The organism is Hyphomonas adhaerens MHS-3, assembly GCF_000685235.1.
Classification (GTDB): Bacteria; Pseudomonadota; Alphaproteobacteria; order Caulobacterales; family Hyphomonadaceae; genus Hyphomonas; species Hyphomonas adhaerens.
Map to the genome: position 1 here is coordinate 1,175,290 of NZ_ARYH01000001.1, position 55,365 is coordinate 1,230,654.

At 61.2% G+C, this 55,365-nt stretch carries 55 protein-coding genes, 4 tRNA genes and 1 pseudogene (1 of these 60 only partly in view); 33 read left to right on the forward strand and 27 right to left on the reverse strand.

All coding sequences use genetic code 11. From position 1 onward, the window contains the following. The 3 genes in view from HAD_RS05830 to HAD_RS05840 are tightly spaced (at most 4 nt apart) and all read right to left on the reverse strand, a layout consistent with a single transcriptional unit that may run on beyond the window. Positions 1-295 carry the 5' portion of an RNA methyltransferase gene (locus HAD_RS05830; protein WP_035569940.1) on the reverse strand. Its footprint begins 206 nt before the window's first position, so only the first 295 of its 501 coding nucleotides appear in the window; the start codon lies at positions 293-295; the stop codon falls past the left edge of the window. A gap of 4 nt (positions 296-299) precedes the next feature. After that, positions 300-620 carry a hypothetical protein gene (locus tag HAD_RS05835; protein WP_035569941.1) on the reverse strand — a complete coding sequence of 107 codons (321 nt, stop codon included), beginning with the start codon at positions 618-620 and terminating at the stop codon, positions 300-302. Further along, on the reverse strand, positions 617-1,486 hold the full coding sequence (locus HAD_RS05840; RefSeq protein ID WP_035569942.1) for an isoaspartyl peptidase/L-asparaginase family protein: 870 nt from the start codon (positions 1,484-1,486) through the stop codon (positions 617-619). Before HAD_RS05840 ends, HAD_RS05835 begins: the two co-directional genes overlap by 4 nt. Positions 1,487-1,582: 96 nt before the next feature. Between HAD_RS05840 and HAD_RS05845 the strand changes: the two genes are divergently transcribed. Together HAD_RS05845 and HAD_RS17820 are read left to right on the forward strand one after the other, a co-directional pair. Beyond that, positions 1,583-2,575: an NADPH:quinone oxidoreductase family protein gene (locus tag HAD_RS05845; protein WP_035569943.1), complete on the forward strand. Its 993-nt coding sequence runs from the start codon at positions 1,583-1,585 to the stop codon at positions 2,573-2,575. 76 nt (positions 2,576-2,651) lie between these two features. Next, a complete protein-coding gene (locus HAD_RS17820; protein ID WP_156942174.1) occupies positions 2,652-2,972 on the forward strand; it encodes a hypothetical protein in 321 nt (106 codons plus the stop codon). Positions 2,973-3,150: 178 nt separating this feature from the next. Here HAD_RS17820 and dnaK read toward each other — a convergent pair. Continuing rightward, positions 3,151-5,067: pseudogene (dnaK, locus tag HAD_RS05855) on the reverse strand (molecular chaperone DnaK); the annotation flags it as partial. 370 nt (positions 5,068-5,437) lie between these two features. Between dnaK and HAD_RS05860 the strand changes: the two are divergent. The 3 genes from HAD_RS05860 to HAD_RS05870 all read left to right on the forward strand — a co-directional run bounded on the left by HAD_RS05860 (position 5,438) and on the right by HAD_RS05870 (position 7,554). Continuing rightward, positions 5,438-5,641 carry a DUF2061 domain-containing protein gene (locus HAD_RS05860; RefSeq protein WP_035569945.1) on the forward strand — a complete coding sequence of 68 codons (204 nt, stop codon included), beginning with the start codon at positions 5,438-5,440 and terminating at the stop codon, positions 5,639-5,641. 75 nt (positions 5,642-5,716) lie between these two features. Beyond that, complete coding sequence (locus tag HAD_RS05865) at positions 5,717-6,703, forward strand: OmpA family protein (RefSeq protein WP_051595955.1); 987 nt, start codon at positions 5,717-5,719, stop codon at positions 6,701-6,703. Between the two features lie 2 nt (positions 6,704-6,705). Next, positions 6,706-7,554: a protein phosphatase 2C domain-containing protein gene (locus HAD_RS05870; protein ID WP_156942175.1), complete on the forward strand. Its 849-nt coding sequence runs from the start codon at positions 6,706-6,708 to the stop codon at positions 7,552-7,554. Here the strand turns inward: HAD_RS05870 and HAD_RS05875 are convergent. The 5 genes from HAD_RS05875 to HAD_RS05895 all read right to left on the reverse strand — a co-directional run bounded on the left by HAD_RS05875 (position 7,551) and on the right by HAD_RS05895 (position 11,990). Beyond that, entirely contained in the window at positions 7,551-8,108 is a 558-nt protein-coding gene (locus tag HAD_RS05875) for a nucleotide exchange factor GrpE (protein ID WP_035569948.1), read from the reverse strand. The genes HAD_RS05870 and HAD_RS05875 overlap by 4 nt on opposite strands. Next, complete coding sequence (hrcA, locus tag HAD_RS05880) at positions 8,108-9,166, reverse strand: heat-inducible transcriptional repressor HrcA (RefSeq protein WP_241765305.1); 1,059 nt, start codon at positions 9,164-9,166, stop codon at positions 8,108-8,110. The genes HAD_RS05875 and hrcA overlap by 1 nt, the downstream gene beginning before the upstream one ends. A gap of 72 nt (positions 9,167-9,238) precedes the next feature. Further along, the gene (locus HAD_RS05885) at positions 9,239-9,952 is read right to left on the reverse strand and encodes an SdpI family protein (RefSeq protein WP_035569950.1); all 714 of its coding nucleotides are present in this window, start codon (positions 9,950-9,952) and stop codon (positions 9,239-9,241) included. After that, complete coding sequence (locus tag HAD_RS05890) at positions 9,949-10,245, reverse strand: autorepressor SdpR family transcription factor (protein WP_035569951.1); 297 nt, start codon at positions 10,243-10,245, stop codon at positions 9,949-9,951. The genes HAD_RS05885 and HAD_RS05890 overlap by 4 nt, the downstream gene beginning before the upstream one ends. Positions 10,246-10,319: 74 nt before the next feature. Next, positions 10,320-11,990 (reverse strand): formate--tetrahydrofolate ligase, encoded by a 1,671-nt coding sequence (locus HAD_RS05895; protein WP_035569953.1) that lies wholly within the window; start codon positions 11,988-11,990, stop codon positions 10,320-10,322. A gap of 89 nt (positions 11,991-12,079) precedes the next feature. On the opposite strand from HAD_RS05895, the gene rph reads away from it, so the two are divergent. Further along, positions 12,080-12,805: a ribonuclease PH gene (rph, locus tag HAD_RS05900; RefSeq protein WP_035569954.1), complete on the forward strand. Its 726-nt coding sequence runs from the start codon at positions 12,080-12,082 to the stop codon at positions 12,803-12,805. On the opposite strand, the gene HAD_RS05905 is transcribed toward rph, so the two are convergent. The 4 genes from HAD_RS05905 to HAD_RS05920 are packed head-to-tail and all read right to left on the reverse strand — an operon-like array spanning position 12,802 to position 14,440. After that, positions 12,802-13,179 (reverse strand): lecithin retinol acyltransferase family protein, encoded by a 378-nt coding sequence (locus HAD_RS05905; RefSeq protein ID WP_035569956.1) that lies wholly within the window; start codon positions 13,177-13,179, stop codon positions 12,802-12,804. The genes rph and HAD_RS05905 overlap by 4 nt on opposite strands. A 26-nt stretch (positions 13,180-13,205) precedes the next feature. Continuing rightward, positions 13,206-13,649 (reverse strand): GNAT family acetyltransferase, encoded by a 444-nt coding sequence (locus HAD_RS05910; RefSeq protein ID WP_035569958.1) that lies wholly within the window; start codon positions 13,647-13,649, stop codon positions 13,206-13,208. A 21-nt stretch (positions 13,650-13,670) separates the two neighbouring features. Next, positions 13,671-13,910, reverse strand: a complete 240-nt coding sequence (locus HAD_RS05915) for a helix-turn-helix domain-containing protein (protein ID WP_035569959.1) — start codon at positions 13,908-13,910, stop codon at positions 13,671-13,673. Positions 13,911-13,918: 8 nt separating this feature from the next. Further along, positions 13,919-14,440: a DUF2975 domain-containing protein gene (locus HAD_RS05920; protein WP_084331788.1), complete on the reverse strand. Its 522-nt coding sequence runs from the start codon at positions 14,438-14,440 to the stop codon at positions 13,919-13,921. A gap of 134 nt (positions 14,441-14,574) precedes the next feature. On the opposite strand from HAD_RS05920, the gene rdgB reads away from it, so the two are divergent. Both rdgB and hemW read left to right on the forward strand, forming a co-directional pair. Further along, positions 14,575-15,180 carry an RdgB/HAM1 family non-canonical purine NTP pyrophosphatase gene (rdgB, locus tag HAD_RS05925; RefSeq protein ID WP_035569960.1) on the forward strand — a complete coding sequence of 202 codons (606 nt, stop codon included), beginning with the start codon at positions 14,575-14,577 and terminating at the stop codon, positions 15,178-15,180. Next, complete coding sequence (hemW, locus tag HAD_RS05930) at positions 15,177-16,352, forward strand: radical SAM family heme chaperone HemW (protein ID WP_035569961.1); 1,176 nt, start codon at positions 15,177-15,179, stop codon at positions 16,350-16,352. Before rdgB ends, hemW begins: the two co-directional genes overlap by 4 nt. 15 nt (positions 16,353-16,367) lie before the next feature. On the opposite strand, the gene HAD_RS05935 is transcribed toward hemW, so the two are convergent. Together HAD_RS05935 and ggt are read right to left on the reverse strand one after the other, a co-directional pair. After that, complete coding sequence (locus HAD_RS05935) at positions 16,368-16,955, reverse strand: thymidine kinase (protein ID WP_035569963.1); 588 nt, start codon at positions 16,953-16,955, stop codon at positions 16,368-16,370. A 20-nt stretch (positions 16,956-16,975) separates the two neighbouring features. Beyond that, complete coding sequence (ggt, locus tag HAD_RS05940; protein ID WP_035569964.1) at positions 16,976-18,808, reverse strand: gamma-glutamyltransferase; 1,833 nt, start codon at positions 18,806-18,808, stop codon at positions 16,976-16,978. Positions 18,809-18,888: 80 nt separating this feature from the next. Here ggt and HAD_RS05945 point away from each other — a divergent pair, with 80 nt between their 5' ends. The 3 genes from HAD_RS05945 (at position 18,889) to HAD_RS05955 (ending at position 21,090) form a co-directional block, all read left to right on the forward strand. Continuing rightward, a complete protein-coding gene (locus HAD_RS05945) occupies positions 18,889-19,890 on the forward strand; it encodes a P1 family peptidase (protein ID WP_035569966.1) in 1,002 nt (333 codons plus the stop codon). A gap of 29 nt (positions 19,891-19,919) precedes the next feature. Continuing rightward, on the forward strand, positions 19,920-20,927 hold the full coding sequence (locus HAD_RS05950) for a serine protease (protein WP_035569967.1): 1,008 nt from the start codon (positions 19,920-19,922) through the stop codon (positions 20,925-20,927). Between the two features lie 86 nt (positions 20,928-21,013). Continuing rightward, a tRNA-Arg gene (locus HAD_RS05955) sits at positions 21,014-21,090 on the forward strand. A 58-nt stretch (positions 21,091-21,148) separates the two neighbouring features. Here HAD_RS05955 and HAD_RS05960 read toward each other — a convergent pair. Continuing rightward, complete coding sequence (locus HAD_RS05960) at positions 21,149-22,246, reverse strand: glycosyltransferase family 2 protein (RefSeq protein WP_051595957.1); 1,098 nt, start codon at positions 22,244-22,246, stop codon at positions 21,149-21,151. A 1-nt stretch (position 22,247) separates the two neighbouring features. Next, positions 22,248-23,531 (reverse strand): glycosyltransferase, encoded by a 1,284-nt coding sequence (locus HAD_RS05965; RefSeq protein ID WP_035569968.1) that lies wholly within the window; start codon positions 23,529-23,531, stop codon positions 22,248-22,250. 191 nt (positions 23,532-23,722) lie between these two features. Between HAD_RS05965 and HAD_RS05970 the strand changes: the two genes are divergently transcribed. Both HAD_RS05970 and HAD_RS05975 read left to right on the forward strand, forming a co-directional pair. After that, positions 23,723-24,901, forward strand: a complete 1,179-nt coding sequence (locus HAD_RS05970; protein ID WP_084331789.1) for a glycosyltransferase — start codon at positions 23,723-23,725, stop codon at positions 24,899-24,901. A gap of 24 nt (positions 24,902-24,925) precedes the next feature. Continuing rightward, positions 24,926-26,431 carry a lipopolysaccharide biosynthesis protein gene (locus HAD_RS05975; RefSeq protein WP_035569969.1) on the forward strand — a complete coding sequence of 502 codons (1,506 nt, stop codon included), beginning with the start codon at positions 24,926-24,928 and terminating at the stop codon, positions 26,429-26,431. 80 nt (positions 26,432-26,511) lie between these two features. Here HAD_RS05975 and HAD_RS05980 read toward each other — a convergent pair whose 3' ends face one another. Then, positions 26,512-27,333, reverse strand: a complete 822-nt coding sequence (locus tag HAD_RS05980; RefSeq protein ID WP_035569971.1) for an AraC family transcriptional regulator — start codon at positions 27,331-27,333, stop codon at positions 26,512-26,514. 125 nt (positions 27,334-27,458) lie between these two features. On the opposite strand from HAD_RS05980, the gene HAD_RS05985 reads away from it, so the two are divergent. After that, complete coding sequence (locus HAD_RS05985) at positions 27,459-27,863, forward strand: hypothetical protein (RefSeq protein ID WP_035569972.1); 405 nt, start codon at positions 27,459-27,461, stop codon at positions 27,861-27,863. A 201-nt stretch (positions 27,864-28,064) separates the two neighbouring features. Here HAD_RS05985 and HAD_RS05990 read toward each other — a convergent pair whose 3' ends face one another. Both HAD_RS05990 and HAD_RS05995 read right to left on the reverse strand, forming a co-directional pair. Then, positions 28,065-29,741, reverse strand: a complete 1,677-nt coding sequence (locus HAD_RS05990; RefSeq protein WP_035569973.1) for a hypothetical protein — start codon at positions 29,739-29,741, stop codon at positions 28,065-28,067. A gap of 178 nt (positions 29,742-29,919) precedes the next feature. After that, positions 29,920-29,996 (reverse strand) — tRNA-Arg (locus tag HAD_RS05995). 154 nt (positions 29,997-30,150) lie between these two features. On the opposite strand from HAD_RS05995, the gene HAD_RS06005 reads away from it, so the two are divergent. Further along, positions 30,151-31,149, forward strand: a complete 999-nt coding sequence (locus tag HAD_RS06005; RefSeq protein ID WP_051595959.1) for a TraB/GumN family protein — start codon at positions 30,151-30,153, stop codon at positions 31,147-31,149. Between the two features lie 74 nt (positions 31,150-31,223). On the opposite strand, the gene HAD_RS06010 is transcribed toward HAD_RS06005, so the two are convergent. Further along, positions 31,224-31,613, reverse strand: a complete 390-nt coding sequence (locus tag HAD_RS06010; protein ID WP_035569975.1) for a hypothetical protein — start codon at positions 31,611-31,613, stop codon at positions 31,224-31,226. 344 nt (positions 31,614-31,957) lie between these two features. Here HAD_RS06010 and HAD_RS06015 point away from each other — a divergent pair, with 344 nt between their 5' ends. Next, the gene (locus HAD_RS06015; protein WP_035569976.1) at positions 31,958-33,748 is read left to right on the forward strand and encodes a hypothetical protein; all 1,791 of its coding nucleotides are present in this window, start codon (positions 31,958-31,960) and stop codon (positions 33,746-33,748) included. Between the two features lie 33 nt (positions 33,749-33,781). On the opposite strand, the gene hisN is transcribed toward HAD_RS06015, so the two are convergent. The 3 genes from hisN to HAD_RS06030 all read right to left on the reverse strand — a co-directional run bounded on the left by hisN (position 33,782) and on the right by HAD_RS06030 (position 36,436). Continuing rightward, on the reverse strand, positions 33,782-34,591 hold the full coding sequence (gene hisN, locus HAD_RS06020; RefSeq protein ID WP_035569977.1) for a histidinol-phosphatase: 810 nt from the start codon (positions 34,589-34,591) through the stop codon (positions 33,782-33,784). 57 nt (positions 34,592-34,648) lie between these two features. Further along, positions 34,649-35,044, reverse strand: coding sequence for a helix-turn-helix domain-containing protein (locus HAD_RS06025; RefSeq protein WP_035569978.1), 396 nt, complete (start codon positions 35,042-35,044; stop codon positions 34,649-34,651). A gap of 486 nt (positions 35,045-35,530) precedes the next feature. Next, positions 35,531-36,436, reverse strand: coding sequence for an N-formylglutamate amidohydrolase (locus HAD_RS06030; RefSeq protein ID WP_241765306.1), 906 nt, complete (start codon positions 36,434-36,436; stop codon positions 35,531-35,533). Positions 36,437-36,596: 160 nt separating this feature from the next. Here HAD_RS06030 and cpdR point away from each other — a divergent pair, with 160 nt between their 5' ends. The 16 genes from cpdR to HAD_RS06110 all read left to right on the forward strand — a co-directional run bounded on the left by cpdR (position 36,597) and on the right by HAD_RS06110 (position 49,332). Beyond that, positions 36,597-36,956 (forward strand): cell cycle two-component system response regulator CpdR, encoded by a 360-nt coding sequence (gene cpdR / locus HAD_RS06035; RefSeq protein WP_035569979.1) that lies wholly within the window; start codon positions 36,597-36,599, stop codon positions 36,954-36,956. 97 nt (positions 36,957-37,053) lie between these two features. Next, complete coding sequence (locus HAD_RS06040; RefSeq protein WP_035569980.1) at positions 37,054-37,719, forward strand: TetR/AcrR family transcriptional regulator; 666 nt, start codon at positions 37,054-37,056, stop codon at positions 37,717-37,719. Between the two features lie 80 nt (positions 37,720-37,799). After that, positions 37,800-37,874: transfer RNA gene (locus tag HAD_RS06045), tRNA-Val, on the forward strand. 285 nt (positions 37,875-38,159) lie between these two features. Then, positions 38,160-38,399, forward strand: coding sequence for a hypothetical protein (locus tag HAD_RS06050; RefSeq protein WP_035569982.1), 240 nt, complete (start codon positions 38,160-38,162; stop codon positions 38,397-38,399). A gap of 293 nt (positions 38,400-38,692) precedes the next feature. Next, positions 38,693-38,950, forward strand: coding sequence for a hypothetical protein (locus tag HAD_RS06055; RefSeq protein ID WP_156942177.1), 258 nt, complete (start codon positions 38,693-38,695; stop codon positions 38,948-38,950). 92 nt (positions 38,951-39,042) lie between these two features. Beyond that, the gene (locus HAD_RS06060) at positions 39,043-40,461 is read left to right on the forward strand and encodes a hypothetical protein (RefSeq protein ID WP_156942178.1); all 1,419 of its coding nucleotides are present in this window, start codon (positions 39,043-39,045) and stop codon (positions 40,459-40,461) included. Further along, complete coding sequence (locus HAD_RS06065; protein ID WP_156942179.1) at positions 40,436-41,347, forward strand: hypothetical protein; 912 nt, start codon at positions 40,436-40,438, stop codon at positions 41,345-41,347. The genes HAD_RS06060 and HAD_RS06065 overlap by 26 nt, the downstream gene beginning before the upstream one ends. 52 nt (positions 41,348-41,399) lie before the next feature. Next, entirely contained in the window at positions 41,400-42,329 is a 930-nt protein-coding gene (locus HAD_RS06070) for a hypothetical protein (RefSeq protein WP_035569987.1), read from the forward strand. A gap of 104 nt (positions 42,330-42,433) precedes the next feature. Further along, positions 42,434-43,360 (forward strand): hypothetical protein, encoded by a 927-nt coding sequence (locus tag HAD_RS06075; protein ID WP_035569988.1) that lies wholly within the window; start codon positions 42,434-42,436, stop codon positions 43,358-43,360. 59 nt (positions 43,361-43,419) lie between these two features. Beyond that, positions 43,420-43,812, forward strand: coding sequence for a hypothetical protein (locus HAD_RS06080; RefSeq protein ID WP_035569990.1), 393 nt, complete (start codon positions 43,420-43,422; stop codon positions 43,810-43,812). A gap of 29 nt (positions 43,813-43,841) precedes the next feature. Further along, complete coding sequence (locus tag HAD_RS06085) at positions 43,842-44,387, forward strand: hypothetical protein (RefSeq protein WP_035569991.1); 546 nt, start codon at positions 43,842-43,844, stop codon at positions 44,385-44,387. Beyond that, on the forward strand, positions 44,381-45,178 hold the full coding sequence (locus HAD_RS06090) for a neutral zinc metallopeptidase (protein WP_051595960.1): 798 nt from the start codon (positions 44,381-44,383) through the stop codon (positions 45,176-45,178). Before HAD_RS06085 ends, HAD_RS06090 begins: the two co-directional genes overlap by 7 nt. Before the next feature lie 110 nt (positions 45,179-45,288). Beyond that, complete coding sequence (locus HAD_RS17825) at positions 45,289-46,095, forward strand: transglycosylase SLT domain-containing protein (protein ID WP_051595961.1); 807 nt, start codon at positions 45,289-45,291, stop codon at positions 46,093-46,095. A gap of 50 nt (positions 46,096-46,145) precedes the next feature. Beyond that, on the forward strand, positions 46,146-47,597 hold the full coding sequence (locus HAD_RS06100) for a hypothetical protein (protein WP_156942180.1): 1,452 nt from the start codon (positions 46,146-46,148) through the stop codon (positions 47,595-47,597). Positions 47,598-47,614: 17 nt separating this feature from the next. After that, positions 47,615-48,160 carry a hypothetical protein gene (locus tag HAD_RS06105; RefSeq protein ID WP_035569995.1) on the forward strand — a complete coding sequence of 182 codons (546 nt, stop codon included), beginning with the start codon at positions 47,615-47,617 and terminating at the stop codon, positions 48,158-48,160. Positions 48,161-48,231: 71 nt separating this feature from the next. Further along, positions 48,232-49,332, forward strand: coding sequence for a hypothetical protein (locus HAD_RS06110; RefSeq protein WP_156942181.1), 1,101 nt, complete (start codon positions 48,232-48,234; stop codon positions 49,330-49,332). Between the two features lie 208 nt (positions 49,333-49,540). Here the strand turns inward: HAD_RS06110 and HAD_RS06115 are convergent, their stop codons facing one another. The 3 genes from HAD_RS06115 to HAD_RS06125 form a co-directional block, all read right to left on the reverse strand. Next, positions 49,541-52,150, reverse strand: a complete 2,610-nt coding sequence (locus HAD_RS06115; protein ID WP_084331790.1) for a BACON domain-containing protein — start codon at positions 52,148-52,150, stop codon at positions 49,541-49,543. Between the two features lie 740 nt (positions 52,151-52,890). Beyond that, positions 52,891-52,975: transfer RNA gene (locus tag HAD_RS06120), tRNA-Leu, on the reverse strand. 152 nt (positions 52,976-53,127) lie between these two features. Then, a complete protein-coding gene (locus tag HAD_RS06125) occupies positions 53,128-53,868 on the reverse strand; it encodes a CheR family methyltransferase (RefSeq protein ID WP_051595962.1) in 741 nt (246 codons plus the stop codon). A 495-nt stretch (positions 53,869-54,363) separates the two neighbouring features. Here HAD_RS06125 and HAD_RS06130 point away from each other — a divergent pair, with 495 nt between their 5' ends. Continuing rightward, the gene (locus tag HAD_RS06130; protein ID WP_035570000.1) at positions 54,364-55,341 is read left to right on the forward strand and encodes an NAD-dependent epimerase/dehydratase family protein; all 978 of its coding nucleotides are present in this window, start codon (positions 54,364-54,366) and stop codon (positions 55,339-55,341) included. Positions 55,342-55,365 lie beyond the last annotated feature (24 nt).

Below are 55,365 nucleotides of genomic sequence, written 5' to 3' on the forward strand. Positions count from 1 at the left end.
AGGCCGCCTGCACCGGATGCCGGAAGGTCGGCAGCATGACCGCCTCGTCGGTCAGCTCCACGCCGACCAGCTGGCAGCCGCGCGGCAGCTGCATCTCGTCGATCGTGTCATACTGGTAGTAGGGGATGTGCCCGGCCGTCTTGGATGTGTCGGCGGCATAGGCGGCACGCAGGCGGTGCTCCGCGTCGATGGAGAAGAAAAAGCTGGCGCCGAAGGCGTTGGCGGTCCGCATCAGCGCACCGAGGTTCATGGCCTTGGAGATCCGCTCCGACCCGATGGCAAAATAACCGCGCATGGGCTCAGAACGCCGCCACGACGAAGCGCAGATAGGCAAGCGACAAGAGAATGGCCATGGGCGCTGTATACGTCACCCGCCGGGCCAGGCGCAATTGCGTGAGCTGGGCAGGGTAGGTCTCGATCAGCCAGGCGAGGTGCTCGCCCGGCGTGTCGGTCTTGCCGGAGGAGGCAACAGCCGCGCGGAAAGCGGGATCGCGATAGTCGCCGCCGAATTTGTCCGCCAGCGCCCGGCGCAGCGAGACCGAGATCAGCATCCGCATCTGCGCCGCCAGCACAAAGGCGAAGCCGGTCACGCCCAGCACGATCCATCCGGCAATGATCATGCGAAGGTCGCCACTTCGAACCGGCCGTCGGCATCCATGAGGCCGCGTTTCAGGCCGCCGGAATTGGACCCGGCAATCAGCGTCCCGTCCGCGCTGACGGCGATCATGCCGCCTTCGCCGCCAAGGTGTTTCACATCGTCGAGTGCGCCCTGGACGGCGTCTTCCAGCTCGGCCCCGCCATAGCGGATACGGGCGGAGACATCGGCGGCGGCCGCCGCGCGGATGAAATATTCGCCGAGCCCCGTGCAGGATATGGCGCAGCGCTCGTCCGCCCAGGTGCCCGCGCCGATCAGGGGCGTATCGCCCACCCGGCCGGGCGTCTTGGACTTCACGCCGCCGGTCGAGGTGGCGGCGGCAAGGTCGCCATACTGGTCCAGAACGACCGCGCCGACCGTGCCCATGGCCCGGGCCGGCAGCAGGCAGCGCTCTTCGACTGGCTGGTAGTAATTTTCGGCGTCGCGCACTTCCGGCAGGCCGTATTCCGTTGCCAGGGCCCAGGCGCCTTCGCCGGCGATCAGCACGTGCGGCGTGCGTTCCATCACGATCCGGGCGGCGGCGATCGGGCTGATGATGCCGGACAGGGCCGCGACGGCCCCGGCATTGCGGGTGCGACCGTCCATGATCGCTGCATCCAGCTCGTATCGCCCGTCGGTATTGGGCGCGGCGCCCTTGCCGGCGAGGTGCAGGCCGGATTCCTCCAGCGCCGCCACCATGGCCTCGACAACGTCCAGCGCCGCCACGCCTGCGTCCAGCCGCTTGCCGCCCTCGCGCAGCAGCTCCGCCATGTGCGCTTCCTCGCGCGAATAGTCGCGGCCGAAAACCGGTCCGGCGCCGCCATGAAGGGCAATGGCCCATTTCCTCGCCATAGCTGGTAACGCTCCCTTACGTCAGGCTTGGATTATGAAGGCCACACCGCTACCGTCTGGCGCAGCAAACAACAAGACAGGAAGGGTAGCGCGCTCATGAAGGCAGTGCTTTCGAAAGAAGTCGGCGGACCGGAAACTCTGGTCCTCGAAGAGGTCGCCTCGCCGGAATTTGGCAAAGACCAGGTTCTGGTCCGGGTGAAGGCGTGCGGGGTGAATTTCCCGGACTCGCTGATGATCAAGGACATGTACCAGTTCAAACCGCCGCGCCCGTTCAGCCCGGGCGGCGAAGTGGCCGGCCTGGTCGAATCGGTCGGGGAAGGGGTCACCCATGTGAAGCCGGGTGACCGCGTGCTCGCTTCCATCGGCAATGGCGGCATGGCCGAACTGGCCGTTGCGGCGGCGCATTCCGTCATGCCCATTCCGGACGATATGCCGTTCGAAGAAGCGGCCGCCTTCATGATGACCTATGGCACGTCCTATTATGCGCTGAAGGACCGGGCCGACCCCAAAAAAGGCGAGAAGCTGCTCGTCCTCGGCGCCGCTGGCGGTGTCGGCATCGCAGCCGTCGAACTTGGCAAGGCGATGGGCCTGGAAGTCATTGCGGCCTGTTCCAGCCAGGAAAAAGTGGATTTCTGTCTTTCCAAAGGGGCCGACAAGGGGCTCGTCTATGCGCGTGAGCTGGACAAGGACGGGATGAAAGCCTTCTCCGGCGACATCAAGGAAATCTCCGGCGGCGGCGTGGACATCATCTATGACGGCGTCGGCGGCAATTATGCCGAACCATCCCTGCGCGCCATGAACTGGGAAGGCCGCTTCCTGGTGATCGGCTTCCCGGCCGGTATCCCGAAGATCCCGCTGAACCTGACCCTGCTGAAAAGCTGCGACATCCGCGGCGTGTTCTGGGGCGCGGCCGTGGCGCGCGATCCGAAGGCCCATGCGCAGAACGTCAAGGAGCTGTTCGAGCTCTACACTGCCGGCAAGATCCGCCCGCACATCTCCAACACCTATCCGCTGGAGAAATCGGCCGACGCGATCCGTGAGCTGACGGAGCGCCGCGCGCAGGGCAAGGTCGTGGTGGTCATGGACTAAGCCTGCCCCGGCAGGAAAGTGCGGCTATTCGGTGTTTTATATGGAACGGTTTATCGCCGTTCCGCATAGTATGGGTATGATAACCATACCTGAACCCCGGACGGAGCAACCGGAAGGCGAGCATCGGGAAGATGCTCGCCGCCGGACATTGCGCAAGGGCCGGATTCTCATCAATGAGCTGCAAAGTTCGTTCGATGTGCTCGTCCGGGATTTCTCGGAAGAGGGGATGCAGCTGAAGCTCTGGGAAGCCTGGGCGGTGCCGGAGACGTTCGATCTGGAACTGCTGTCGCGCTACGGCCACATCGAGGCGATCTACCATTGCGAACGGCGCTGGCAGCATGGCCTGATGGTCGGGGCGCATATCATCGCCGACAAACCCGCCGAGTCGTCGCCCTAGGCCGCGTTCGCGCAGATCAAGACTTATTCTTTCATCCATTTAGCTCGTCCGGGGACGGACAATTGCCGAGCGATGGGGCATGTTGATGGCCATGTTTCAGAAAGCCGTCAGCTGAGCCCCAAATGAAAAGCCCGCCGGATCGCTCCGGCGGGCTTTGTCTTTTCCGTCGCTGAACGGATTACTTTTTGTCGGCGTCGTCGACTTCTTCGAAGTCGGCATCGACCACGTCGTCACCGCTATCGTCAGCGGCGGCATCGGACGCCGCGTCAGCGTGGGCCGTGGCCTCCTGCTGGCTGGCATAGATGGCTTCGCCGAGTTTCATGGCGGCCGACATCAGGGCCTGATGCTTGGCCTGGATGTCTGCGAGGTTGTCCGTTTCGCGGGCTTCCTTCAGCTCGCCAACGGCTTTCTCGATTTCGCCTTTGACGTCCTCGGAGACCTTGTCGCCATGCTCTTCGAGCTGCTTCTCGGTCTGGTGCACCAGCGCTTCGGCATGGTTCTTCGCTTCCACCAGTTCGCGGCGGGCCTTGTCTTCGCCCGCATTGGCTTCGGCGTCGGCCATCATGCCCTTGATGTCGTCTTCCGAGAGACCGCCATCGGCCTGGATGGTGATAACCTGTTCCTTGCCGGTGGCCTTGTCCTTCGCGGACACGGACACGATGCCGTTGGCGTCGATGTCGAAGGTCACTTCGATCTGAGGCACGCCGCGCGGAGCCGGCGGGATGCCTTCGAGGTTGAACTGGCCGAGCATCTTGTTGTCGGCGGCCATTTCGCGCTCGCCCTGGAAGACCTTGATCGTCACGGCCGGCTGATTGTCGTCAGCGGTCGAGAAGACCTGGGACTTCTTGGTCGGGATCGTCGTGTTGCGGTCGATCAGGCGGGTGAACACACCGCCCAGCGTCTCGATGCCGAGCGACAGCGGGGTCACGTCCAGAAGGACAACGTCTTTCACGTCGCCCTGCAGCACGCCGCCCTGGATCGCGGCGCCGATGGCAACCACTTCATCCGGGTTCACGCCCTTGTGCGGCTCGCGGCCGAAGAATTTCTTCACGGCTTCCTGCACGGCCGGCATACGGGTCATGCCGCCGACCAGAACGACTTCGTCGATCTCGGAGGCCGACTTGCCGGCATCCTTGAGGGCTTTGTCGCACGGCCCGATGGTCCGCTTCACGAGGTCATCGACGAGGCTCTCGAACTTGGCACGGGTCAGTTTGATGTTGAGGTGTTTCGGACCGGATGCGTCGGCCGTGATGAAGGGCAGGTTCACTTCGTATTGCGAAGCGGACGACAGCTCTTTCTTGGCCTTCTCGGCTTCTTCCTTCAGACGCTGGAGGGCCAGCTTGTCCGTCTTCAGGTCGATGCCCTGGTCCTTTTTGAACTCTTCGGCGAGGTAATCGACGATGCGAAGGTCGAAGTCTTCACCGCCGAGGAAGGTGTCGCCGTTCGTGGACAGCACTTCGAACACGCCGTCGCCGATTTCCAGCAGCGAGACGTCGAACGTACCGCCGCCGAGGTCGTAGACCGCGATCGTCTTGTTCTCGCCCTTGTCCAGACCGTAGGCGAGGGCGGCTGCCGTCGGCTCGTTGATGATGCGCAGCACTTCAAGACCGGCAATCTTGCCGGCGTCTTTCGTGGCCTGACGCTGGGCGTCGTTGAAGTAGGCCGGGACCGTGATGACGGCCTGGGTCACTTCGCTGCCCAGATAGGCTTCTGCGGTTTCCTTCATCTTGGTCAGGATGAAGGCGGAAACTTCCTGCGGGGCGTAGTCCTTGTCACGGCCTTTGACCCAGGCGTCGCCGTTCGGACCTTTGACGATCTCGAAAGGCGAGATGTCCTTGTCCTTCTGCGCGGTCGGGTCGTCGAACTGACGGCCGATCAGGCGCTTGATGGCGTAGAATGTGAAATCCGGGTTGGTCACGGCCTGGCGGCGGGCCGGCATGCCGATCAGGCGTTCGCCGCTTTCGGTGAAGGCAACAACCGACGGGGTCGTGCGCGCGCCTTCTGCATTCTCGATGACCTTTGCCTGGCCGCCTTCCATGACGGCAACGCAGGAGTTTGTGGTCCCGAGGTCGATACCAATAATCTTGCTCATCTTGTGTCTCTCTCTCCTATAGCCGCCACCCGCCCCGTTCGCGCGGTCTGCTCAGCAGCCCCGCAAGGCAGATGGCTCTGCAAGTGACGTTTTGAGTAGGCGAATGGAGGGTTTGAACCTGTTCGCCTGTTCGGTTTGGGATATGGGGAAATTTCAACAGGTCACAAGAGGCGTGCGACGCCTTTTCCATGTCTCGCTGCGGATTGCGGCCATAGACCGCGCCTATGGCAGCTTCTTGCAGGATTTATTTGAGAATCGTTCGCATCTACACCATATTGGCAGGAAGAACAGCCCGGATTCATGGGCCATAGAGGGTCCATAGAGGGTCTGTTGAGGGTGTTCTTGATGGTCTGAAGCGGGAGTTATCCAACAAATGTCTTTGCAGGTTTTCAAGACAGCGACCTACAGCCTCATGCATCTGATTGTGGCGATGACGGTGGCCTTTCTCCTGACCGGCAGCTGGCACGCCGCGCTGGCCATCGGCCTGATCGAGCCGCTGGTCCAGACAGCTGCCTACACGCTGCACGAACGCGCCTGGGCCCGGGCCCGCCTGCCCGCAAGGGCGGCTGCCGGCTGAATGGAACTGGCTTGCGTCTGGCCAGGTGAGGATATGTGCCGCATAGTTCCTCTACGTTAGGTGGGAGGAACGTACATGTTGAAAGTCATCCGCATATTGGCGGCCGTGATCAGTCTTGCGGTCTTGCCGGCGATTGCCGTTGCGCAGGATATCGACGGGGTGGTCGAACACCCGATGATCGAACGCTATCCCGGGCAAGTGATCGCCTGGCAACACATTGAAAACTATCAGCCTTACAAGGTCGCGGTCGGGCCGGTGACCGGCTATCGCCAGATTGGCGACTGGATCGAAACCGAGGGCCGCGTCACCCGGACCTTTTACAAATATGAAGGCGAAGACCGGTCCTATTCCGAGGTCTACAAGAACTATCTCGATGCGCTGAATGCAGAGGGATTCGAAATTCTCGGTGAGGGGATGTCGGCGGACCGCAAAGGGGCGGCGGTCGGCTCTCGCCAGTGGATGGAGGTGACCTTCAAGGAGAACCCGGCCACCAAGCCCGGTGCTGTCGGAACAATGTTTTCCGGAACGTCATCCTCCGGCGGGGCAGGGGCCATTGTGGCCAGCAAACAGCGCGCTTCCGGTAAGGCTTATGTGGTGATTTATGTCGAACAGCATGCAAGAAACTATGTCGGAACGCTGATCGACATCGTCGAGGTGGAAGCCGCCGAGACGGGCCTCGTCGTGGTGGATGCCGAAGCCATGGGCGCCGATATCGAAGAGTATGGCCGCGTCGTTCTGAACGGGATCGTGTTCGATTTCGACAAGGCCACGCTGAAGCCGGAATCGAAAGCCGCACTTGATGCCATTGCCGACTATCTGGCCACCCATCCAGACAAGGCGTTTTATGTGGTGGGGCATACCGACTCCAAGGGCGCCTATGCCTATAACAGCAAGCTGTCGGATGACCGCGCCCGCGCCGTCGCCGATGCGCTGAAGCAGGACTATGACATCGCACCCGACCGGCTGGAGCCGCACGGCGTCGGCCCCTTGTCGCCGGTATTCTCCAATGCCAGCGATGCCGGACGGGACCAGAACCGGCGGGTCGAGCTGGTAGAGCGTTGAGGGTGGATGACGAAAGAGGCGTGGCGATGCAGCTGGATGTCGTCAGCACGGTGAATGATCCCGGTGTTCCGGGCAAGACAGGTGACGACCGGGCCGGGTTCGATGCGGCCGCCGGCACGGCCTGGGTGCTGGACGGGGCGACCGATGTGACCGATCTGCGCCCGTTCCCGGCCTGCGAAAGCGGCGCGGCCTGGATCGCCGAAGCGCTGTCAGACCGGCTGATGCAGGGCCCTGAAGCTGGCGACGCGCCAGAGGCCTATTTCGCCTCCGTGCTGGCCGATGTGCGCCAGCAAGCCGAAGCGGAAACGCGTATCCCGCTGGACAAATTGCCGGGCGAAGCCCTGCCTATCGCTTCCGGAATCTGGATGTGGCTGCAAGGTGCAGAAGCGGTGTTCGTCTTCATGGGCGACTGCATGGCGCTCATCCGGTCCGCGGCGGGCGTTCGCCTGATCGGGCAGGCCGAGAAGGCCGAGGACGAGACCGCCACCGCGCGCCGGATGCTGGCACTGACGCCTGAAGAGCGTATGGGCTGGCTGCGCCAGGCCCGGCGGATGTCCAATGAAATCGGGACGGCCTTTGGCCTGGGGCCGGATGTTGTCAGCAATCTCAGGACGGCGCGTCTCGCAATGCGTCCGGGCGATGAGGTCTGCCTGATGAGCGACGGGCTCTACCGGCTGATCTCGCCCTATGCGACGCACACGCTCGAAAGCCTGATGGCAGACCTGTCGGACAAGGGCCTGCCTGCCCTGATCCGGAGGCTCCGCGATTTCGAGGAGTCCCCGGACGGCGACATCCCCCGCATCAAGCGCAGGGACGACGCCTCAGCGGTCTACCTGAAAATCGAAGCCTAGTTCGTTGAGCCGGCGCTGACGGCGACCATGGCGGCGCGCAGGACGCGGTCGCCGATCTTCCAGCCGGGCTGGAACACGTCATGGATCGTGCCATTGGCCTGCGGGGAGGGGACGTTTGCCACCGCCTGGTGCAGGTTCGGGTCGAAGGCATCGCCCGGCATGGCAGCGATCACGGTCACGCCGTTGCGGGCCAGAGCCGTGTGCAGTTCCTTCTCGGTCATCTCGATGCCGCCGAGCAGGTTCTTGCCTGGCTCCGACAGGCCGGCCCGGTCGTCATCGGACAGGGCCGACAGGGCGCGGGCGAGATTGTCCGACACGCTCAGCAGTTCAGCGGCAAACTTCTCGATGGCATAGACCCGTGCATCGGCGACCTCTTTCTGGGCGCGCTTGCGGGTATTGTCGAGATCGGCGAGCGTGCGCAGCAGCTGGCCGCGCATTTCTTCCTTCTCCGCTTCGAGGCGCAGGATCGTGTCTTCCGGCGTCGCCTCTTCCGGGGCGTCGGTCTCAGGCGTTTCGACAGCTTCGGTGTCTTCAGTCTTCGCTTCGTCGCTCATCATTTTCCGTCCTTGGCGCGGCGGCGGGAGAGGATCTCGCCCACGACCTTCGCTGTATAGTCTACCATCGGGATCACTCTTGCATAATTCAGCCGTGTCGGGCCAATCACGCCAAGTGCCCCAATGACCTGTTTTCCGCCACCCATATAGGGTGCGACGATCACACTTGAACCTGATAACGGGAAAAGCTGGTTTTCGGAGCCGATGAAGAGTCGCACCCCGCCAGCTTCCCGCGTCGTATCGAGGATATCGAGCACATTCTGCTGGCGTTCCAGCTCATTGAACAGCTGGCGCACCCGGTCGAGATCCTCGGCGGCCTTGGCATCTTCCAGAAGGTTCGCGCGGCCGCGCACGATCAGCGAACGGCCCCGGCCGGGCGTTTCGCCGCTCCACTGGGCGAGGCCTTGTTCGACAAGTCCGGCGGCGGTCACGTCCAGCTGCGCCCGGCGGGAGCTCAGCTCGTCGCGGACATCCTGCGCCGCTTCGGCGAGCGTGCGGCCCTTCATGCGGGTGGAAAGGTAATTGCCCGCTTCGATGAGGGCGGTGGAGGGCAGGCCTTCCGGCACCTGGATGAAGCGGTTTTCCACGTCGCCATCTTCGGTCAGCAGGATGCAGATGGCATCGCGCGGGCCGAGGGGCAGGAATTCGACATGCCGCACAGCGGCGTCGCGCTTCGGCGAGGACACAAGACCTGCGCCGCCCGCAAGGCCGGACAGGATGCCTGAGGCTTCGGACAGGACATTCTCGAAATCCGCCCCGGCCGACTTCAGCCGGTCGTCGATGGCTTCCCGGTCCGTCCGGGCCGGTTCGCCGATCTCCAGGAACCCGTCCACGAACAGGCGCAGGCCCATATGGGTCGGGGCCCGTCCGGCAGAGATGTGCGGCGCGTCCAGCAGGCCCAGCTCGGTCAGGTCCGCCATGACATTCCGGATCGAGGCGGGGGAGAGGGCAATGCCGCCCTTGGACAGGGTGCGGGAGCCGACGGGTTCTCCGGTCATGAGGTAGCCCTCGACGATCTCGCGGAATATGTCCCGCGAGCGCTGGTCGAGGCGCTGCATCAGCGATTGGGAGTCCGGATGTGTCTGCATACTGAAAGGGATAGGGGGCCGGTGCCCGGGGTTCAATAGGCCTCACACCGTGAGGTTGGTGCCATGGTCGCGGTCCGGGGCGGTCCGCCAGGCGAAATAGGAGTAAATGGACGAGATCAGCGCCGCGCCAATGACCAGCACCGGCAGCTGAACGGCCAGCCAGATACCGTTCAGGATAAAGGCGCCGGCAAGGCCCAGCGCCCCGGCGCCCATGTACAGGGGGCCGGCGATCCGGTGGGTCTTTTCCCAGGCCGTATCGGAAGACAGCGTCCAGGGAGTCCGGATCCCGAAGAAGAAGCTGGACCGCGTCTTCGGCAGGTAATTGCCGATAATGATCATCAGCACAGCGGCGCCCGCGATCACCCAGCGCACCATCTGGCCAGACCCGCCGGCGCTGTCGCCGGGATGGAGCATCTGCAGGGCAGTGCCGCCATGAATGCAGGTCAGCAGCACCATCACCCCCAGCCAGACCGCGACATAGCCGCGGCGGCCTGTCTCGATATTGCCCTTGCGCGGGTCGATCACCGGCACGGCGGCGAGGAGCAGCCCGACAGCGAGCGTGATGGCCGGCATGATCCAGAGGTAACGCACCGCCCCGGCGCGGTCGGCCCATCGGTCCGGCGACCCGTCGGCGCCCCAATGCACCGGGAACTCTCCCGTCGCCGGCAGGGCAAAGGTGGCGGCCGCCGAGATCGCTGCGCCTGCAACGACCGCGCCCGCCGTGATCAACAGGCCATTACGGATAAAGGGTTTCATTCGGCTGCCTCCTTGATGGGGTCATCACCGTCATCCCGGCCGATCAGGCCGAGCAGGGCGGTGGCGGCGTCTTCCAGCACGCTGGTATTGATGCGGTAGAGAATCTGGTTGCCCTGCCGTTCGGCCGTAACCAGCTCGGCGTCCTTCAGCACGGCGAGGTGCCGGCTCATGGTCGGCCAGCTCGTGTCGAACTCGGCAGCGAGGTCCCCGGCAAGCCGCGGGCCCTGGCGCAGGAGCGTCAGGATCTGCCGGCGGGCAGGATGGGACAGGGCCTTGAAGACGGCGTTTTGCATTTCTGCTAATTAGTGAAAATGCTAAATTGAGTCAAACAGGCATCGCTCTGCGCCAAGGGCGGGTGCCGGAAAGGCTAGTACAGGCCTTCGATTTCACCGTCGGAATTGAGAGAAACGCCCTCGGCCGCCGGGTGCCGGGGCAGGCCGGGCATGGTCATGATGTCTCCGCAAATGCCGACGACGAAGCCGGCGCCTGCCGACAGGCGTACCTCCCGCAATTGCAGGACATGCTTGTCCGGCGCACCGACCAGTTTCGGATTGTTGGAGAAGCTGTACTGCGTCTTGGCCATGCAGACCGGCAGGCGGCCATAGCCGGCCTCTTCCATCCGCCGCAGTGCGGCGCGGACATTGTCAGATGCCTCGACCCGTTCGGCGCGATAGATCTCGCGGGCCACGGTTTCGATCTTTTCCAGCAGGGGCGCTTCATCCCGATAGAGCGGTTTGAACTCGGACGGATGCGTCTCCATCGTGTCGATAACTTTCCGCGCCAGGTCTTCCGCGCCGCGGCCGCCTTCGGCCCAGTGCGTGCAGACCGACACTGGCACACCAAGGTCATGGCAATAGGATTCGATGGCGGCCAGCTCGCTGGACGTGTCGGAGGTGAACCGGTTGATGGCGACGACAACCGGCACGCCGAATTTCTTCAGGTTCTCGATGTGGCGCCCGAGATTGCCGAGACCGGCTTCCAGCGCGCCATACCCCACGGAGGCCGATTCCTTGAGCGACAGGCCGCCATGCATTTTCAGGGCACGGACAGTGGCGACAACAACGGCGGCCGATGGGGTCAGGCCTGCCTGGCGGCATTTGATGTTGAAGAACTTTTCTGCGCCGAGGTCAGCCCCGAAACCGGCTTCGGTGACGACATAATCCGACATCTTCAGCGCGGCCTTCGTCGCTATGACCGAGTTGCAGCCATGCGCGATATTGGCAAACGGTCCGCCATGGATGAGGACGGGATTGTTCTCCAGCGTCTGCACCAGATTGGGCAGCATGGCGTAACGCAGCAGGGCCATCATGGCGCCGACAGCTCCGATATCCTTTGCGGTGACCGCCACGCGCCCGCGCTTGTAGCCGATGACGATCCGCTCCAGCCGTTCCTCCAGATCGTGCGCGTCCTTTGCGAGGCAGAGAATGGCCATGATTTCCGATGCGACCGTAATGTCGAACCCCGACTCCATCGGGGCGCCATTGCCCGAGCCGCCAAGGCCGGTCACGATCTGGCGCAGATTGCGGTCATTCATGTCCAGCACGCGGCGCCAGGCGACGCGCGTGGATTCCAGTCCGGACTCCGCACCCCAGTGGAGATGATTGTCGATCATCGCGGCCAGCAGGTTGTGCGCCGACGTGATTGCGTGGAAATCGCCCGTGAAATGCAGGTTGATGTCTTCCATTGGAACAACTTGTGCCCGGCCGCCGCCCGTTGCGCCGCCTTTCATGCCGAAGCAGGGGCCGAGCGACGGCTCCCGCAGGCAGAGCAGGGCTTTTTTGTCCAGACGCTTCAGCGCATCGGCCAGGCCGATGGAGGTGGTGGTCTTGCCTTCGCCCGCAGGTGTCGGATTGATCGCCGTGACGAGGATGAGCTTGCCATCCTTCTTCTGTTTCAGGCTGGCCAGATAGTGGTTGCTGATCTTGGCCTTGTCATAGCCGAATGGAATGAGGTCCTGCGCGCCGACGCCGAGGCGCTGGCCGACCTGTCCGATAGGCAGTTTCTTTGCGCCACGCGCAATCGTGATGTCGTTGCTCATAAGCCCCGCTTTCTGTTCCCTCGGCGATCCGGTGTAGACAGGTGCGCCAAAACCCGCAATCAGGCGTGGCACCAAACAGGAGGTCCCCCATGAGCCAGCTCGTCCGTCCGTCAGGCCGCCCTTTTGACCAGATGCGCGAGATTGTTCTCGAGACCGAGGTGACCCGCTACGCCGAAGGCTCGTGCCTGGCGAAGTTCGGGAACACCCATGTCCTGTGCACCGCCAGCTGGGAGAACCGTGTCCCGGGCTGGATGAAGGGGCAGGGGCGTGGCTGGGTGACAGCGGAATACGGCATGCTGCCGCGTGCAACGCATACCCGTGGGCGCCGCGAGGCGGCTGCCGGCAAGCAGTCCGGCCGGACACAGGAAATCCAGCGCCTGATCGGCCGCTCGCTGCGTTCGGTCTGCGATCTGGCGGCGCTGGGAGAGAACCAGATCACGATCGACTGCGACGTGCTACAAGCCGATGGCGGCACCCGCACGGCCTCGATCACCGGCGGCTTTGTCGCGCTGTCTCTGGCCTGCAAATACCTGGTCGATGAGGGCGTGATCCCAGCCAACCCGATCATGAAACAGGCGGCGGCCATTTCTGTCGGCGTGTTCCAGGACCATCCCGTTCTGGACGTGGATTACCCGGAAGACTCGGCAGGCGAAGCCGACATGAATGTCGTCATGAGCTCCGATGGCGGCTTCATTGAAGTGCAGGGCACCGGTGAGGAACGTCCGCTGACGCGCACCGAACTGGATGAGATGCTGCGCCTCGCCGAGAAGGGCTGTAACGAGCTGTTCGCTGCCCAGCGGGACGCGCTCGCCTAATAGCGGCGCTTCGGCCTGCCCAACATGTCACCGAAGGTCCGAACGGTCGCGGCAGCCACCTGCATCGGGGTCGGCTTGCGGCGGTGGGCATGGCGGACGAAATGGCCGCAATTGGAGCCGAACAGGTCGTATTCCTTGCCGAGATGACGCCGCGCGCGCTGCTCGACATGATAGCCGTCGAGGTCGCTGTAGCGGCCGTGCAGGCGCACATTGCGTCCGTCAGAAAAGGTATCGAGGCTTTGTTCCACAACGCCGCCATGCAGGCGGGAATTGCAGATCACGGTGCCCCGGCCGGTGATCACGCCATAATGGCGCAGCACGCCGCCGAAACGGATCGAGACGACATCGCCGGCGGTGAACGGATCATGCTGCATGGATGTGTCCTTTCGCGTTTCGGGATCTAGTGTGTCTCGACAGGCGCCCGCCCATCGAGCCAGCGCTCAAGCTGGACATTGTCGGTCGTGCGGTAACCCAGCGCCTCGTAGAAGCCGCGGACTTGCTGGTTGCTGCCGCGCACGATCAGGTTCAGCTTCCAGACACCGCGGTCACGAAGCCAGTCTTCGGCGGCCTGCATGATGGTCCGGCCGAAGCCTTTGCCGCGGAAATCCGGATCGGCGCTGACATAATAGACGCCGCCCCTGTGCCCGTCATGACCGACCATTGCGGTGGCCGCCACGGCGCCGTCGTACCGGCCGACCAGAATGGTTGCGCCATCAGCCGAGCGGGCGAAGGCAATGTCTTTTTCGGGATCGTTCCAGGGACGGAGCAGGCCGCTGCGTTGCCAGAGCGTGATGACGGCCGTCACGTCTTCGTCGGTGATATCCGAGATCTGCAGCTCAGCCATGGGCGCCCGCGACCTGCATGCCTATTCCGCCGCGACGCGCTCGGCGGCACCGTCACCCTCTGTGTCGAAGGTGAGAATGTCTCCCGGTTGGCAGCCAAGTTCCCGGCACAGGGCTTCGAGCGTGGAGAAGCGGATGGCCTTGGCCTTGCCGGTCTTGAGGATGGAGAGATTGGCGAGTGTCACGCCGACACGTTCCGACAGCTCTGTGAGAGACATGCGGCGGTCGAGCAGGACACGATCGAGGGTCACGCGAATGGACATGGGCCCTCCTATATAGTCATTTTCTCTTCATCGCGAAGGCGGGTGCCTTCACGGAAGACCTGACTGAGAATGAAAAGGGCGGCGACGGACGCCCAGGCGATAAGATCAACGGAAAATTCGAGCGACGTCCCAGTCACCATCAACCCCACGAATATGGCAATCACGTAGCGCATCAGCTGGGTGATGGCGATGGCGATGGCGATCCGCGTGAGGCGAACGGCGTTTTCCGGGACAAACGGGTCGCCTGCCGCCAGGGTTGCCAGGATCTTGCGAAGCTCGAGGCTCACGAAGACCACCGCGCAGACCACGACCAGCACGCCGACGAGGCCCGCCGCGAGCTCAGGTACGGAAATGTCATGGTCGTCGACCTTGATGGAGCCGATGCTGATGGGAGACCCCGAGAGCATCGAAACGAGTTCAATGCCGCCGGCGAGGAGAACGATGGCGCCGATCGCGGCCGTCATCCACATGACGACTGTGACGAGGACTGTCATGATCGCCGCCATGGAATTATGCGTTTTTCCTGTCATGCCTTCTTCTCTTCATCCTTTCCGCTGGATGATCTATGCCGGTGGGATCGTTGCTTTTGCATCAACCCTTACCGAATAACGATATACGTATTTGTGACGAAAGCAAGAATGGAACCATTTCAGAAGGGCGAAATATGACACATCGCACCCTGTCCGCCGGCAGGTTGGTCGCCGCCACGCATAACAAGGGAAAAGTCAGGGAACTCAAGGACTTGTTTGAGCCTCTGGGCCTCGAAGTCGTCTCTGCAATTGACCTGGATTTGCCGGAACCCGAAGAAACTGAGAACAGCTTCACCGGCAATGCGCTGCTGAAAGCGCGTGCCGCAGCCGAAAAAACGGGTGCACCGGCCTTGTCGGACGATTCCGGCCTGTCCGTCACTTTGCTGGACGGGGCGCCTGGAATTTATTCGGCCCGCTGGGCGGGAGAGCCCCGGGATTTCGGGGTCGCGATGGCCCGTGTGGAGCAGGAACTGCAGGCCGCCGGCAATTCCGACCGCTCCGCCAAATTCGTCTGTGCGCTCGCCGTCGTCTGGCCGGACGGGCACGAAGAAGTCTTTGAAGGCGAAGTGCATGGTGAGCTTGTCTGGCCGCCGAGAGGGGACAAGGGGTTTGGGTATGACCCGATCTTTGTCGCGGATGGCGAGGTCATGACGTTTGGCGAAATGGACCCGGACCGGAAACATGCGATGAGTCACCGGGCCGATGCCTTCAGCAAGCTCAAGGCGGCCCTGCTGTCGTGACAGACGAGGCCCTTCATCCATTCGGCCCGCATTTCGGCTTCGGTCTCTACGTCCATTGGCCGTATTGCGCGCGCATCTGCCCGTATTGCGATTTCAACGTCTATGCCGCCAAGGATCGCGATCCGTCGCTGCTTGTTGAAGCGATCTGCGCAGATATCCGTGCGCACCGGAACCGCATGCCGGAGCATGGCGCGCTGGATTCCGTCTATCTCGGTGGCGGCACGCCGTCGCTTCTGGCGCCGGGGGATGTGGAGCGCATCCTGAAGGCAGCGGATGAGGCTTTCGGTGTAAAGCCAGGTGCGGAAATCACGCTGGAAGCAAACCCGAACGATGTCATGCGGGCTGACCTTGCGGGCCTCAGGAGCGCCGGGGTGAACCGGCTGTCGGTGGGGGTTCAGTCACTGCGCGATTCTGCGCTCGCTTTCCTGGGCCGGGACCATGATGCCGACGGCGCGCGTGCGAGCGTCGCGCAGGCCATGCGCGTGTTCCGATCGGTCAGTGTCGACCTGATCTATGCAAGGCCGGAGCAGCAGGCCGATGACTGGCAGAACGAACTGGCAGATGTGCTGGCCCTCGGCATGCCGCATCTCTCGCTCTATGAACTGACCATCAAGGAAGGTACGCCATTCGGGCTTGCGGTCGGCCGCGGCCAGATCACCCCCATGCCGGATGACGATCAGGCCGACATGTTCGAGCTGACGCAGGACATTCTCGGAAAGGCCGGCCTGCCGGCTTACGAAGTGTCGAACCATGCCATGTCGCCAGAGCACCAGTCTGTGCACAATCTCATTTACTGGCAGGGCGGCGACTGGATCGGGGCAGGGCCGGGGGCGCATGGCCGCGTCACCGTTGGCGGGCACCGGTATGCCTATGAGGCGCACCGGCGCCCGGAAGTTTACACGGCGAATGTCCAGGCCCTCGGGTCCGGCTGGGGCGATGCCGAGCGGCTTGAGCCCAACGCGATCGCACAGGAATTGCTGGCCATGGGCCTGCGCCCCGCCAGCGGAATCGACATCGCCCGGATTGAAGCGGTGTCCGGCCGGCCTGTGTCGCGTGAAAAGATCGCTGTCTTCGTGGATCAGGGCTGGGTGACGTTCGACCAGGGTGTCCTGTCGCTGACACCGTCGGGCCGGTTGCTGGCGGACGCGCTGACGGCACAGCTCGCCTCCTGATTTCCCGGTTTCGGGCTAAGCCGGGGGAAAGCGGCCCATTTTCTCTTCCCAGTGCCGCCGGCAGAGCGAGACATAGGTAGCCTTGCCGATGGATACCTGATCGCCTTCGGTCAGGGCCTTGCCGTCCGGGCCCAGACGAATGACCATGGTTGCCTTGCGCCCGCATTCGCAGATCGTGCGCACTTCGCGCAGGGAGTCTGCAATCGCTAGCAGAGTCGCAGAGCCCTCGAACAGCTCGCCGCGGAAATCCGTGCGCAGCCCGTAGGCCAGGACCGGCACGTCCAGATGGTCTGCCACGCGTGCCAGCTGCCAGGCCTGGTCCTTGGTCAGGAACTGGGCCTCATCCACAAAAATTGCATCGATCCGGTGCTCGGCCTGTTTTTTCCGGATCAGAGCGAGCAGGTCTGTTTCGTCCGTGTACAGGGCCGCATCGGCGCTGATGCCGATACGGGAAGAGATGTGCCCGGCGTCATCATCCTTGTAGAGGGCGGACGTGAGCAGGAGGACATCCATCCCCCGCTCACGATAATTGTGCGCCGCCTGCAGCAACAGCGTCGATTTGCCGGCATTCATGGCGGCGTAGGAGAAGTAGAGCTTGGCCATCCCGGGTGAGGCGTGCCTGTCTATTCGAGGGCGAGTGCAACCCCGTCACGGCGCGGGTCTGCTCCGCCTTCCAGGCCATCCTCGCGCACGATGATGACATGCAGGCCGGAGTTCTCACCCTGACGCTCTTCGACATTGTAGCCCATCTCGCGCAGGGCTTCGGCTGCTTCCGGCCCGCCGTCACGGTCGACTTCCACGCCGACCACATCGCCGCGGGCGATGATGTTCGGCAGGTCGATGGATTCCTGCGCCGACTTGCCCCATTCGAGCACACCGACCAGCGTTTTGGCGACATAGGCAACGATGGAGTTGCCGCCCGGCGATCCGGTGACCATGAACAGGTCGCCATCCGGATCAAAGACCACAGTCGGGGACATCGACGACCGGGGGCGCTTGTTGCCGGCAACGGCATTGGCCACCGGCTTGCCGCCTTTTGTCGGTTCGCGCGAGAAGTCGGTCAGCTGGTTGTTCAGCATGAAGCCGTGAACCATGACCGAGTTCCCGAACGCGGCTTCGACGGTCATCGTCATCGAGACGGCATTGCCATAGGGGTCGATGATCGAGAAGTGCGTCGTGCCCGGATGATGCTCGGTCGGGTCTTCGCCCCACATCTGGCGCATCGGGCCGCGGCCGAGTGCAATCCCCGGATCGCCCGGCGTTGCATGCTCATCCGGCGCGAAGGCTTCGGTCGCACGCACGTCGAGATAGATCGGATCGATCAGTTCTGCTGCCGGGACCGGGACGAAGTCGGCGTCAGCCACATAATGGTCGCGGTCGGCATAGGACAGGCGCTGGGCATCGACGAAGGCTTTCAGGAAGCCTTCCTCAGTTGCCTCTTCTTCGCTGGTCGGCTTGAGGCGATCATACAGGCCGAGGATCATGTTCTGCGTCACGCCGCCGGAAGATGGCGGCGGGGCCGAACAGACCTTGTAGCCATCAGGCTCCACACCGCAGAGGGCCGGACGAACCGCCACTTCATAATTGGCGAGGTCTTCCACCGTCATGGCGCCCGGCAGAGACGGGTCGTGGGATACGGCATAGGCGATCGATTCAGCGATCTCTCCGGAATAGAAGGCGGATGGGCCTTCTGTCGCGATCCGCTTCAGCGTTTCAGCATAGGCCGGGTTGGTCTTGATTGAGCCTTCCGCCAGCGGCGCGCCGTCCGGATAGAAATAGGCCGCAGAGTCCGGCAGGTCATCCAGACGGACATATTGCTGAAGGCGATCGCTGGCCAGCGTGGCGGCGAGCTTGCGTTCCACCACGAAGCCGTCTTCGGCGAGCGTGATGGCAGGTTGGAAGAGGTCTTCCCAGTCCAGCTTGCCAGCCGCGTCATGAGCCGATTTGTAGAGGGCAACCGCGCCTGGTACGCCGACCGACCGGCCTGACTGCCAGGAGGAGAAAAAGTCCATCACCTCGCCATCTTGCATGAAATATTCCGGCGTGGCCGCGGCGGGCGCGCGCTCGCGTCCGTCAAATACGGTGACGTCGCCGCTGGCGTGGTCGTAATAGACCATGAAGCCGCCGCCGCCGATGCCGGAGCTTTCCGGCTCGACCAGGCCAAGGGCCGCGTGCACCGCGATCGCCGCGTCAACGGCCGTGCCGCCTTCGCGCAGGATCTCAAGACCGGCTTCCACCGCTTCGGGATTTGCCGCTGCCACCATTGCGCCTTTGGTCCATTCAGTCTCATCAGCAACTTCCACTTCGGCTTCGAGAGCTTCGGTGGCGGCTGCGTCTGCTGCGCTTTGCGCCGCATCGGAGACCGAGACGTCTTGCTTTCCGTCCGGCGCCGCACAGGCAGACAGCAGAAAGGCGGCAAGGAAAGGGGCGGCAAGGAGGGGGCGGGCGATCTTCATGGGAGTGTCCTTGGCTTGCGTGAGTCGCGCCGGACCTTAAGAGAGGGAATCCCAAAGGGAAAGACCAACAGGACATTGTAATGGCCACAACAGCCGGGAAACGGAATCTCATCACAGACGTTGCGGGCGTGCGCGTTGGACAGGCACAGGATGCCCGCATTGATACCGGCGTCACGGTCATCCTGCCGGATAAGCCAGCGGTGGCGGCATGCGCCGTTGCCGGCGGGGGACCGGGTACACGGGAAACGGACCTGCTGTCAGCCGGCACACTGGTTGACCGGGTGGATGCGATTTTCCTGTCGGGTGGCAGTGCTTTCGGTCTCGGCGCGGCCGATGGCGTCATGGCGGGCCTCAAACAGGCTGGCCGCGGGTTCAGCCTGGTCGACCGGCCGGGCGTGCCGCCGACGCCCATCGTGCCGGGGGCCATCCTGTATGACCTTGCCAATGGCGGTGACAAGAATTGGGAGGGCATCGCCCCTTATGCCGCGCTCGGTCTTGAGGCCTTCAATACGGCCGCGCAGGACTTTTCACTCGGCCGGGCCGGAGCCGGGCAGGGGGCACGGGCCGGGCAGCACCCGGGTGGAACAGGGTCGGCCAGTGCCGTGACGGCAGAGGGTGTCACGGTCGGCGCTTTGGCCTGTGTGAATTCCTTCGGGTCGGTCCTGATGCCGGGCACGGATGCCTACTGGGCGTGGCCGTATGAGATGGCGGGCGAATTCGGCGGCGGGCGGCCTCCGGCCGATTTCTCCATGGATCCGGAAGACTGGGGCGCGGCAAAGGCCAATCCCGTTCTCGGGCAGAATACGACCATTGCCTGCATCGTGACCGACGCCGCCCTGACGCCCGCCAATGCCCGCCGGGTTGCCCAGATGGCCCTGTCAGGGTTTTCCCGTGCCATCCGGCCGGTATTTGCGCCTTTCGACGGAGATGCGGTATTCGTGTTATCAACCAAAGGTGAAGCCTCACCGGCCCCGGATCCATTGACTGTGACCCGGATCGGAGAACTGGCTGCTTCGACACTGGCCCGGGCGATTGCGCGAGGGGTGCACGAGGCGCGCAGGCAAACCGGAGCGGTGGTCTGAGGGGAACAAAGCAGGGGAGATATTTCCGCATGAGACCATTCTGGAAATGGGGGCTCGCATTGGGCGCGGTGGCGCTCGCGACGGCCTGTGTGGTCGGCGGACGCGAAGCTGATCCGGAAGACTGGCCCGGCGTTGTGTCTCTCCAGTCCCAGCAGGGCCGGAACATCTATCATGAGTGCGGCGCCTCGATGATTTCCTCCGAATGGGCGCTGACCGCGGCGCATTGTGTGGAAACGGTGCGGGTTGAGGCAGACACGGGACGTGCCGCCCAATATCTGCCGGATGCCCGTGGTGACCTGAAGCGGTTCGGCCCCCTCCATGTCGTTGTCGGGGCTGGCACGCTGCTGGAAACGCCGAAGGACGCGACGTTTCCGGTCGACCGGATCATTATTCATCCGGGTTACAAGGCCGGCCATGCAGAGCACGGCGACGACCTGGCGCTCATTCATATCGTGGGGCGCTGGGATGGGCCGCTTTCCCGCCTTGACGGGCTGACGGGCCGCGCGCCTGATCCTGAAGCGGCGGAAACCGAAGTGGTCGTCGCCGGATATGGCAACACGGAAGAGCAGGGCAGCCAGGAAGAAGGCTTCAACCGCACGGGCCGGCACGTCAGCGCGCCAAGTCTTGCGCTCATGGAAGGGATCGTGCCGCCGGTCGACCCCGGCACATGCAACGCGCAAATAGCGGCCCTGATCGACAAGTATGGGCTGGATGATGAGTTCGCCGGTGTGAGCGTCGATCCGGCCTCTCAGATGTGCGCGGGCACAGGCGGCACCGATTCCTGCCAGGGTGACAGCGGCGGCCCGCTGGTTGCCCGCACCTGGGAAGATGGCCCGGTACAGATTGGCGTTGTCAGCTGGGGGCTCGGCTGTGCCCGCCCGGACAGTCCCGGCGTCTATTCCCGCGTCTCGGCCTATGCAGACTGGATTTCCCGCGAGACGGGGATCGAACCGAATCTGGAGACACCCTCATCCAACCGCCCGGAATATGACCGGCCGGCCGGTGAGACGAACGGCCCCGGTCACGCCGAGGAATAGGTTTGCCCGGTTCCGCTGCAGAAGGCCGGGAAAACAGGCTTGCATCCCTTGGGGGCTGACTGTATGTGTCCGCCTTCTTTCGGCCGGCACCGGTAGCTCAGTTGGATAGAGCACTAGACTACGAATCTAGGGGTCGGGGGTTCGAATCCTCCCCGGTGCGCCATTTCCCCCAACAAGAACAGACGCCTGAACCAACAGGCATCCGTCCTGTTATGCGGCCGTCAGGCCGCTGCGCTGGAGGCGGTTTTCCGGTCCGATGCGTCGGATGTCGGCTGGGTCGGGGCCGGGCCTGAAGGCCGGTAATCCTGTGCCTGCTGATCCGACAGGCGCGCGCCGATGAATTTCAGCAAAGGCATCAGGAGGAATGACCCGGCCTGCTGGACCTTGTAGCTGTGCCCGATGAACGGGATCTTGCGGATCAGGGGTTTTGCTACGCCTTCGCGATACCGCCAGCCGGTCAGTTTGAGATAGCGGTCAAAATAGGGATCATTCTCCAGCTTCCACTTTTTCTGGAAGTGGTTGAGGCTCTGGCGCTGCCATTTCGGCGACCAGCGCAGCAGGAAGAAGGCGCGGTCCACCGGTTCCACCGGATGGACCCGGCTCGGCACGCAGAAGGTCACGATCGAGCTTGGCTCCAGCATGATCCGGCCGCCCTTGCTCCAGACGTTTACGCTGAAGTCGACATGATCCTTGGAGCAGGGCATGTTCTCGTCGAACTCGCCCAGCCACTCGAACGAGTCCCGGCGCACCAGGAAGCAGTGCACTTCCGTCACCTGGGTTTCGGTGCGGACCAGCTCCACATCGCCGACCTGTTCGCCCTGATGCCAGAGGTGGCTGTCAGACAGGCGGCGCTGGTCTTCCGTCCCGTTGAAGAAGGCGTCCATGTCGTCGGTGAAATTACCGCCGGCCTGGTGGATCTCGGTGTGCAAAGGTGTGCCCTGGCAGATGAGCGGCTGGACGACTTCCGCGCCGGTCTCTTCCGCGCACGCGACAAGGTTGGCCAGCCAGCCTTCTGTGACCAGGACGTCGTTTTCGCAATAGACGACATAGGGCGTGGCAGACAGGCTGTGTCCGATGTTCCGGGCCTGGCACGGCGCGAGGTAGTGGTCATAGCGCAGGTAGCGGAAGCCGTGTGTCTCGCAAGTGGCGCGAATGTCGTCCGCCACGGATTTGGGGCTGCCTCCATCGACATAGATCAGGTCATAGGGTTTGGCGGTCACCTTGGCGATTTCGTTCAGTGCCCGGACAGCCATGCTGAACCGGTCACGGGCGGTCATGACGATCGTGGCCTTCGCTTTGGTGGTCGTTGCTTCAGTCATGTCAGGCTGCTTCCTTTGAGAGACCGGTGGAATCACCGGGAGTAGAGGCGGGGGGTGTCAGGATAGAGTTGTAGACGCCGATCAGGTCGTCCGTGGTGCGCGAGAGGGCATAGGTGTTCTCCACCACCTTGCGGGCGGTGGAGAGCATCCTGGGCCAGTCTGCCTGCATATCGAGGATGCGGTGGATGGCCTGTTCGAGTGCGTCGACATCGCCTTCTTTGCAGAGCAGGCCTGTCTCGCCATCGATCACCAGTTCCGAGATGCCGCCGTGGCGGGTGCCCACGACGGGGCGTCCGATGGCCATGGCTTCCTTGAGCGTGTTGACCGGCCCGTCCTGACTGCCTTTTGCGCAGGTCATGGACGGTGCGATGAAGACATCACATTTGCGGATAAAGTCCGCGATGGCCTTGTGGCTTTGCGCACCGTGGAAGGTGACGGCCTCGCCGAGGCCGCAGTCGCGCGCCAGCTGTTCCAGTTCGGCGCGCATTGGGCCGTCACCGACAATATCAACGAGAACGCCGCGTCCGCTGGCCCGGGCGTACCGTGCGAGGGCCGCGAGGGCGATGTGAAAGCCCTTGCGCTCGATCAGGCGCCCGACCATCAGGAAGCGGATGTCACTGTTCGAAGCTTCGCTGATGGGCTGGAACGGGAAGCTTTCCAGCCGCATGCCGGATCCGACGACGCTGAGCCGGTCTTCCGGACAGCCGATCGCGATGGCGCGCTGGCAGAAATATTCGGAGTTGGCGATAAAGGCGTCAGCTTCCGGCCAGATGTGGTCGTAAAGGTGCTCACCATGGGCCGTGACCAGTTCGGAGATGTCGTAACCGCGGAAATTGACAACCAGCCGGCCAGACAGGAATCCCGCCCGGCGGTGCTTGATCACATGCTCCGCCAGCGGAGCGAATTGGCAGTGAATGATGTCGTAGTCGCCCTCGGCCGGCAATTGTGCGGCCTGATAAATGGCCGACAGGTCCATGAAGGTGCGCCGGTAAACATCCGGTCTTAACTGGAACAGGCTGCCCGCGCCGTGCCGGCTGACCAGGTCCTTCAGCGCGCCGGGAAGGCTGAGCCAGCGATCTGCGCGTTTGCCTGGCCAGCGAATGTTTGTGGTTGATTGTTCGAGGTGCAGCGGTTCGACTTCCGGCACCGACAGGCCGGTCGCATCGACATTCCCGATACCGTACAGGTCGACGCTGTGCCCGGCTTCAACAAGGGCGGCGGCACTGTTCGCGATAAAGGCTTCCGACATCATCGGAAAGGCGTTTGTAAAGAACGCTATTTTCAATGCGGCCTCCTCTCGATTGGAACTTCGTCACCCTTCGGTGGCGCCAGCTGCATTTTTTGTCGTCTGGCATGCGGGTTGCAGGTTTGGAGCCATATGACGGAGCCAATTTTGTGCCTATTCTCAAGCAAGTCCGGTGCCACTCGGCAACAGCATGAGACAGGGGAAAACCTGATCCACCAGAAGGAACACGCATGTCCGCCAATTCGGTTACTGTACTGATACCTACGTTCAACAGGGCAGAACTGTTGGTAGAGGCTCTGGACTCAATCCTGGCGCAAACCTGCCGGCCGGATGAAATCATTGTTATCAATGATGGATCGACCGACGACACGATTGCGCGCCTCGAACCCTACCGGAACGACATTGAGATCCTGAATCAGGACAATGCGGGGAAGTCTGCGGCCCTCAACAAGGCTTTGAGTCTTGCGAAGGGCGAACTGATCTGGGTGTTCGACGATGATGATATTGCGGAACCGGATGCCCTTGAATCGCTTCTCGGCTTGCTTGAGGCAAACCCGGAAGCCGATTTCGCCTATGGCCGGCATGACCGGTTTGAAGTCCGCCCGAATGGCCGCGTGAAATGGCGCGATACAGGCTATTGGCGCAAGAGCCCGGCAAACGATTTCCTTTATGAATCGCTTCTCGACATGTTTGCCCACCAGCCGGGCATGCTGGTGCGCAAGTCCCTGTACTGGAAGGCGGGGCCGTTCGATGAATCGCTGATCCGGTCGCAGGATTATGACATGTTGCTGCGCCTTGCGCGCCATGGCCGGCCTGCGCCAACCGAACAGATCCTGTTCCATCAACGCCAGCACGACCTGCCGCGGGGGACTGCAGAGAATGTGGTCGATTCTGCAGAACGCGATGCGGTTTGGCAGCGTTATGACCGGGAAATCTTCAGCCGCATCTACCGGGCGTTTCCGCTCGGAAAATACCTGCCAGCCGACACGTCCCTGACCGAGCCGGGCATGACTCGCCGGGCGCTGATCCGGCGTGGTATTGTCATGGCCAGAAAGAATCTCTGGAATGAAGCCAGTGCAGACTTCCATCGCGCCGCACGCATCTCCGACAAGCCTCTGACGGATGAAGAGGCCGCCGACATGCGCAGCACGTTCATGATGAAATACGGATTCGACAAAAGCCTGATGAACCCGGATGTGCGGAACCTGTTTTTCGACATAAAGCATGCCTCTCCGGTCGGGGCCCAAATGGCCCGAACGGCGGCCCGGGCGATGGTCTGGCGTGTTCGCCTGGCCCTGCAGAACGGAAAACCTGCCCTCGCATTCAGGCTTGCTTCACTGATTGCCCGTTTGAGTATGCCCAGCAACCACGTTTCCCAGGAGGTTCCGTCCTCCTTCGCCAGAAGGTAAGCCGGTTACGGCTCGGAGTTTTCCATGGCACCCAACCTGCTTCGAAAGGCTGGACAGGCGGTCGCGCTCAACGCGATTGCAAACTGGACCACGCTGATCGGTTCCTTCCTGTCGATTGTCATCATCGCTCGGATCCTGACGCCGGAAGATTATGGCGTGTTCGTGATGGCGCTGATGGTGGTGATGCTTCCTGAGGTGATCGCCTCCGGGACGCTCGGCGATGCGCTGGTCCAGCGCAAGGAGCTCCGGCCGGGCCACATCAATTCGATTTTCCTGCAATCCATGACGCTGTCGATCGCGGCATGGGGCCTGCTGATCCTTCTGGCCCCATGGATCGCCAAGGGCTTTGGCGAGCCGTCGGTCGCGCCGGTACTGATCGTCACCGGCGCCATCCTGCCGATCGGGGCCGTAATGTCGGTGCCCGCCGCCTTGCTGCAGCGGGATTTGCGGTACAAGGAGATTACCGTCATCGACATTCTCGGAACCGTGACAGCGGCGATTGTCGGGATCGTTCTGGCCCTGTTATGGCGCAATGAATGGGCACTGGTCGGCATGGAGATGTCCCGGCGCCTGGTGCGTGTTTGCGGCTTCCTCTTTTTCGCGAAATGGATGCCGAAGGTCGAGTCCAACTGGCTGGACTTTCAGGAGCTTGTTCGTTTCAACCTTGCAAACGGTACGTCGAAAATCCTGCAGACGTTTGACCAGATGCTGCCGAAAACGCTGATCGGCGTGACGCTTGGTTCGCATGCCGTCGGGGTGTTCAACCTGCCTGAACGTCTCTTCCAGCAGGCGAACCAGGCCCTGATCGCGCCATTTGCGGCCGTGGCAATGCCGGTCGCGTCGGCCATGCAGGATCATCGGGAATCGCTGCACCAGGCCATGGACAGTGCGATCCGGATGTCGGCCCTGTTGGCGTATCCAACTTTCATGGGGGCCTTCGTCGTGGCGCCCTATGCCATTCCGGTTGTGTTCGGTGAGCAATGGGCACCGAGTGTGCCGATCTTCCAGATCTACATGGTCATCGGCCTGCGCGCGCCGATTACGGCGATCATACTTGGTGTGTTCCGCGGCGTCGGCCGGCCGGATGTCGTGGCGTGGATCACGCTCACATCGATCATCGCGACGTCCACTCTGCTGGCGTTTACCTATCAGTACGGCCTGGTGGCCATCGCCTTTGCGCTCCTTGCAAAGCAGGTCATCACCTTTGTGCTCAGTACATGGATGATCCAGCGTGTGGTCGGCTTCACCGTCATGCGCCAGCTGATGGCCGGTTCCTCGGCTTTCTTCGCATCCTGTGTCATGGGGATCGTGGTCTGGCTGTTCATGGATTTCGTGCCCACCGGCGGACATCCGCTGCTGCACGTCATCGAGACGATCGTGCTCGGGGCGCTGGTCTATCCGGTTGCACTGTACTTCTTCATGCCGCGCCTTGGCCGGCACATTCTGAGAGCGGTGCGCATCCTCCTGTCGGGCCAGCCGCGCGAAGCCCTGAAGACGGTTCGCGGCGCCTTGACCGAGCAGGGGATCTGACGTTTCGAGGCGCGGGAAAGGCTGGCGCACCGGGGAGGGTGAAGACCAGACCTGCGTTTATGCCATAGCCGTCTAATCCTCTAATGCCCTCCATGATCTTGAAGTGCAGGCCTGAGCCGCTCGAGCAGATAGCGGCTTGGCGGCTTGCCCACCATTTTTCGAAACATGGTCACGAAACTGCTGGCGCTTTCATATCCGAGATCCATTGCGACGGCCTGGACCGTCTGGCCAGCGCTCAGATGTCGCAAGGCGAGGATAACATGCAACTGCCGGCGCCAGCGGCCAAAACTCATGCCGACTTCTTCCGCCAACAGACGGCTCAGGCTGCGCTCGCTGAGCGCGATGCGGGAGGCCCACTCGGCGACGGTCGCATGATCCGCAGGCGCCGCGATCAACAGGTCGGTGAGCTTCTTCAGGCGCGGGTCGCTGGGGATCGGGAGGCGGAGGTCTTCGACCGGTGCGGCAGCCAGTTCATCGAAGATAACGGACACGATCCGTCCGTCCGGACCGTCGACGTCATAGAGCTCCGGTAGCGCGTTGGCCCGCATGAGCAATTGGCGGAAAAAACTCGACACCGTGATCGTGCAGCATTCGGTCGGCAGGTTCGACGCCTCAGGAGGCTCGATGAAGAGGGAGATGCACTCCACCTCGCCGGAGCCGAAAACAGTATGGGGCAGCCCGCCGGGAATCCACACGGCGCATTGCGGCGGCACGATCCAGACTGCGTCTTCAACCTCGCAGTTGATGACGCCGCGCACCGTGAAAAGCAGCTGAGCCTTCTCATGATGGTGCGGCAGCGATTGCTCCAGGGCCTCAAGATTGGCGACAGCGTTGGCCGCGACGAGGGCGCGAGGGATCTCATCGACATAAGAAAGCCAATCGCTGCGGACGTCTAAATGCATCAAGGGCCTCGGCGTTTTCCACTTTGGCTGAATTGAAACATATATTGGCGAGGTTGCGCAATGACGCCAACCGCTGTCGGTCGTATGCCTTTCAGGCAGGAGGGATACACGCAAGGAGACGACACATGCCATTGGACAACACGAATTTTCCGCTCGTCTGGATGAGTTATGAAGAAGCGCCCGATCACGACCATGATGAGGACTTCGAAGTGTTGGAGGCGAGCTTCAGGCGCGGCGTGCCGTTCGTGATCCTGACCGATAACGCTCCGACCGAAGACCACGCGCACAGCCATGAAGAAAAGAAGCGCACCGCGCTTTGGATGAAGAAACACAAGGCCGAACTGCGGACACTCGTTCTGGCGATGATCGTGATCGAGCCGAACGCCGCCAAGCGTCTGACAATGAAGCCTTTCGGTGTCGCCTTTGCAAAATTCTGGGGCTATCCGCTGAGGCTCACCTCGTCTCGCGAGGAGGCCATGGAGATCGCCGGGAAACTGCTGTCGGACCGCGCCGGGTCCGTAACAGACTGATCGACGACGCTCGCTGATCCACATCCTGCGCCATCACCGAGCGATGGTGTGGCTCTAAACCGCCATAATAAGAGGAATGGCGCACCGGGGAAGGTGAAGATGGGAACCTTCATCTCGTCATCAGTCGTGGAGAGCCGCGAACTGATTTTTAAACCCGTTTCAGTTCTCTATCCGCGCACCTCGTCCCGCCCCGGCATCCCATCAATTATAATAACAGGTTCTCTTGCCCTGATTGACATAGCAGCGCAGGGATTTGCCCTGTCTGGATGAGCGGTCCTGATCCAACTGGTCATTCCAGGCCTTCATCGCACTCGCGAAGTCATTCTCCGGCTCGGGCGGTGGTGGTGCCTGTTCCTCCTGAACGACCTTAGACTGCATCATGGCCGAATAGAGCGAGGTCGGCAGATAACGACAAACTTCGCCATCATAACCGTAATAGGCCTGGAAAAACAGGCGCGAAGCCTCATCCGTGCGTCCGACGGTGAAGTTGTAGGCGGCGCCGCACAAGTCTCCGCCGACCGACATGGTTCCACCGCGCGATTTCAAGGCTGCAAGCGCGTCCTTGCGCTGTTTATACCTCGCGTCTGCCGCGTCCTGGGCCGCTTTGGCCGCTGCGGTATTCTTGGCATATCGTGTGTCGATTGCGACGACTGGGTCGGCGTAGCCTTCGTCGGAATTCCATGCCTCTTCGAGGAATTTGTGTAGCGACTCCTGACGGTCGTCGTACTCCACCGGATACCACGCCTTGGACTCGTCGCGGCCGTCGCGTTTTACGGCGAACCGATACGTGTCGAAGTAGTCGTTATTCCTCATGTTCTTGTAATAGAGATCGCTCCACCGGTAATTGGAATCGTTGTGATATATCACCGAAGCGGCATACTTGTTGTTCGGCGCAATTTCGAATGTTCGCGTACCGTCCTGCTCGTAGACAATCACGTAGCCCGCGGCACCTCCACCGGCCTGTCCCGCGGTTTCGAACGTCTCGCCCTTTTTATTGGCGAGAAACAGGGGAAACAGGCCCTTGAAGTTTTCAGTTGCCTCAATCGGCGCGCCGTTTTTGTCCATGGGCCAGTAGAGGTTGGTGCTGTAATCGCCGAGCGGATGGTCGAACGGCCCGAGATTGTAGAGAACTGAATGAAGCACGCGCTGCTTCAAATTCTTCGGGTTCGCGGAATGCACGGGGACCACTGGCGGAGCCTTCTCAAGCAGGGCGTTCCCGTTCCAGTCAAAGCTGGACGAATATTTCTGTCCTTCGGGCGTCAGCCTGTTCATCACAATCCGCGTCTGAAAGATGAAGCCTGATGGGCCGTCTTCCAGCTCAGCCGAAATGTCCCCCGCCACCCGGTCGACCCATTTCTCGCATTCACCATCCGCCCCGGTAAAACAGTATCGGAATGTTCCGTCCGGCTGACTGGATCCGATCAGCAGCACAGCAGGCGCCGCGCCGTTGAACGACGTATAGTACCAACTCGCATCAGGCAGGGGCCGGAATGTGCCGGTGGGAATGTCCACAATGCCCCACACGCCGTCATCCCGCTTTACAAGAGCCGCGACCGTCGAAAGCGGATCGACACTCGCATAGATCCCCTCAATCAGAACCTCTCCCGTTGCCGTTTGGAGCCGCTCGAACTTCACGCGCTTCTCAGACCCGGAATAGTAGAATGTCCGGCGCTCATGGCCTTTTTTCGGCTTCGGCAACCCGCTTTTGGCGACGCGCTTGCGGGATTCTTTCAATTTCACCTTCTCGATCATGACGGTGAATTCAACAGGCGGCCCGCCATCAGCGTCGCGCACCAGATACTTAGCCAGTGCCGGCGGCGCCACCACAACGACACAAAAGACCACAATGCCGCAAATCCGGCCGAGCATGGACTGCATGAAAATCTCCCTCACCGAAAAGACCGGACCGATCCATTCACATCTACCTCTGAGAACAATCGGCGGAGTTGGCAAGGAAAGTTGCGGGGCTTTTGCCCGGCACGCCCGAATTCGGTGAAGACCTGAGCTGCCAGGAACGGCCAGGCTTCGACATCGCAATAGCTGCAAGAAGAAAAAATGGCGCACCCAAGAGGATTCGAACCTCTGACCTCTGCCTTCGGAGGGCAGCGCTCTATCCAGCTGAGCTATGGGTGCCAAGCCGAGGCCGGTGAATAAGGCAAGCTGGCGCGCAGTGCAATGCCGGAGTGCAATGCCGCAGTGACGCTGGCGGCGGCTGCAGTTGCGGTGCTTCCCCGGCGGGCGGGCCCGGTTTAGGGTGCCGGCAGCGGGGTAGAAGAGGTCATTCTCCATGAAGCGAACAGGTTGGGCGGCCACAGCGGCCGCGGCGATGGTGCTGGCGCTGGCCGGCTGCGGCGGATCCGGCACGGTGGAAGACAAGCCGGACGCCTCGCCAGCGGCGGAACGCGCGGCGCGCGAAGCCCGGCAGGACGCCCTCTATGACGCGGCCCTGGCGGCCGCCGAGGCCAGCCATGGCAGCGGCGAGCCGGCGGTCTGGACGCTGGCGGACGAGGACACGACCATCCGCATCATGGGCACCGTCCATTTCCTGCGCCCGGAGCTCGACTGGCGGTCCGACGAGATCGACACCGCGCTGGCCGAGGCCGATACGCTGGTCTTCGAAGCCGATGTGTCGAGCCCGGAAGCGGCCGGCGAAATGATGGACTTCGTCAGCACCCACGCCCTCTTCACCGATGGCCGCCAGCTGACCAGCCTGCTGGACGAAGGCGAGACGGCCGAGCTGAAGGCCGCGCTGGATTATCTCGGCTTTCCCCTCGGGGCCATGGAAACGTTCCGGCCCTGGTATGCGGCGGTGAACTTGTCGGTCCTGCAGATGCAGAAGGACGGCTTCGACCCCAGTGCCGGGGTGGAGCAGGTTCTGGAACGGGAAGGCAAGGCCGCGGGCAAGGACTTTGCCTATCTCGAAACCATCGAGGAACAGCTGGGCCGGTTTGCGAACCTGCCGGACGATGAGCAGGTCGATTTCCTCATCTCTTCCGCCGAGTCGGTGGAGGAGGGGAGCGAGATGCTCGATGTGCTGGTCGACGAATGGGAGGATGGCGATGTCGCCGGCCTCGCCGCGCTGATGTCCAATCCGGAGATGATGGGATCGGAAGCGATCTATGACGCCCTCCTGAAAGAGCGGAACCAGGATTGGGTGCCGAAGATCGAAGCCATGCTGGACGCGCCCGGCACGGTGCTGATCGCGGTCGGCGCCGGCCATCTTGCGGGCGAGGACAGCGTGATCGAATTGCTGCGCGCCGACGGCTATGAGGTCGAAGGCCCATAATGTAAGGCCCAGCACGTGCGGCGCCCGTGACGGCGCTTGGCGGAGGGGTCAGGTTTTCACGGCCGGAGGCCGCGTCATGTTTCCGGCAGGGGCAGGTTTTCTGCACCCGCGCGCGAGCAGGCGGCGGGCGCCGGGAAGACCGGCGCGCCGCCGCAGCCGCAGACCCGTGAATCCTGGAAGTGCGCATAAGCCGGCGTGGCCGCCCGCCCGTCACAGGCTGCGGTGAGGCGGTCAGTTTTATGCGAGGAAGGGGTTAGCCAATCGCGCCCGGATTTTTGCGACGGCATCCAGTCAATCGACGTCAGGAACACGCGGCCATTGGGCGAGACGCTCCAATGGTACTGCACACCTTTCCCATAGGCCGCCCGCACCGCGGCGCGGAGCAGTAGTACCTGGCACCAGATCAGCGGCCAGAAATACGCAAGATGCGGCGGAAAGCCTGGGGGTGGTTGGAAGAGTGACATGGGCCTGACTATACGTCAGGGCACAGAGGTGTCGGATGGATTTCTTTTCGCGGCAATGATTGCGGCAGGTTCGGGACGGTAAAGGGGTGGATACGCGCCCGCCTGCATCCTTCGACGTCGAAGGATGACTGGCGGAGAACCAATTGCGTCTACGCCCGGACCAGATATGACCAGCCATGATCATGCCGGACTATAAGCGATCAGGCTGGACTGGAGCAGGCGATAAAGCTTCAGCCACACGGTTGCCGACGTAAGACGTTTTTTTTTGAATACATCATGAAAGGACTGGCCGCAGACCACGTCACCTACGTAAGATTGAAGCTTGGCAGGCGTGGGGCGCGGGGATGCTGGCACTGGTAGAGTTGAGTTTGGTGTTTGCGGGGCTGTGTGGGGCCGTCGCAGGCATATACCGGTTCAACACCGTGGAGACGACGCGATTGCGTCATCACAACAACATCGTGAAATACGCCGATCTGGCCGCGCGTGTCCGATGGGTCGACAAGGTTCATGATATCCTGTTCCGGATAGAGGGCCTGCTGGATCAGTTTTTCGGACAACCCAAACAGGACCGTGACCGGATTCTTAACTTCCTGACAATGCGAGCCTGGAAAGCCAACGCATCCGTCGTGACATTCTACATGTTGGTGTTGCCCATGGGCGGGGTCCTGGCGGCCCTTGTCGTGGAGCCAGTCTACTCCCTGATTAAGGGCGGCACTCCGTCAAGTGACGATTGGCAGTTTGCCGGATTTGGCGCCTTCGGGTTAGCTGCGTTGATCTGGTTCGTGGTCCGAAACGCCCGGCGGAATTCAAGGGGAGGCAAAGCTGCCAGGGACAAAAAAGGGCATTCCGCCTTGTGGGAGGCGCTGGCCGTTATACCGGGACTCTTTTCCGTGGTCGTGATTTTTGGCACATTAGGTGTGATGTTTCCCGAAGGCAGCGGGTTCCACACGGGCCATCAATTGGTTGGTTCCTTCCTGCTCCTGATTGTTTTGTTCTATTCGGGGCTTTGGGTCTTCCGTTGTATCTGGCGATACGGCGCCTACTCGCCGATTGTGCTTTCCATCTCCATGCTGCTGATCTTCCTGGCCGTACGTGCCTTGTTGCTCGGTGTTTGGTTTCTGGATGTAAGGACCAACCCCCAGGCGGCGGGAGCGTTTGCGCAAGGGAACCTGACCGCATACATTTTTACTTTGCTTGCGGCGCTGCAGTGCGCGGGGGCCGTGCTGTATTTCAGCGCTCGAATTTGGCCGCAATTTCTGCGCGGTCGCTTTTTCACGAATCCAACCCGGAAGTTCCTGATCCTGACGGCAAGCGTGACGGTTTGCGTGTCGTTGGTCGCCCTCATTTCCAACTTCTTGGTGGACGAGGTGATGTATGCGTCGATGATGTCATCGCTTCAGACGGATATTGCGGTCTCGCTGTTTCTGCTTCAGCTTTTCCTGTTCATCTTTTCCCCGATATTCGCGAACAGTGTTCCGGACATGCTCTCGGTCGGATTTACGCGATTTTGCATCGGGCGCGCGGCACGTTCTGACAGCAAGATGGAAATGCTCAAGATGCTGGGGCTGGATTTTCTGCTGGCGGTGGGGTGTGTTGTGATGAGTTTGGGGATTCTTCTGATTGGCGGTCTTGTGATTGTGCTGATTGGAGAAGCGGCATTGGCCGTGTTGGTTGCGGATCGCGCGGTCAACTGGGATGAAGCATCCAGTACTGAGGTGTTGTTGTATTTCGGGCAAATACTCGGAGCTTTCCTCTGGATATCGATCTCAGGCGTTGTCGAACTGGTTGGTGGCGTATTTCATCTAGAGCTCTTGGGCGTGTTCTCAGCAGAGCCTGATGTGTTCTGGGACGAAAATATCCTCGGTGTCATGAGGGTGACGTCCCTTATTTTGCTGGGAATGGTGCTCACCAGTCTCATACCGACTGTGGTGAATGCTGCGATCATCACCTTCGTGATCTCGTCACATTTTATCGAAATCGGTGTGACGCGCTTTGCTGCGAATGTGCACGGCTTGCTGCTGGAAAAGGACGCGTACGGGAAGCCGATCGGCATATGGCGGTCAACCTCCCTGATCGGAATCTTGGGCGGAAGTCTCTGCGCCTTGCTGCTGTTTGTGTCGGAGTACGTGCTTTGATCTTGCTCTGTTTGGCAAGACAGCAGGCGGACTTTACAGCGCGGCCGGTTCGAGCAGGGCGAGGGCCTGGTCCATGACGGCGTCGCTGGCGGTGCAGAGGATCTGGCCGCCGAGGCTGGCCGGGGCGCCGGTCCAGTCTGTGGCATGGCCGCCCGCGCCGGTCACGACGGGGATCAGCGCGGCCACGTCCCAGGACTGCAGGCCGGATTCCGCCACCAGATGCACGGTGCCGCCCGCGAGGCGGGCATAGGCGTAAGCGTCGAGGCCGTAGCGCGCGAGGCGTGTGGCGCCGCGCAATTCCGTCCACACATCCAGTTCCGGGTCTGTCAGGATGAAGGGATCGGTTGTCGAGATCACGGCGTCTGAAAGGGACGGGACGTCCGCGACTTTCAGCGGGCTGCGGCCGCCCGGTGTCTGCAGGGCCGCGCCGCCCGGCCAGCCGATATAGCGTTCGCCCAGTACCGGCTGATCGATCACACCGAGCACCGGGAAGCCGAGCGGGTCCACCAGGGCGATCAGCGTGGTCCAGACCGGCAGGCCGGCGACAAAGGCGCGCGTGCCATCGACCGGGTCCAGCACCCAGCGCCAGCCGGAAGAGGAGGGGGAGTCGCCGAATTCCTCACCGGTGATGCCGTGTTGCGGGCGTTCGCGGAGGATAATGTCGCGCATCGCCTTTTCGGCGGCGCGGTCTGCCTCGGTCACAGGGTCGTAGGACTGGCCGGCGCCAGCCTTGTTTTCGACGCTGCTCAGCGCACGAAAATGCGGCCGGATCGCTGACCAGGCCGCATCGGCAAGACGATTCGCGAGCGCGAGATCTTCGTCGATATTAAAATCGGGGCTCATGCCGCCAGCTAGGCCTCAAGCAGGCCAGCCGGTCAAGCATGGAAGCGTTAAGCCCTGTCAGGCTGCGCCGTGGCCGGATGTGTCGCCTTCAAGGGCCTTGGCCAGTTCGAGCAGGCGGCGGCGCGGGCGTTCGTCCAGGCGGTAATAGGCCCGGACCAGTTCCAGCGTTTCCTTCTGGCTGAGGATATCGCTTTCGAGGCGCTCGGCATCGTTGGCTGCATCCGGGGCGCCGCTGGCAGGAATACCATCGAAGAAGTACTGGACCGACACGTTCATCGCCTTGGCCAGTTCATAGAGGCGCGAGGCGGTGATGCGGTTGGCGCCACACTCGTATTTCTGGATCTGCTGGAAGCGCACACCCACCTGGGTCGCGAGGTCTTGCTGGGTCATGCCCAGCAGGCGGCGGCGGCGGCGCAGGCGTTTACCGACGTGCAGGTCTGTTTCATCAGCCATGTAATTTACTCCGGGCGGTCTCAGCTTGGGACAGGTGCTGTCCCGTTTTGATGTTTGCGGCTATCGTCTCGCAATCGGCGTGCCGGGAGGCATGGCTGCCCAATTCCCGGGCAGTTTTATGAAATTTCATTCCTGCGTCAGCCTGTCCCTTGCCCGATTGTGCATCGCAGCATAAATCTGGTCTTGCACTTCGGTGCAGACGCCTCTGGCGTTTCCTCCCTTTGACTTTACGGCCGCGCTTCACAGCGCGGCCCTTTTTTTGGTCGAAGCAACAATCCCATTGTAATTATTGTGATTTTTCACATCTTCTCCGGGTTTTTCCGCGAGAATCGCGGTCTGGGCCCAGCCTGGACGCCGTCCGAACGGCGCGGATGGGAGCGTTAACCACAACTTGTGCCGGTCGCCCTGGATTACGCCCGGGCCGTGCAAAGCTGCCATGCTGGGGTGCATGGATGGGTTTTCGCAAAAATGGAGGCCGGAGGAAAATTACACCTTTGGAAGGATCAGCGCCGTTTCCAGCAAATTGGCGATGACGACCTCGATTGCCTCGGCCAGGTCGTCAAACCCGTCCAGCCGCTCGACGGCGTGCTCATCCATGTAAAGGCCGCGATTGATCTCGATCTGCAGGGCGTGGACCCCGCGTCTCGGCTTGCCATAGCGCCGGGTCGTGTAGCCGCCGGCATAGGGCGCATTGCGCGCGACGCTGAAGCCGAGTTCGCGGAAGGCCCGCTCGGCCCGGCCCGTCAGGCGCGGATCGCAGGAGGCGCCGAAGCGGTCGCCCAGTACAATGTCAGCCAGGGCGCGCCGTCCGGGCTGGACCGAAGGCATGGAGTGGCAATCGATCAGCACCGCATGGCCATGGGTGTCGCGCAGGGCGGCCAGCTCATCGCCCAGGCAGGCATGATAGGCGTCATGTATATGGGCCAGGCGCGCCTCGCCTTCTTCGCGGGTCAGGCGGCGGCCGTAGATCTCCACGCCGCCGGCCGCGACACGGGGCAGGCAGCCGAGGCCGGCGTCCACTCGGGCCGTCGGCATGCCGCAGGTGCGGGGCGGGGGACCGTCGAACATGGACGGGTCCAGCTCCCGCGGGTCCCGGTTGAGGTCTGCCACCGAGCGGGCATAGCGCGCCGCCAGCAGGCTCGCCCCGGCCGCGGGAGCCGCAGCGAACAATTCCTCGACAAAGGCATCTTCGGTGCGGCGCAGGTCCATCACCGGCACGCACAGGGCCTCCAGCATGCTGCCGGGATACAGGGATCCGGAATGCGGGGAGGCGAACAGGAAGGGCAGGGCCGGCCCGGCGGGCCGGGTCAGCGTGTAGGGCGCCTCGAAATCCTCCGCCCCGGCAGGGCCGGACATGACGGGCATGGGGGCAAGAGGAGGTGTGGGGCGCATCGCGTCTATCGTTTGCCTGTTCGTGGCAAGGTCAAGCCCTTCGCAGCGTCTTGGGCGGCGGCAAGGTAAAAAAGACAGATCAATTTTACGATATTCACGGCTGATTTACCCGGATCACTGTTTATGCTTAGGCTTATAGGACGGACGAAGGGGGCCCCAGGTGACCAAGATCCTGCTGGCTGAAGATGACGATTCCATGCGCGCCTTCCTGGCTGCGGCGCTGCGCCGTGCCGGGCACGAGGTGCAGGACTATGCCGACGGCGAAACAGCGCTGGCCGCGCTGGAGCGCGAAGTGTTCGACCTGTTGCTGACCGACATCGTGATGCCGGGCCTCGACGGGATCGAGCTGGCCCGCCGCGGCGCCGAACTCGACCCCGCCATGAAGATCGTCTTCATTACCGGCTTTGCCGCTGTGGCGCTGTCGTCCGGTTCGCCCACGCCGGCGGGCGCGAAAGTGCTGTCCAAGCCCTTCCACCTTCGCGAAATCGTCGAGGAAGTCGACAAGGTGATGGCCGCCTGAGGGCGCAGATATCCTGAAATTCAGACCGCCCAGTCTTGAAACCGGGCATTTTCGTACCCATCGTTACAATAATGGTGACGCATGGAGGAAATGCCCCATGACCGAGAACGATCCGGCCCCCCGCCGCGGGCGCCCCCGCAATTTCGATGCAGGTGAAGTGCTGCAACAGGTTCAGGACGCCTTCTGGAAAGGCGGCTTTGAAGGCACGTCGATCGGCGACCTGACCTGCGCGACCGGCCTCAACCGGCCCAGTCTCTATGGCGCATTCGGCGACAAGCACGCGCTCTATGTTCACGCGCTGCAGCAGTATCGCGAAGGGATGCACGCGGCCGGCTGCAAGATCCTGGAAGACGCGCCAACCCTGCGCACGGCCCTGGAAGACCTGTTCCGCGCCGCCATCCGCATTTACACCGACGACGAGCAAGCCCTCGGCTGCTTCGTCTCCAGCACGGCGCCGCCGGAAGCGGTGCGCGACACCTCCATCCGCCGCGAGCTTGCCGCCACCAATGACGGGCTGGACGAGATGTTCGAGGCGCGCATCGCCAGGGCCCAGGCAGACGGAGAGGTCTGCACCGCCCTGCCGCCGGAAGAGGCCGCCCGGATCGCGTCTGCCGTGCTGCATTCCTTGTCTGTCCGCGCCCGGGCAGGGGCCTCGAAGCGGGCGCTGCACGCCCTTGCGCAAAGTGCGGTGGACCTGCTGGCAAAAGCGCCCGAACCAGGGAGCGAACCAGGCGGCGAACCGGGCAGCAGCGAAGGTGGCTGAAGACGCTTGACGCAGGCGCGCCGATTGTCCATTACCCACGCTTCCTGACGGGGCCGCCTGATCAAACAGTGGCCCCGCACGGGCGGTTAGCTCAGTGGTAGAGCACTACGTTGACATCGTAGGGGTCACAAGTTCGAACCTTGTACCGCCCACCATTGTTTCCAGAAAAATGAACCGGTCTTCGGTCCGGCCTGTGCATCCGGCTGGATGGCCCAATGCCGGTATCGCCGCTATTGCCGAATAATATGCGCTAAGGGAGCCCAACCGGGTTTCTTTCAACTGCGAGCTGATGCGGGCAGGCAAAAGACCGGTCTGAACCAGGCAAATTCCCCTTTGTCAGCTGCCTCGATGCTGGCGCTTCAAAAAAAGTCCCTTAGCCCGACCCACTACTCAGGCAGGCAAGACAGAGGTCTTCCCGTCAAAAGAGCGAGGGTCAGAAAATGGCGTATCAGGCAGACCGGAATAGTTATGCCTCCACGACATCCGGAAGCGTCCTGGCCATTTCTGGCCTTCGTTCCCCTGCGCGCCGTTTCAGGACAGGGCAGGCCATACGCGCGTCTCTTGGTGTTGCTGGTGGCGCGCTGCTGTGGGGGGCGTACCTTGCACGCTTCATCCTGCTGCTCACATTTGTCGATGTGCTTTGCCAGCTGACGAAGATGAAGCGGAGCTTTGGCGCCTGATCCTTGTGCGTAGGCAAACTATTCAGGTCCTGTGACCGGCCGGCGTCTGTCGTGTCCGGTGAGTATGGTGGGCGCAGGTCTCCAGACGAAGCATACATTTTCGGGACTCTTCATGGTTGAACCCTGCGCGGTGCGGATGCGCTCAGTCCGGGCGATAGGGGCTGAATCTGCTTCAGGCCTCTTTCCAAAAATTTTCAATAAAATTTTGACCGGCCGGAAAAAAGGCCTCGCGTGCCGACCCTCTTAACCATGCAGGAGAGGTGGTTCTCCCTGAAAGCAAGAGGATGGAAAAAATGGCAAATCAAGCAGCACAAGAAGACGCATTCGCAACGTTCTTCAGTGTGGTCGGTGGCATCGTTGGCTTCGGCTATGGCGCACAGTTTTCTGGCGGAGAGCTGGCAGCTCCGTTCATCGTCGGTCTCATCGGGCTGGTACTGGGCCGCATCGTCGGCGCGCTCGTCTTCCGTCTCATTCTGATTGCAATGATCATCATCGGGTTTCTGATCCGGGATCAAATCTTCTCTTCTCTCGCTGAAGCGATTTTCAGTTAACGAAATGCTTGAGGTTGAAGGAAATATCGGCAAAGTAGAGGCAGGGGACGATATCAGTTATGATGCCAGTATGCGGTGGGATGTTCAAATACTTGAATAAGTTGAGCTGCGCGCTCTACTTGGGGGCGATTTTCTGTCTGCCGTCGGTGGCCGGAGAAAATATCCTCCTGTTCGGTGGACTCTCCTACATTGATGACGAGACGACGCCGGTGATGGCCGCCATGCTGGCTGACGATGCGCGCGGTCCGCTGTTGGAGGAGGGCGATGCGATCATCGATTTCTCCTTCGATGCGGTCGGGCAGGTCAACGGTTCCGGCGGCCTGCCGAATATTTCAAACCGCGGGATTGTTCATAATGAAGACCAGGCGTGGACAATCGCCACGGACCTCGGTGCCACACGCGCCGCCGGGCAGCTGATCCCGGCGCTCCAGTTGTACAGTGAACATGTCTTCGGACTGCTGGCGCTGGCCAATTACGAGGATGTGGTCGTTCAGACGCTGACTTACAGCGATCCTCGTACGGGCGAGCGCAAGGCTGCAAAAAAGAGGACCTATATTGTCGGTGTCAGTGCCCTGATCCTCGATCTTGATCCGGAGACCAGTTACCGGCGCATCCTGATGTCCTCCTCCGATCTGGGGCGCTTCGAACTCGACCTGCCGGAGCATGTCGATCCGACCGAGGCGCAGAAGGTGGCCGCCTACCGGATGGCGTACCAGAACGCCATTTCGGGTGCGCTCTACAAATTGCGCAAAGCCGGAGATCTTGACGCCGACCGAATGGAGGGCCGCCTCAACAATATGGTGACCGGCTTCTCCATGAAGGAGGCCGCGCCGGCAGAACTCATGAACTACGACTTGGCGCGCATGCCGACCGGAAGCCAATACCGGCAAAACATGTGCACCATTCCGGATGGTTGCACATCGGCGATCTGCCGGAAGCGTGCCGCCATGCTGATGCATGCATTCACATCCAGTCTTTCAGAAGCGGGCTTGCCGGTGTTGCCGCCGATCACCGCCGAATATGCAGGTGACATTACTGCGGGAATTGAGCTCAATCTCAGCCTGTTCGGGGACGCATCCCGCCTTCTGGGCGACTCCCAGTCAATCCGGATCGACCCGGCGGATGCCGCCACGAAATGGGTTGTTACCTGGCGCGGCTCCAGGGCCGAAGACCGCCCCAATGAACGGTATCCTGACCTCTTCACCAACCGGACCTTCACCACGATGATCGGGTATGTGAAGGGAAAAACCGGGTTCGATGGGTGCACGGATGTATACGATTTGCAGCGCGACCCGCCTGATGCCGACGTCGATGCAAATTCTCTGGGCTGCGCCGTCGAGACGATCATCAACAGCCAGGGGGAGCCTGGCCGCGGAGCAGAGCGCGACTTCTACACACTTTCTGCACTCGATCACGTACTTAAAATAGGGGGTCAACTGACCAATGAGCGTTCGTCACGTAATATTGAATGCAAGCCGTTCGCTGGTGCTGATCAGTATGCTCTGCGCTGAGGCGGTGACCGGAACAGCCCAGGCCGGGCAATTTCCGCAGTCGGTGAACGTGCCGGTTTCGGAGCGCAGGGCGTGCACCAGCAAAGCCATGATGCCTCTGGCGGCGTCGAAGGCGGTCTACAGGTCTGCCGTGGAGAAATTCTCCGCGTCCGACGAGAAAGCGAGGTCTGTTGCTGACAATTGGAGCGGGCTGATCGAAGGCAAGCCGAATCTGATGGAGAAGGCAACGTATCGCGATGGAAGGTGTCTCGCGACCTTCGCTGTTTCCACAAATGATGCCGCCATTTCCCAGGCCCTGTCCCAGGATGCCTTTTGCAATCGCCCCGCGGCGGTTCTGACGCGCGTCATTGTCGAAGGGGAGGAGGGGCAATCCGCACCGCTCTCCGCGGAGGCGCACCAGCACTTTCTGGACGCGTTCGCAGGCCGGGATTTCGCGGTCATCGACGTATCGGAACAGACGGACATATTCCGTGAGCCCATCAGAGGGTCCGCCACCTGCTCCTATACCGGGGACGCGGATGGGTGTGAGGAAAGGGGGCACACATTGTCAGAAACGATTCTCGAGATTCTCGGCAATACCGATCTCATCATGGATGCCTACGAAGATGAAAACATAAGGGGAGAGAAATACCTGCCATTGGCAGAGGGCGGAGTGTTCAACTTCGTCACGATTTCCGTGTCACGGGCGCGGAACCAGCTCGCTTTCACGGCCACGACGAACAGTTACAAAGTGTCGGATCGCGATGTCGCCTGGGCTGTTCCTCCCCAGCAGTTTGCGATGCGGAAACGTCCGCCACGCACGGAAGCGGACATCCTTGACGATGCATTCCACAAGATCGCGGAAAAGGTCGCGCTGGAGAGCGCGCTCCGATGCACGGGGCAATAGCCCCCGCCAGAAACAGACCAAAGAACAATTCAGGACAATCAGGAAACATACCATGTCAAACAAATTTCTCCACAAGGCCTCTCTTTCCATCGCATCAGTCTTCGTGCTGTCAGCCTGCGCCTCAACCGGATTGCCGCCCATGTCCTTGGATGTGGGAGTGTTCGGGAAGCCGGTGGACGTCGCAGTCAAAGTCACCGCCTCTGCGACGCAAGTCCAGGGGTGGTGCTTTGCGCCGCCACAAAGACGGGACTTTACCGGGCTTATGGCGGAAGGGGCGTATCTGCTTGAAATGCAGAACTATAATCGCAATGTTTCGAAATATGATGTCTGTTCGCTGAGGACGCCTGCCAAGCAGCTGGTGGCGGCAGCCGAACTCTCCAAGTTTACGCTTGTCGCCATTGCTGACACACTTGCTGAAACCGCCAAGGCGCAGGCGCTGAAATCCGACAGCATCAACGAGATCGCAGAACGTCTGAAAGTGACGCCAGCCTACGATCTGGACTTCGAGGCAGAGAGCAAGAATCTGAGTGCAGAAATCGCCAAGCTCCAGAGTGCGAAATCGGCGCTCGGCGAGACAGTGACACTGACTCCTGAAGCCTACAAACAGATTGCAATCGCCCAGGCCAAGCTGGATGCCGCGGCAAGCTATATGGGGCAGATGCTCGGCACGTCGATCGTTGTCGGCAAGTCGGTCTACCAGATGACCGAAAATGAACGGCAGGTCGTGTTCCGGGATGCGGCAGCCACCTACAAGACAGACGTGCCGGAGGACGCTTTTGCCGGCTTCTTCAGCGATGTGGGCAATATCGCCCAGGGGACCATTGCCGGCGCGAGTGGGCTGACCAAGGCTGCTATCAATCTCGGCGCAGTCGAGAAACCCGAAGATGTCAAGATCCTGGAGTCAGAGTTGGAGTCGGCCGTGACGCTGACCAACGCCGAAGCCAAGAACATCATCAAGCAAATCGATGATGGCAGCCTGTGAGGTAAATTTTCGGCTTTCAGGAAGGGGTCGGCAAAAAAACACACCAACCCGACCCCTGACTGTTTCGAGCCGCTGAAGTTCAAAAGTTCTGTGAGGAAATAGCAATGAAAAAGCAAATTTTGACCGCCCTGGCTGCCGGCATGATCGCCCTGACAGGGGCCATGTCCGCCCACGCCGACACACCCAAGCGCATGATCAATGTGTTGGTGCTCTCCAATGACGCTGACCCGGACAGCCTGCCGGCGTCCAACTATGCGTCCCGCACCGTGGTGGATGAGCTGAAGGAGCAGATGCGTCCTTACGGTTACAACATCATGGATGTCGACACGATGATGGCCAATCTTGGCTGGAAGGAACTGGGGAACCGGATCAGCCGCCGTGACAAGATGGAACTGGTTCTGGCAAGCTGCTCTGACGGCGTGTCCAAGGTCTGCCCGCGCATGGTGGCGTTTGTTGAGACCCGTGTGGATGTCCGCAGGGTCGGCAATACCGGCGCCTTCGCCTTCCTGAACATGTCCGGTGACATTGTGGACGCCCGCAACGGCACATCCCGGGGCAAGTGGCGCCCGGTGGAGGACAAGTTCACGACGCCATACCCATGCGCGCATGCCTGTGTGGACCGGGTGGTCGCCAACAACGCCTACAATGTTGCGGCGGAACTGGGCGATTCCCTGCGTATCCTTCTGGATGACTCGCTGAATGCCCTGGAGCCAGTGCCATCCTATCCGTCGCCACAAGCCGATGGAGACCTGCGTACGGACTACGTCATCACGTTCCGCAATTTCACCTTCGGTGAAACGGGCGCGATGCTTGATATCATGGAAACCCAGTTCGGTGGAAATGCCGAACTCGGCGAGAGCGTGAGCCGGTCCAAATTCTGGCAGCAGAACTACACGTCAGACCTGAACAATACCGAACTGACGTCGTACCTCTACCAGCTGATGTCCGACATGGGGTATACGGAAGAGGAATTCCGGATGAGTGTCGACGGAAGCGACATCGAAATCGCGAAGCTGGGGCTTCGGCGCTAATACAAGTCGGCCGCCACTGAAAAGTGGCGGCCGTTTGCCTGGAACAGAGGGGACCTTCCATGACACTCCGCAAATCACTTATCGCAGCGGCTCTGGCGGTGCTCGGTACCACGGCATGCGCCTCCACTCAGTACCCGCCGGCCGGTCAGCATGCCGCTGACCTGAAGCCTTACACGATCACGTTCAGGAATTTCAAAGCGGCAGAAGTCCTGGCTTTCCTTTCGTCGATCGAGACCGGTTTTCCCGGTACCAACTATATCGGCGAGCATGAAGGCGGACCCCGGGCCTGGCGGCAAAACCTGATGTCGTCGCTGTCATCAACGGAGATGCACCGGGCGATCTACGGAGAGCTCATGCGCGGCGGCCTGACGGAAGACGAGATCCGCATCACGGTCCGGGAGCAGGGCCAGATAGAAGTGGCAAAACTGGGTCTCCGGCGTCTCAGCCAGTGATTCCCGGAAAAGACAGAGAGCAAACGACCATGAAGATACCGGCTTATATTCCACTCCTGCTGCTGGCAGCCTTGCCTGCCAGCCTGGCGCACGCCGCTGGCCCCACTGATATCCAGAAGGAGCATTATGCCCGCACCTGTACCAGTCTCTACAACGCAGCCGTACTGGGCACAGAAGACATTTCGATGGTGGCGACCGACACGGTGAAGGCGCGCATTGCGGCAGGCGGAAACGGCAAATCCGTTCCGCAGCTCGTCAAGCCGCTGGGCGGCGTTGAATCCCTCGGCATCAGCGACCTGGTGCACCTCAACTATGGCGACGTGTTCGTGTGCCAGTTCAGGCATGTCAAAGGCTATTCCGTGTGGAATATTGCCTATTCTCCGATGACGCACATGGTCGAAGACATTTCGTTGAAGCTGGTCGCCGATCCACCTCCGCCGCCGCCCAAACCGGTGCCAAAGCCATCCACTCAGCCGGCCACTCAGGCGCCCGGGCCTACGAGTTCGGCACCGGGAAATACGCCGGCCACGCCGTCTCAGTCAGAAGCCTGCAAGATGTTCCCGGACCTATGCTGAATTCACTTTCAAGACGACAAGTCGCAGTTGGCCTTTGCAGCTGCGGTGCGGCAGGGCTGCTGGGCGGGCACGCCCATGCTGCGCCAGGTGGCGGTGGCTGCAGTCTGACGGTTGCGGAATATGAAACCATTGTCGCCCCAACGGCCAGCGACTTTGCATTTGCGGCGCGAGACATCGGCCTGAGTGGGGAATCTGGTACGTCGGGGGACAGGCATTTCGATCAGGCGCTTGCGATCACTCTGATGAAACTCAGCAAGACGTTCGGTGTCCTGCCGTCCTTCTCTTTTTTTGAAGAGGACCGCGGGATCAACGCCTTTTTCATCCCCGTCAAGCGGACGCCCGGCCGGCCTGATGGTGCGGTTGCCTATGGGCGCAAACTTCTGAAATGGCAGACTTCCGATGGCGTTCCCAATGTCGGACGGGTTGTCGGAGTGTGCGCGCACGAATTCGGCCATGCGCTCCAGCACAAGCGCGGAACTATCGATAAGCTCAAGAGCATGTCGAACGGCAGCGCGTTTCGAAATGAGCTGCATGCCGATTTCCTGGCCGGGTATTTTGCCGGGATCCGGAAACTGGAAAAGCCAGACTTTCCGGCAGCGGAAATTGCCTATGGACAGTTCACGGTCGGCGACGACCAATTTGACTCAAAGGGCCATCACGGCACGCCAGAGCAGCGGGGAGAAGCGGCCCGCCAGGGGTTCAAACAGGCTTATGAAAGTAAGGTGAGCCTGGATGAAGCGTTCGAGACCGGCTTTCGATATGCCAAGGCGCAGAAGCTGCAGAAACCCTGAGCAGGGACAGGGATGTGCTGCGAAAGAATGCAGCACATCCCTCAATCGGGAAAAAAAGTGACCGGCGCCGACCCCTATAACAGGTGAAAGTCCTGAAGGAGTCAGATCACATGTTGAAAATTTCAACCAAAAACAAGGCGATTGCCGGTACTGTATCCCGCGCCATCTCTGTTGCGGCCCTCGCTGCGGCTGTCATGAGCGCCCCCGCCTGGGCCGATTTCGACCGCATGAACGGCCGCTCTGTTGTTGCGGCGTGCGGCGAAGTCCCATCCGCAGACATGAAGAAGAGCATCATCGACGCCGCACTCGCCTATGGCGTTGAACCTGAAGTGGCCCTTGCGGTCGCCAAGGCGGGATCGGATTTCGCGCCGGATGCGCGCGGTCCCGCAGGTGGCCTGGGTGTCATGCAGGTGCGCCCGGTCATGGCGGAGCAGGCCTTTGGTGTCGATGCTGACGCCCTGTGGGATACGGATCGGAACATCGATATCGGGACGAGCCTGCTGAGCCAGCTTTACCGCTATTCCGGCGACAGCTGGGAGATCGCGCTTGCCCGTTATGCGAATGCCGGCGCCAGCGACGAGGGGAGGGCGTTTGTGGATGCGGTTCTGGATATCCGGGACGGGTATCATGCGAATTGGACCGTCCAATGCTACGTCCGGTATCTGGCAAACGGCCATGTTCTGGCCGGTTCGCCGTCGCCGCTGGCCGCGGACGAAACGTTTGACCGCCAAATTTTGCAGCAACGGCGCCAGCGATACGCCAACAAGGGGATAGTGCTTCCAGAAGCGTCGTCGACATTCTATCCATACGGGTATGATCGCCGCCAGCTGGCGTTGAAAGAGCGCTTTGTTCAATCGCTCGAAGACCATCGCAGCTGGAAACAGAGCCTTGAGGCCAGCTACTACGACTGGGACTGAACTTGACTGTCATCAACCTTCACCGAACCCTGGTCACTGAAGTGCGCGACATGTTGCAGGCACTGTATGGCGATGTTTTTTCGGACAGGATGATCGACCGGATCGTCCGCCGCCTGTTGGCTCCGAAACGCCTGAAGCAATGCAAGCGCCTCGCTTACTTCGTGGCTGCGGTCGGCGGGGCAGGTATCGACCCGCTTGAAGTTATATTTGCCGAGTCACCCGCTGCATCGAAAGCCATCGGCAAATTGCGCCGGGATGGAGACCTTTCCGGCGCGGTATCCGTGTCAGACGCACAGATCGGGTTCCGGTGCCTGGATGGAGAGATTTTCGAGATGCCGGCACAACACATCCCGGAACTCATCTGTACGGCGCATATCGTTGCCGAATGGCTGGAGGCTGATGGACTCCATGCCTTTATCGACGAAGTCGCGGCAGCTGAAGACGATCGCGGCCGGATCGAGCATGCTTCCGAAGGGCTTGCTGCCAAGGTCGACCGTTTCCGCCAGAAACGGATGGGCTCGTCTTCAGCGGCCATGAAGCGGAAATCCGTGCTCGATTTCCTGCGGACCTCGTTCGATGGCGAAAAGTTCGGCGCCTCTGACATCACCAGCGAACACGTCAGGGCTTATTGGGCAGAGTATTGTGACACCCGAAACCTGGATGTCCGCACCTATGAAGGCGTACACGAACTGTTTCAGCTATTCGTGGAAGTCCTGGATGAGGCGCTGACCGTGTCTTTCTCTCCGGAACTGGATACAGCCGGTATGGCGTGGAAAATCACAGGGCAGGAAGACTGGATGGCGTTGCGCGAGGAAGCCGGCCGCTTGAAATTCCTGTTCCCGAAGCAGATCGACGCCGGCAAGCCCTTTACCGATGCACCGGCATGCGCGTGGCGGCTCAGGCATTCGGCCATCTGGTCGGAATGCTACTCTCCTGTTCAATCCCATCTGCGGGAAGGGATGGGGGCGAACTCCTATCGCAATGCATGGTCGGAAGAGCGGGACTGGAACCATGCTCTCGGCGTTGTGCAGACTCTCTCGGAAAAGATGCAGGAAGTCGTCCTTGCCGTGCTCCACATGCTGATCCAGACGCAAGGTACGGGGGCGATTCAGCTGGCGTATCATCTCGAAGGCGACCGGATCGTCGATGAGTCGGTGTACAGCCTGAATCCGGAAACGGCCACTGAGGAGGAGATCCTGGAATTTCAGGCGGTCCAGATGGAACAGATCTGCTCGTCCACGGACGAGCCTTACAAGACCTTGCGCGAGACAGCGGAAAAAGCCTGGCGCAACATCCAGCGGCAGGGCTTCAAGCCCGCCGATATGGAAGACATCAAGTTTATGGAAAGTGTGGACGTCCTGTCTGCGCGCATCTGCGGGGCAGCCGAGTTTCTCTCCCGCCTTTCCCGGCAATATCAGGAGACCCACCCTGCCGAGGCCGAGATGATGGCGGTCCGGGAAGAGTTCGATGCCGTATTCCGAAAAATTTACAGGCCGTCATAGCCTTGGAGGATTCAACCATGAAACAGTTTGCAGACCTTACACAGGAAGAACGGGAAGATTTCGAGCAGGCGCTCGATCTCGCGATCGACCTTGCCGCAGCCCCCATCAGGAAATCTGAACGTCCGGTCAGCGTACCGGATCTCTACCGGTATGCCCGGAGCACGGCGCACGGTCGCAATGGCCTCGTGCGCAAGGCCATACTCAGGGATGCAAGGATCAACCGCCAGTGGGCCAGCATCATGGCGCGGATGAGCGGGGCGCAGTTCGAAACGGCCGCGGCCGCAGCCGGTCTTCAGGACCGGATCATCCTTCAGGATGAAAGAAGCGGGCGACGGATCGAACTGACCCGGTCGGATTCCGATCCCGGCATCGCCATCCTGATGGTGGATGTCGGCACGTCTCCGGCTTCGGTTCCTCACCGCCTGTCCGTATGGACATCTGTTGCGGTCTACGAGGTGGAACTCCCGCAACCGCACATGGGCATTTGCCAGCTGGACCTCAGCTATGACGGTGAGCTTGCCGAATTATTCCGGCAGCATGATGTAAAAGCGGAGGTCTGGTAGAACCTATGCCGGGGGGAACAGCCGTCATTATTCCGACCACTGTGGGGCTTGTCCGAGTCCAGCAGCTCCGGGTGGACAAGAATCTGCATCACGCGGTGATGACGGTGAATTTCCGTACGGAACGGGCAAACGTGACGTCTGCCTATGCACAGTTCGTTGCCGCCGATACAGGCGTCATCTCAAAACTGACCCGGGACTACCGGTATCGTGTCAAAGTCAGCCGGAATATCGTCTCCGGGCCGAGCTGGAAGCTCGGGATGCTTTTCGCGCACCTGTTGCAGAACAGTGAAAAATTGTCAGAGACCGATGGGCCGATGCCGGATTCGGCCGCACCGTCTGATCTTGTTGGGCGAGCGAAGCGCATAATCTGGGCCACCGGAGATGTGTCGGACGAGCTTGGAATCCTTCCGGTTTCCCATGTCATGCGGAAGCTGGAACAGTCGCTCGATCTGTTCAAATGGTGCGAAGCTCATGGGATTCCAGTCGATTGCTATCTCCCTGAAGAGCTGAGTTCCGAGCCCTCCGAGCATGAAGAAATTATGGAATACCTGAACAGGATGGAGGCTCGGTTTTCCGGTTTATCGGTACACAGGCTGGACAAGTTTCCGGAAGATATCGAGACCCTTCAGTCGGCAGGGGCGGGAGAACGACGCATCAGACTTCCACGCAGCATCCTGGTGGGAATCTGTCTCTTCGGTGTCCTGGCGGTGGCAGGAGCCGCGAGCCTGCGCTGGAAGATGAATCCGGATGAAAGTGTGCAGGGGGTGCCAACCAGCCCTGAGGCAAGCCAAGCTGAGGGTGGTGTACATCTCAAGGTCGTTTACGAAGAGAATGGCAAGTGCTTTCAGAACCGGACTCTTTGGAAGACGCTTGAAGTCGATCTGGGCTTTGGAGGGGAAGACGCACTTACGCTTCCTGCGGATGCATGCCTGTGCGGACTGGACTGGAGTATTTCCGGCGCCGACGGCCTCTCTCAATCGGTCAAGGTTGCCAGCGAAAGCCAGGGGGCGCCGTCAGATATGGAGACCATCAAGAACTACAATGGTGGCAGCCGGGCTTATCGCGAAGCCTATTCCTCCCGTATCAGCCGAGTCAGTTTCGAAGTGACCGGAAACGCCATGCAGCCCGCGCGTGTTGCGACATTGCAGATCGAATACCGGGCGGCACCCTGAAGCGGAAAATCGCGCGTACGGCCAGTTGGGTGCGTAGACTACAGAATCGGAAAGTTGAGGCGCGAGCCACAGCCCGGTACGAAAGAGAGAGGGGATATGAAACATGCCTGCGGCGGCTTTCCCGAAGATGGACGTCGTCAGGAAAGACGCAGCGGCCGAGGTTTCTGTGCCGTTCCGTGCCAGGCTTGGCTGCTGGAGCCGGCCAGCGTCAGTTCGTGGATACGATTGAGATAGCAACTGGGTCAAAGTCGAACGCTCTGAGGGAGCCGATCAGCCTGGTTCCATCACCTGAGACAACCAGTTGCTTAGCGAGCAAACTTCTACGCGACCCCGCGAGATTATAGGTCGCAATAATATTTCCCTCCGAATCAATCGCCCAGACATCGGTTTCGTCATCATTTTCATCTATCCCGCCATAGAAAATGCCGTTGGGACCGATTTCGCCAGCGGTCGGAGACGAGGTTTGCAGTAAATGCGATTGGACCTCTTCCATCGTATCTGTATCGAAAACACTGAATCGAGAGGGTACAGCGGCAATCGGATATACGAGGCTGCCGTCATTCGATACGGCGAGGTCTTGTCCAGTTGCGCCTACCCCATAGACAAGATCACGGCGATTGTTGAGTGTGAGCTCTCCATCCTCCAGATACGAATAGGATACGTCGAAACAATATACGCTGTATGGGTTCAGCCCCCAGGTCATTACGCACATGGTTTCGCCATCCTTGCTGACGGCGACAGAGTTGTCGGTCTCGTAAAAATGCATACCCACATCCGGCACCATGATAACGCCTGTCCGGGCGTCATAGGCCTGAGGTGCGCCTGTAAAGAGAACCTCCTTGCCATCGACCCGCTGGACAGCGATCGATTTCAGGTACGTGGCGAGCCACCCTTCACCAACGGCATGACTCGTGAGGTCGACCGGCACGATCATGTGAGTGGATGTTTCGTATACGTACAGGACTTCGCCATCCGGACTGACCGCCATGACTCCATTTGAGGTGGTTGTATCTCGAATTATCCCCGCGGATTCACCGGTGTAGACATTGATGATTTGAATGTCTGAATCCCCACCTGCGTTCACGTAGATGTATGGCCTGACAGGGTCTGCGACGATGTTTTTGGCTATGGTATCCAGCTCAATCCGGGGGAGTGGATTCGTATCGCCGACCCATAGAGAGACGTTGATGTGCTCGGTATTTGTCACATCTGCATCAGTCGCGCGGAGTTCCACTTGCGCTGTGTACAATTGATTGGCCGAAAGGCCGGTGGGGTCAGCTTCAAGCGTCAGCATGCCGTCGGTTTGCCCTGACGGGGTTACTGAAAGCCAGGAGGCGTTGCTGCTGGCCGTCCATTCAAGTGGCTGGCCGAGATTTTCGGTGACATCTATTTGCCGTGTCAGGATGGATTTGTCAGGAAAAGAGGAGAAGCTGACCCCTGTCTCTTCGACGCGGATTTGCCGGGGCTCAATGCGCAGATCGGCCTGGATGGTGAGCTCTTGATCAAAATCGGTGTCCGAGATCTTGACATAGGCTGTGTGCACGCCTTCGGCGAGCCCGGAAGGATCGGCGTTGAGACTGATGGTGCCCGGCGATGTTCCTGTGGACGGGTTGACGCTTATCCAGCTCTGATCTGAGGTTGCCTTCCAGGAAATGTTTTCTCCAAGAAGGGAAATGTCCTGCGTCAGGGGCTGCGTCGATTGTTCCACCGTGTTGAAGACCACCGGATCATACGATGGAAGCTTTAGGGCGTCCCCGACGTTGAAGTCCACGTTCACCGTAATTTCCTTCGGGGCCGCAGTATCGAAAATAGTAAACGATCCCTGCGTGTGGCCGAGTGGGGCCAAACCGGGTGTCGCGAAGACCGTGATTGTGGCGTCGCCGACACCTGCCCTTTGATCGAAACTGAGCCAGGGCTCGTTCGCTCTGGCGCTCCATAGGATGCCTTCTCCTGTTATCTCGATAGCGGCGCCGGGAACGCTCCGTCCGTTGATCCCCGAAAATGACAGATCATGCGGCGAAGCTGCCAGCACCGGGCGTTCAGGCAGATCTTGCGTGCGCGTGTCAGGCTCGGCGGCAGAGATGGCCAGGAAGTTTGCTTCCAACAGGGTGGCGACTTCCGGACCGGCCTCGTCTTCGCGTGGGCTTTCATCGATTGCGCTGTAAGCGCCGTCGAATATGTCCTCCAGGCTGACCTTCCACGGATTGTCCAGGTCTTCATTCATGATCAGCTGGCCGCTGTTTTCGGTGAAGTCCGTCAGCAGGGTGTCGAGTCGCTGTTCCAGGGTGGGGCTGCCGTAGCCTTCCACCAGGGATTCGAGGATGCCGGCATTGATGTAGGCCGCGCGCAGGGCGTCGGCAGAGGGTTCCTCGCCTGTGCCGGCGTCGGTAATGTCGATGCCAGGCAGGTTCCACAGGTCTGTACTTTCGAGGCCGAACAGGCCGGCGACCTGGTCGTTCACGGCGATGAGATCCGCCTGGTCGATTTCACTGCCGTTCGCATTGAACTCGGCAAGTGCGGTGGCGAGCGTGGTGATGGCATTCACATGCACGGTGAGGCTGCCGCCATCTGCCGGTGCCTCGACCAGGGCGGCGAGTTCAAAATCTGCGCTGATTTCGACCTGGCCGCCGAAGGGCGTCCCGAAACAGCCTGATGGCGCGTCGCAGATCATCATGACGCCGTCGCCGCCGGTGACGATGACTTTTACAACACCGCCATCGAAATCCACGCTTCCATCGATCTCGAGATCGAAGCTGCCGTCCACCGTGCTGGTCGTGCCGGTGGCAATGACCATTTCGGGATGGTTCGCGTCGATCACGCGGACCGCGCCACCGAGAATGACGCCCTTGGTGGCCGAGCCGTCGAGCTCGAAGCTGATGCCGGCCGGCGCCGGGGGAGGAGGAGGAGGCGGCGGCGGTGGAGGTGGCGGGGGAGGCGGAAGAGGTGTTGAGGCCGGGGCACTACCGCCGCTGCCACTGCCACCGCCGCCTCCGCCACATGCTGTCACGAGGCCCGTGCAAAGGATCAGCGCAAGCACACCCGCAGTATGGCGGAGCGAATGTCTGGAGCGGAAACCTGACTGCATTCTCTTCTTCCTTCGATTTGCCGGCATCGCCGGCCTTCATGAAGGACGTGGGCACTCAAGGTGAACCAGCAGACGCGGTCAGCGGCTGGTTCCGTTCCATTAATGAGAGACAATCGGGCCCCCGCCCTCAACCCTTCCATACTGGCCGATACAATCCGTGCCACCCTTGGGACGGAGCAGTGTGCAGGATTTCAAATTCATGACGATCTGCGGCCGAATCCGAACATCACGCAATTTGAAACTGAATTAATCGAGACAGTAGTCACGACTACTTGTCAATCGGAGAGTGTCGACAATTCCCCTTCGAGAGATCTAGCTTCAACACTTATTGCATCGGGCAAGAAAATGCGGCGTCCAGCTCGCCGTCCGAGCCTTTCATGCCAGGCGGAAGCCGTCATTACCTGGTCGCGGGCCATCCATGGTCAATCTGGGCCGGAGCGCCAGACAATAAAAAACCCTGCCGAAGCAGGGTTTGGTGCCCAGAAGAGGACTCGAACCTCCACGCCTTGCGGCACACGGACCTGAACCGTGCGCGTCTACCAATTCCGCCATCTGGGCACAGGATTGGAAGGCGCGGATGTATAAGCCAACGGCGCTGTCGTCAACGGGGAATCCCAGCCTTCATCAGCTTTGTTTCCGGTATCGCCTTGCCGCTGGCCCGGTGCCCATCGGCGCACAACCGCCTGTCCCGGGGTACGCATGTATTTGCTTCAGCCCACGAGATGAATATGGCCGTCCGGATTGAGGTGGCGGTGGAGGGCCTGTTCGGCGCGCGCACGGTGTTCCGGGGTCATGCCGCCCAGGACGTGGCGGCAAAGGATGAGGTCAAACCGGCCGGGCGCGTCCTCCGGGGAGAGCAGGTTGTGGGCCTGGAACTGCACCTGCCGGGAGAGGGCAGGCGAGACCTGCCATCTCTGCTCTGAGGCCTGTGTGAAGTATCGGATCAGATTTCCGGCCGTGAGGCCGACCTGGACCTCGAAATGGCTGTACAGGCCAGCGTTGGCCCGCATCAGCGCGGCTTCGGAGATGTCGGTCGCGACCAGGTCGATCCGCCGGACCGTCTCGGCGGGCAGGACATTGTTCAGCAGGATCAGCAGGGAAAAGGCTTCCTGGCCCGACCCGCAGCCGGCGCACCAGATTCGGTAAGGGCCTGGCGCCGTGCGCGCCAGCGCGGGGGCGATAACCTGTTCGAACAGCGGTGCCAGCTCGCGGCGTTCGGAGACAAACCGGCTGTGCCGGTCGAGCAGGGCGGTTGCGGCTTCAAGCTCAAGATTGGCGCCGGGGCGGAAGTCCCCGATGTGCCGGGCCAGCGCGTCGATCGAGTCATGCCCGGTGCGGAAGGCGAGACCTGTCAGGCGGCCGGCAAACAGGACCTGTTTGTTCTTGTGCAGGAACTGGCCGGTGTGCTTTTCGGCCAGCGCCTGCAGAACGGAAAATGTTTCCTGCCGCATGGATGTCCCCACCCAGTTCCCCCTGAGCCGGCAGAGCCGGCAATCGAATTGTCCCGGTGCAGATCTGTGGGACGCCAGCCATTGGTCTTTGTAACCACTATCCGGCCCCTCCCATCAGCGCCGGACGGGGTTAACCATAATTCCATGCGACCGCCGGCGCCATCCCCGATAAAGTGAAATGCCGGTTTGCAGGGTTCGTCAGGTCAGCGCCTCCTGGGGCAGGTGTCTTTGCAACCGGAGCAAGGGGGTGGAAGCCGGTAAATCAACGGACTTGTCCCGAATTCGTTCATCAGGCGAAATTCGGGAAATCGTTCCCCCAAGGGCGATTTACCTTGGAGAAGCCCGGATTTCGGGCGATTGTGGCACGATACGTGCGCCATTTCAGAGCGCGTGGGTGGGGGAATTTGCGGCACGGCGCTTGCAATCCCGGGGAAATAGAATGTTGTGCGCAGCTCTGGATGCGCCGCGCGCGGCTGTTGAGTAATGGAGATAGAGATGAAATCGGTTCTTGTTTGCGGTGCTGGCGGGTTTATTGGCGGACATCTGGTCCGGCGCCTCAAGCGTGAAGGCTATTGGGTGCGCGGCGTTGACCTGAAAAAGCACGAATTTGCAGAAACCGAAGCCGATGATTTCGTGATCGGCGACTTGCGTGACCAGTCGCTGGTCCGGGAAGTGGTGGACCGGAAGTTCGACGAAATCTACCAGCTGGCCGCCGACATGGGCGGGGCAGGTTATATCTTCACTGGCGACAATGATGCCGACGTGATGCACAACTCGGCCACGATCAACCTGAATGTTCTGGATGCGGCCTATAAGCGTAACTGCAAGCGCATCTTCTATTCTTCGTCCGCCTGCATGTATCCGGCCTACAATCAGGAAGACCCGGACAATCCGAACTGCCGCGAAGACAGCGCCTATCCGGCGGCTCCGGACAGCGAATATGGCTGGGAGAAGCTGTTCTCCGAACGCCTCTACCTGTCCTACAATCGCAATCACGGTATGGAGTCGCGCGTCGCGCGTTACCACAACATCTTCGGCCCGCAGGGCACCTGGGATGGCGGCAAGGAGAAAGCCCCGGCCGCGCTTTGCCGCAAGATCGCCAGGGCGAAGTCCGGCGACTCGATCGAGATCTGGGGCGATGGCGAGCAAACCCGGTCATTCCTCTATGTCGACGAATGCCTGGAAGGCACGATCCGCCTGACCAGGTCTGACTTTACCGGCCCGGTGAATGTCGGCTCGGAAGAGATGGTCACGATCAACCAGCTCGCCATGATGATTGCAGACGTCGCCGGAAAGAAGATCGAACTGGAGCATATTCCGGGCCCGCTGGGTGTACGTGGCCGCAACTCCGAGAATACGCTGATTTCCGAACGCCTTGGCTGGTCGCCGAGCCAGCCGCTGAGAACGGGCCTCGAGAACACCTATGAGTGGATCGAGCGTCAGGTGAAGGCCAACGCGCCAGCGGCGGCCTGAAGCAACTGTCAGGGAAGGGGCCGG

Bases quoted from the DNA above. Each gene is read 5' to 3' on its own strand.
- HAD_RS05835 (WP_035569941.1), bottom strand. From the start codon at position 620: ATGATCATTGCCGGATGGATCGTGCTGGGCGTGACCGGCTTCGCCTTT.
- HAD_RS05840 (WP_035569942.1), bottom strand. From the start codon at position 1,486: ATGGCGAGGAAATGGGCCATTGCCCTTCATGGCGGCGCCGGACCGGTT.
- HAD_RS05845 (WP_035569943.1), top strand. From the start codon at position 1,583: ATGAAGGCAGTGCTTTCGAAAGAAGTCGGCGGACCGGAAACTCTGGTC.
- HAD_RS17820 (WP_156942174.1), top strand. From the start codon at position 2,652: ATGATAACCATACCTGAACCCCGGACGGAGCAACCGGAAGGCGAGCAT.
- HAD_RS05860 (WP_035569945.1), top strand. From the start codon at position 5,438: ATGTCTTTGCAGGTTTTCAAGACAGCGACCTACAGCCTCATGCATCTG.
- HAD_RS05865 (WP_051595955.1), top strand. From the start codon at position 5,717: ATGTTGAAAGTCATCCGCATATTGGCGGCCGTGATCAGTCTTGCGGTC.
- HAD_RS05875 (WP_035569948.1), bottom strand. From the start codon at position 8,108: ATGAGCGACGAAGCGAAGACTGAAGACACCGAAGCTGTCGAAACGCCT.
- hrcA (WP_241765305.1), bottom strand. From the start codon at position 9,166: ATGCAGCGCCTCGACCAGCGCTCGCGGGACATATTCCGCGAGATCGTC.
- HAD_RS05885 (WP_035569950.1), bottom strand. From the start codon at position 9,952: ATGAAACCCTTTATCCGTAATGGCCTGTTGATCACGGCGGGCGCGGTC.
- HAD_RS05890 (WP_035569951.1), bottom strand. From the start codon at position 10,245: ATGCAAAACGCCGTCTTCAAGGCCCTGTCCCATCCTGCCCGCCGGCAG.
- HAD_RS05895 (WP_035569953.1), bottom strand. From the start codon at position 11,990: ATGAGCAACGACATCACGATTGCGCGTGGCGCAAAGAAACTGCCTATC.
- rph (WP_035569954.1), top strand. From the start codon at position 12,080: ATGAGCCAGCTCGTCCGTCCGTCAGGCCGCCCTTTTGACCAGATGCGC.
- HAD_RS05905 (WP_035569956.1), bottom strand. From the start codon at position 13,179: ATGCAGCATGATCCGTTCACCGCCGGCGATGTCGTCTCGATCCGTTTC.
- HAD_RS05910 (WP_035569958.1), bottom strand. From the start codon at position 13,649: ATGGCTGAGCTGCAGATCTCGGATATCACCGACGAAGACGTGACGGCC.
- HAD_RS05915 (WP_035569959.1), bottom strand. From the start codon at position 13,910: ATGTCCATTCGCGTGACCCTCGATCGTGTCCTGCTCGACCGCCGCATG.
- HAD_RS05920 (WP_084331788.1), bottom strand. From the start codon at position 14,440: ATGACAGGAAAAACGCATAATTCCATGGCGGCGATCATGACAGTCCTC.
- rdgB (WP_035569960.1), top strand. From the start codon at position 14,575: ATGACACATCGCACCCTGTCCGCCGGCAGGTTGGTCGCCGCCACGCAT.
- HAD_RS05935 (WP_035569963.1), bottom strand. From the start codon at position 16,955: ATGGCCAAGCTCTACTTCTCCTACGCCGCCATGAATGCCGGCAAATCG.
- ggt (WP_035569964.1), bottom strand. From the start codon at position 18,808: ATGAAGATCGCCCGCCCCCTCCTTGCCGCCCCTTTCCTTGCCGCCTTT.
- HAD_RS05945 (WP_035569966.1), top strand. From the start codon at position 18,889: ATGGCCACAACAGCCGGGAAACGGAATCTCATCACAGACGTTGCGGGC.
- HAD_RS05950 (WP_035569967.1), top strand. From the start codon at position 19,920: ATGAGACCATTCTGGAAATGGGGGCTCGCATTGGGCGCGGTGGCGCTC.
- HAD_RS05960 (WP_051595957.1), bottom strand. From the start codon at position 22,246: ATGACTGAAGCAACGACCACCAAAGCGAAGGCCACGATCGTCATGACC.
- HAD_RS05970 (WP_084331789.1), top strand. From the start codon at position 23,723: ATGTCCGCCAATTCGGTTACTGTACTGATACCTACGTTCAACAGGGCA.
- HAD_RS05975 (WP_035569969.1), top strand. From the start codon at position 24,926: ATGGCACCCAACCTGCTTCGAAAGGCTGGACAGGCGGTCGCGCTCAAC.
- HAD_RS05980 (WP_035569971.1), bottom strand. From the start codon at position 27,333: ATGCATTTAGACGTCCGCAGCGATTGGCTTTCTTATGTCGATGAGATC.
- HAD_RS05985 (WP_035569972.1), top strand. From the start codon at position 27,459: ATGCCATTGGACAACACGAATTTTCCGCTCGTCTGGATGAGTTATGAA.
- HAD_RS05990 (WP_035569973.1), bottom strand. From the start codon at position 29,741: ATGCAGTCCATGCTCGGCCGGATTTGCGGCATTGTGGTCTTTTGTGTC.
- HAD_RS06005 (WP_051595959.1), top strand. From the start codon at position 30,151: ATGAAGCGAACAGGTTGGGCGGCCACAGCGGCCGCGGCGATGGTGCTG.
- HAD_RS06010 (WP_035569975.1), bottom strand. From the start codon at position 31,613: ATGTCACTCTTCCAACCACCCCCAGGCTTTCCGCCGCATCTTGCGTAT.
- HAD_RS06015 (WP_035569976.1), top strand. From the start codon at position 31,958: ATGCTGGCACTGGTAGAGTTGAGTTTGGTGTTTGCGGGGCTGTGTGGG.
- hisN (WP_035569977.1), bottom strand. From the start codon at position 34,591: ATGAGCCCCGATTTTAATATCGACGAAGATCTCGCGCTCGCGAATCGT.
- HAD_RS06025 (WP_035569978.1), bottom strand. From the start codon at position 35,044: ATGGCTGATGAAACAGACCTGCACGTCGGTAAACGCCTGCGCCGCCGC.
- HAD_RS06030 (WP_241765306.1), bottom strand. From the start codon at position 36,436: ATGCGCCCCACACCTCCTCTTGCCCCCATGCCCGTCATGTCCGGCCCT.
- HAD_RS06040 (WP_035569980.1), top strand. From the start codon at position 37,054: ATGACCGAGAACGATCCGGCCCCCCGCCGCGGGCGCCCCCGCAATTTC.
- HAD_RS06050 (WP_035569982.1), top strand. From the start codon at position 38,160: ATGGCGTATCAGGCAGACCGGAATAGTTATGCCTCCACGACATCCGGA.
- HAD_RS06055 (WP_156942177.1), top strand. From the start codon at position 38,693: ATGGCAAATCAAGCAGCACAAGAAGACGCATTCGCAACGTTCTTCAGT.
- HAD_RS06070 (WP_035569987.1), top strand. From the start codon at position 41,400: ATGTCAAACAAATTTCTCCACAAGGCCTCTCTTTCCATCGCATCAGTC.
- HAD_RS06075 (WP_035569988.1), top strand. From the start codon at position 42,434: ATGAAAAAGCAAATTTTGACCGCCCTGGCTGCCGGCATGATCGCCCTG.
- HAD_RS06080 (WP_035569990.1), top strand. From the start codon at position 43,420: ATGACACTCCGCAAATCACTTATCGCAGCGGCTCTGGCGGTGCTCGGT.
- HAD_RS06085 (WP_035569991.1), top strand. From the start codon at position 43,842: ATGAAGATACCGGCTTATATTCCACTCCTGCTGCTGGCAGCCTTGCCT.
- HAD_RS06090 (WP_051595960.1), top strand. From the start codon at position 44,381: ATGCTGAATTCACTTTCAAGACGACAAGTCGCAGTTGGCCTTTGCAGC.
- HAD_RS17825 (WP_051595961.1), top strand. From the start codon at position 45,289: ATGTTGAAAATTTCAACCAAAAACAAGGCGATTGCCGGTACTGTATCC.
- HAD_RS06100 (WP_156942180.1), top strand. From the start codon at position 46,146: ATGTTGCAGGCACTGTATGGCGATGTTTTTTCGGACAGGATGATCGAC.
- HAD_RS06105 (WP_035569995.1), top strand. From the start codon at position 47,615: ATGAAACAGTTTGCAGACCTTACACAGGAAGAACGGGAAGATTTCGAG.
- HAD_RS06125 (WP_051595962.1), bottom strand. From the start codon at position 53,868: ATGCGGCAGGAAACATTTTCCGTTCTGCAGGCGCTGGCCGAAAAGCAC.
- HAD_RS06130 (WP_035570000.1), top strand. From the start codon at position 54,364: ATGAAATCGGTTCTTGTTTGCGGTGCTGGCGGGTTTATTGGCGGACAT.